Here is a 57671-nt window from a genome sequence, read left to right as displayed (position 1 = left end):
AATATAAGGAACTAGCTGCATTTCGTGAAGATGTGCTCTCCGATGGCTCGCCATTTGCTGGCTACGTTTGGGCCGCAGAGCACATGAATAAACCGGTCTCCGATGGCAGGGCGGGCGTGCTTGCAGGGTATGCGTTTGCCGCAACGCTCGGCGACACTCGGGCGGATTTACTTGCTGGGCACTTTTCGAAGACTCACCCAGGGATGAATCCAGTAGAAGCGTTAGCGAGCTACAAGATAATTCTCAGCATCGCAAGCAAAAACCCCAAGCTAGCGAACACTTCCACCCTGATGAAGCGGCAGAAATTCGAGATGTTCTAATCGTCCGCCAGCTGCGCCGGCAGGGCGGCATCAACATGTAAGCCGATCCCAAACTGCGCCCCCAGGTGCTGGACCAGCACCGGTTTGACATCGTCCAGCGCGGATGGCCCACCAAGATCCGCCATCGCCACCACCTGCAGTCCTTCATAGCCACAGGGATTGATGCGCAGGAATGGTTCCGTGCTCATTGCGATGTTGAAGGCCAAACCGTGGAACGTGCAGCCGCGGCGCACGCGGATGCCGAGCGCGGCGATCTTGGCACCACTGACGTACACGCCCGGCGCACCATCACGACGCACGGCCTCGATGTTCCAGTCGGCCAGGGTATCGATGATCGCCTGTTCGATCTTGCAGACGTAATCGCGCACGCCGATCTTCAACCGGCGCAGGTCCAGCAATGGATAGGCCACGATCTGGCCAGGCCCGTGGTAGGTCACCTGGCCACCGCGGTCGACATGGATGACGGGAATGTCCCCCGGCATCAGTACATGTTCGGGCTTGCCGGCCTGGCCGAGGGTGAACACGGGTTCGTGTTCCACCAGCCAGAGCTCATCCGGTGTGTCGGCGTCGCGCGTGTCGGTGAAACGCTGCATCGCCCGCCACACCGGTTCATACGGCTGGCGGCCGAGGTCGCGGACGATGGCGCGGCTCAGATCGTCCACTTCACGTCGGGGTGTGCACGCAGGGCCACATGGGCGCGGTCATAGTCCTCGCGGCTTTCGGCACGGAACCCGATCCGCACCGAAACGTACTTGCCGGTCGAGGAATGTTTCCAGTTGATCTGTTCACTGACGACGTCGATGCCGGCATCCATCAATGCCTGTGGCAACGCTTGCTCCAAATGACGCTCGGCTTCGCCCATTGCGGAGAGCTCAAAAATGCCGGGGAACTGGAACCCGTGCGCTGGATTGTCTGATGTCATGTCCATGACGCCGTTATGGGGTCGGGCGCCGCAAACTCAATTCGCGGCAGGAACCCTCAGACCGATTGCCACCACATCAGCAGTTCATGCCACAGGCGCTTGAAGAAGCCGCCTTCCTCCACCGCTTTGAGCGCCACCAGCGGCGATTGCGCGATCAACTTGCCATCCAGGGTGACCTTCACCATGCCCAGCTTCTGGCCCTTTGCAATCGGCGCCACCAGCGATTTTGGCAGGTCCATGGTCGCCTTCAGGTGGTCGTACTTGCCGCGCGGGGTGCTGACCAGCAGCGGTTGTGCGACCCCGACCGCGACGCTGTTGTCGGCACCTTTCCACACCTTCGGCGTCGCCAACGACTTGTTGGCGGTGTACAGCGCATGGGTCTCGTAGAATCGGAAACCCCAGTTGAGCAATGCCTGCGAATCCACCGCACGCTGGTTCTCGCTGGTGTCGCCCATCACCACGCTGATCAGGCGCTGGTCGCCGCGCTTGGCCGAGGCCATCAAACAGTAGCCGGCGCTGGAGGTATGCCCGGTCTTGATCCCGTCCACCGACGGATCGCGCCACAGCAGCAGATTGCGGTTGGGCTGGGTGATCGGACCGACCGTCAGTTCCTTGATCTTGTTGTAGCTATAGGCTTCCGGATAATCGCGTATCAACGCCTGGCCCAGCCGCGCCAGGTCGTGGGCGGTGGTCAGGTGACCCTCGGCCGGCAGGCCGTGCGGATTGACGAAGTGCGACTGCTTCATGCCGATGCGCTTGGCATAGGCGTTCATCAGCTGGCCGAACGCGGCTTCGCTGCCCGCCACGTGTTCGGCCAACGCAATCGCGGCATCGTTGCCGGACTGCACCACCATGCCTTTTTCCATCTCGATCAGGGGTGCGGTCTTGTTCACCGGGAAGCCGCTGTAGCTGCCCTCGGTGCCGGCACCGCCTTCGCGCCAAGCGTGCTCGCTCATCATCACCTGGTCGGTGCGCTTGATCTTGCCCGAGGCCATTTCCGCGGCAATGACATAACTGGTCATGACCTTGGTGATGCTGGCTGGCTCAAGCTGGGTATCGTAGTTCTCGCCCGCCAGGACCTGGCCGGTGGCGTAATCCATCAGGATCCACGCCTTCGACGAAGCCGGTGCAGGCGCGTCCGGAATCGGCAGGTTGTCGCTGAGCGCGTCGGGCTTCGGGACCGAGCCAGGCGCGGGGGTCTGGGCGAAGGCAAGGCCGGCGGTGGCCAGGGCAACAACAAGCAGCAAACGCGAACGCATCAACAGAACTCCTGAGCGTCGCGCAATGGCGCGACGCAAGAAACATGGCGAATCATTCTATTCGGGCCGCCAGTTGAAACCCATTAAAACTCAATGAAATCGACGATTGAACCGTCGCGAGCGAAGCTGGATCGGGTGCGGTCGGCGCACAGGAACCGGAGTTGACACAGTGGTCAATGAGGGCGAGTCGAGCGCTGCTTGGCTCGCATGCGAGCCGCGCGAGCAAGCGCCCGCGCCACGCGCGGGCAGGGGAGCACCGCACGCGCCCGAGCCCGGCAAGCGCAGCACATCGTTTGAATAGAGCGTCAATCGCGGACACGCTGCGGCTGCCCAAAACCTAGACCTACAACCCGCGCCGCAAGTTCCGGCGCCGTAGCCGCGGCGACCGGGCCAACCCGCAGGCGCCAGATCGTCTTTCCGTTCACGTCGGCATCCAGCAGTTGCGCGTTGCCTATGGCCGCGCCCTGCAACAGCGCAAGCGCGTGCTGGGCGTTCTGGGCGTTGGAAAAACTGGCGACCTGCAGCACCACGCTGTCACCAAGGCTTGCGTTGGCTGGCGCAGTGGCCGCCACCAGCGCAGCAGCGGTGATCGGAGACGGCGGTGTGGGCGCGGCAAGCTGCCTGGCCGGCTCCACCTGCAAGGGCGTGGCCTCAGCAACCTGCACTGGCGCCGAGACCGGATCGGGGATGCCGGGCTTGCCGGTGGCGACCCGAACCCGCCGCGACTTCATCCATGCATCGAATTCCTCCGCCTGCATCACCCGCCCGTCCTGGCGCATGTCGAAGCGGTATTGCTTGTTGTTACCTTCAGCCTCGGCCGGCTTGATCGGTGCTGTCGCGGCCGGGCCTGCATCGGCCAATACTTCTGGCAGGCGGTCCACCAAGTGGTCCATCGCACTGGCCTCGGCCGGCGATTGCTGGCTCGCCAAGCTCGTGTCGACATCAGCCTGGGTCAGTGCACGCACTTCGACCCGCGCAGTGCCGTTGTCGCGATAGCCCAGCTTGACCGCAGCGGCGTAGCTCAGGTCGATCACCCGGCCGGGATGAAACGGGCCGCGGTCGTTGATGCGCACCACAATCGATTTGCCGTTGTCGAGGTTGGTGACCCGCGCAAAGCTGGGCAGCGGCAGGGTCTTGTGCGCGGCAGTGAAGGCGTACATGTCGTACACCTCCTGGCTTGAGGTGCGGCGACCATGGAACTTCTTGCCGTAATACGACGCCAGGCCAGTTTCGACATAGCCCTCGGGATCATCCAGCACTCTGTAGCGCTTGCCGAGCACGCTGTAGTCGCGGTTGCCGGCGCGCGAACGCGGCTCGTCACGCACTTCGGGCTCGGGGATTGCATCGACGTCGGGGATTTCGTCGGGCACGGTATCGGATACGCCCGGCAGGTACAGGCCACCAGCGACGTAATTGCCGCGCTTGGACAGGTCTTCGGTGGCCGGTGCGTAGGGCGATGCCTTCGGCTTTGTCCCAGATTTTTGCGATGGCGCAGGTTGCACGACGACATGCTTCGCAGACGGGGGCGACTTGTCCTTCGATGCGGTGCCGGTGGTGGCGCAGGCCACCAGCGCAAGCGGCAACAATGCGACAAGCAGGCGCCGGTCTGCCATCAGGTCGGATCCGGGTCGCGCCCGGCGATGGCTTGGGCGAGCTGATACACCGCCGTCGCGTACAGGCGCGACGAGTTGTACTTGGTGATCGCCTTGAAGTTGTTGTAGATGATCCAGTATTCCGGGCCGCTGGCGCCGTCCAGAGTGATCAAGGTCGCGGCGGCGGAATCTTTCGGCGACAGCGCAGGATTTGCCGGGCTGTAGCCCAGCTTTGCCAACGAGGCCAGGGTCTGGTCGAGCTCGATCTTGTCGGCGTTGAAATCGGCCGCACTGGCATCGCGCACGGCACGCTGCATCACCGGGCCGCCAGGCTGCCAGCCACCTTTCTTGACGAAGTAGTTGGCGACCGAGGCGAATACATCGTCGAGGTCGTTGAACAGGTCGCGCTTGCCGTCGCCGTCGCCGTCGAGCGCGTAGCCGCGATAACTCGATGGCATGAACTGGCCCCAGCCCATCGCCCCGGCATAGCTGCCCTTGAGCGTGCTGATGTCGAAACCTTCGGTCTTGCCCAGCGCGAACAACTGCGCCAGCTCATCGCGGAAGAACGCTTCGCGCTGGTTCTCGCGGGCCAGCTTGGCCGGGTCGTCGGTGCGCGGATAGGCGAACGCCAGCGTGTACAGCGCATCGATGACCGGATAGCTGCCCTTGTTGCCGCCGTAGCTGGTTTCCACGCCAATGATCGCGGTGATGATTTCCGCCGGCACGCCGTACTTTGCCTCGGCGCGCTTGAGCTCGTCGCGATGTTCGGCCAGGAACACCCGGCCACCGTCGATCCGCTTTGGCTGGATGAAGATCGGCCGGTAGTCCGCCCACGGCTTGGCTTCGGCAGGCCGCGACATCGCGTTGATGATGCTGTCGCGGATGCTGGCCTTGGCCAGGGTGGCCTCGATGCTGGCTTCCGGGATGCCGTAACGTTTCGCGGTGCTGCGGATGAACTCGGCACGCGCCAGGCTGAAGTCGCGGATATGCAGCGCAGGCGCAGGCGGCGGCGGTGCAGGGACTGGAGTTGGTGCCGGCGGCGGCGAAGGCATCGTCGGGGGTGGCGGCACGGCGCAAGCGGCAAGCGCGAGCGCGGCGAGGCAAGGCAGGGCACGTCGGATCATCGGCGCGAGGTTATCACGCAGCCGAATGCCGATCGCAACCGGCGATTCAGGTTGCCGCGCCGCTCAGCGGTGCAACTGCCGGCGCCCCTTCAACGCCATCACCACGCCAAAGCCCAGCAGCAGGGTCACCGGCGCGGTGCCGCCATAGCTCAGCAGCGGCATCGGCACACCCACTACCGGCAGCAGGCCGGAGACCATGCCGCCATTGACCAGCACGTAGACGAACAGCGACAGCCCCAGGCTGCCGACCAACAGGCGCGCATAGCCATCGCGCGATCCCGCCGCGATCCACAGGCAGCGGCCAACCACGAACAGGTACAGCGCAAGCACCACGATCACCCCGATCCAGCCGAAATCCTCCGACAACACCGAGAAGATGAAGTCAGTGGTGTGCTCGGGCAGGTAGTCCAGGTGTGATTGTGTGCCCTGCCCCCAGCCCTTGCCGGTCAGGCCGCCGCCGCCGATCGCGATCTTGCTCTGGATGATGTTCCAGCCGGCGCCCATCGGGTCGTTCTCGGGGTTGAGGAAGGTCAGGATGCGGTCCTTCTGGTATTGCCGCAGCAACCAGAACCAGGCCACCGGCGCGACCGCCGCGACTGCACCTGCGGCGGCGATGAACCAACGCCACGACAACCCAGCCAGGAACAGCACGAACACGCCGCTGGCCAGCACCAGCATGGCGGTGCCGAAGTCGCGCTGGAGCAGGATCAGGCCCACCGGCAAGGCAATGATCAGCAGCGCGGCCGGCAATCCACGCAGGCGCAGCGGCAGGCGCTGCCGGTCCAGGCGCCACGCCAGCATCATCGGCAGGGTCAGCTTGGCCAGCTCGGAAGGCTGGAAATTGAAGAAGCCCAGGTTGATCCAGTGATTGCCGTACTTGCCCTTGCCGATGAACAGCACCAGCACCAGCGGCAGCAAGGACGCCACGTAGGCGATGGGCGTGAATTGCTTGAGGATATGCGCCGGCAGCCGCGATGCCAGCCACAGCGCACTCAGGCCGACGCAGAAATACACCCCCTGGGTGGTCACCATCCGCACCGATTCGTTGCTCGCGCTGTACTGCGTCGCCAGGCCGACCGCCATCAGCGCCAGCAATGCCAGCAGCAACCATGGATCCAGGCTGCGCACGAAACGCAGCAGCAGGTCGAGCAGCCAGCGCAGGATGATGTTCAACGCGCGGGTCCGGGCGTTGTGGACGTGCCCTTCACGGGCATGGCAGGAGCGGGCACGGCGTCAGGGTTGCCACGCACATTGCTGAAATCCGGGCGCGTGGGCGGCTGTCCCGCAGTCGAAGGCTCGCTTGCCGATGCCGTGGTCGATGCCGCATCTGTTGATGTCGCGGTTGTAGATGTCGCGGGCGTGGCGGGCAAAATGCGTTCCGGCATCTTGCCGATCAGCCAGGCATCGAACACCTTGCGCACCACCGGCGCGGCGCTGGATGCGCCGTAGCCGCCCCCTTCGATCGCTACCGACATCGCAATGGTCGGGGCGTTGGCCGGCGCATAGGCCATGAACAGGCCGCGATGGCGCAGGTTCATCGGCAGGCTGCGCGGATTGATCGCGGCATTGCCACGTCGGCTGACCACCTGCGCAGTGCCGGTCTTGCCGGCGATCAGGTAGGTCAGGCCGGGGCGGATATTGGTGGCGGTGCCGGCGCCATGCACGGTGCCGATCATGCCTTCGCGCACGGCCTGCAGGTGCTCGGGGCTGTCGCTGATCCGGGTCGGCGGGGCCAGCGGCATCGGGGTCCAGCCGGCATCGAACCCGGCACGCATGTCCTTGACCACGTGCGGCCGCCGCAACCAGCCATCGCTCAACGCGGCGGTGGCCTGGGTGAGCTGCAGTGGCGTCACCTTCCAGAAGCCCTGGCCGATGGCGGAAATCACGGTGTCGCCGGGATACCAGCGGCCCTGCTTGGGCGCGTTCTTCGCCTTCCATTCCGGCGAAGGCAGGATTCCGCCGATCTCACCCGACAGGTCCACGCCGGTTGGCTTGCCGAAGCCATAGCGCGCCATGTACTCGTCGAAGCGCTTGATCCCCATGTCCAGCGCAAGCTTGTAGTAGTAGGTGTTGACCGACTGTGTGATCGACTTGCGCAGGTCGGTCCAGCCGTGGCCGCCACGATGCGAATCGCCATAACCGCGGCTTTGCCCACCGACGTAGAACATGCCGGTGGACAGGATCTTGTCCTCGGCCCTGCGTACACCGCTGTCGAGCCCTGCAAGCGCAATGAGCGGCTTGATCGTGGAGCCCGGTGCCACCCCGCCCAGCACCACCCGGTTGAATTGCGGACGCGAGGGGTTGTCGTTGAGCGCCTTGTAGTCGGCATGGCTGATGCCGTTGACGAACAGGTTGGTATCGAAGCTGGGCAAGCTGACCATCGCCAGGATCTCGCCAGTGCGTGGATCCTCCGCGACCCCGGCGCCTTCCAGTTCGCCGAACGCATCGACCATCGCCTGCTGCAGGTCGACGTTGATCGACAACCGCAGATCGGTGCCGGGTGTGGCCGGCACGGTATCCAGGGTGCGCACGGTGCGGCCGTTCACATTGGTTTCCAGCCGGCGATAGCCGGGCTTGCCGCGCAATTGCTCGTCGTAATAGCGCTCCAGCCCGGTTTTACCGGTATGCGTATAGGCGCTACCGGCAGTCCCCAACTCGGCCAGGTCATTTTCATCGATACGGCCGACATAGCCGACTATGTGCGCGAACAAGGCCCCGTACGGATAAACCCGACCCGAATACGGAACCAGTTCCACCCCGGGGTAACGCCAGCGATCAACCGCGAAGCGCGCGGCCTCCTCGTCGCTGAGATGCAGCTTGATCGCCACCGCCTTGAACGGCCGGCTCTCCTTGTACTCGCGCAGGAAACGCGTGCGCTGTTCCTCGTCCAGGCCAAGCAAGGGCTGCAGTTTCGCCAGCAGGGCCTCGCCATTTCCTGCCCGCTCGGGCACCGCATCAAGCCGCCATTCGGCCACGTTGTCGGCCAGGATGCGGCCCTTGCGATCCAGGATCAGTCCACGTGCCGGCACCACCGGCACCAGACGCAGGCGGTTGGCCTCGGAGCGCATCGCGTATTCGGCATGCTGCAGCACCTGCAGGCGGAAATACCAAGCGCCAAGCCCGCCAAGCGCCAGCACTACCACCACGAACCCCACCAGCGCGCGGCGCCGGAACAGATTCGCTTCGGCCGCATGGTTCTTCAGTTGGCGGTCGCGACGCAGCATCGCTCAAGCACGACGGTTCAGGCGCAGCGCATCGAGCACCAGGTACAGCGGCGCCCATAGCAGCATGCCCATCAACGGCGCGACCCAGTATGTCCATGGCAGCTGCACCGCACCCAGCACCAGGTGGATCACCAGGCCGACCACACGATCGTTCAGCAGCAGCCCCCCGATCGCCAATGCCTGTTGCGAAAGCGGAAAAAACCGCATCCGCGGACGGAAACGGTCGAGGATGAAGGTAAGGATCACCAGGCGCATGGCCTGTTCGCCAATCAACCCACCGAACGCCAGGTCCGCGGCCAGGCCCAGCACGAAGGCCACGCCAAGACCAATCCGCTCCGGCTCCTCCAGCACCCAATAGGCCAATACCAAGGCCAGCCAATACGGACGCATCGGCTGCATGCTGGCCGGCAACGGCACCAACCCCAGCAGCAGGGCCAACAGCAGGCTGACCGGCAGCACCCAGCCATTGCGGCGGGCGCGGCTCATGGCCGGGGCTCCAAGATCGGGTTGTTCGCCGGCGTCGGCTTGTAACCGCGCAGCAGCAGCACGTCGCGCCCACGATCGAGTTGCGCGGCCGGCTTCACGTCACCTTGCAGGAATGCGCGGCTGTCGTCCGGCTGCAATGCACCCAGCGTGCCGATCGCGAAACCCGCCGGGAAGCGCGCGCCCAGGCCCGAAGTCAGCAACACATCACCGGCACGCACGTCGGCCGATAGCGGGATATCGGTGGCAAGCAGGACGTCGCTACGCCCGCTGCCATACACCATCAGGCGAACGCCGCTGCGCGCCACCACCGCCGGCACCACGTGGTCGGGGTCGGTGATCAACAAGACGTTGGCAGTGGTCGGAGTGACCGCGATGACCTGGCCCATCAGTCCGCCGGCATCGATCACCACCTGGCCGACGCTGACCCCGGAAGCGCTGCCGGCATCCAGTACCAGCCGCTGGCGGGTCGGATCCAGGTCGATGTCCAGGATCGACGCCAGTTGCACGTCCAGCCGGCCGCGCTCGGCGCTGGCCAGCAGTCCGCGCAGGCGCGCGTTCTCCGCAGCCGATGCCTGCAACCGCGCATTGCGCGCACCGCTTACCAGCAATGCATTGCGCAAGACCCGGTTATCGCGCGACAGCTGGTTGCGGGTGACCGCGTCCTCGCGCAGACCAGTGCCCACCCGCGAGGGCAGGCTGGCCAGCCACCACAGCGGCTGCACCGCGACTTCGGCCTGCGCGCGTGCCGCCTGCAGCCAGCTGCCGCGGTGATCCAGCACCATCAACACCACCGAGAGCACCAGGAACGCCAGCAGCCGCAGCACGCCGGCGACTTCGCCGGGGCGGGTTGCGGAGGAACCGGCGTAGGTCGGCACGTCAGGGAACCGTTGCGTTGAGTGTGGGAATGATCTGAGCGACAGTTTGGGCCATGGAGAGGCCAACGCAAACGGCTCCACCGTTTGCGGAGCGCAACGAAAATCACACTTTTCGTTGCGCGGCTTCGAAGCGGGCCATGAATGGTCCGTCTCTGAACAGACTACTCGGGCGTGAAGAACTCGTTGCCATGCATATCGATCAACTCCAGCGCACGTCCGCCACCACGCGCCACGCAGGTCAGCGGATCGTCCGCCACCTGCACGTGCAGGCCGGTTTCCTCGCTGATCAAACGGTCGAAATCGCGCAGCAGGGCACCACCACCGGTCAGCACGATGCCGCGTTCGGCCACGTCCGCGCACAGTTCCGGTGGGGTCTGCTCCAGCGCCAACCGGATCGCTGCCACAATCCCGGCCAGCGGCTCGCGCAGCGCTTCCAGGACTTCGTTGGAGTTGATGGTGATGATCTTGGGCACGCCCTCGGCAAGATGGCGCCCGGAGATTTCCATCTCGCGCACCTGCGCCTGCGGGTAGCCGTTGCCGAGCTCCAGCTTGATCCGCTCGGCGGTGGACTCACCGATCAGCATGCCGTGGTGGCGGCGCACGAAGGCAATGATGGATTCATCGAAACGATCGCCGCCGATGCGCACCGACTGCGAGTAAACGATGCCATTGAGCGCGATCACCGCGACTTCAGTCGTACCGCCGCCGATGTCGACCACCATCGAGCCGCGCGCTTCGGTCACCGGCATGCCTGCGCCGATTGCGGCGGCCATCGGTTCCTCGATCAGGTAGACCTCGCGCGCGCCTGCTTCCTCGGCCGATTCCTTGATCGCGCGGCGCTCGACCTGGGTGCTGCCAGCCGGCACGCACACCAGCACGCGCGGGCTGGGGCGCAGGAAGCGCGACTTGTGCACCTTGCGGATGAAGTGCTTGAGCATTTCCTCGGTGTAGGTGAAGTCGGCGATCACGCCATCCTTCATCGGCCGGATCGTGGTGATGTGGCCGGGTGTGCGGCCGAGCATCTGCTTGGCTTCGCTGCCGACTGCGGCCACCGAACGCGCGCCGCCGCCACGATCCTGGCGTACCGCGACTACCGAAGGTTCGTTGAGCACGATGCCTTGGCCGCGGACGTAGATCAGGGTGTTGGCGGTACCGAGGTCGATTGACAGGTCGCTGGAAAAGTAGCGGCCGAGGAACTTGAACATGCGCTATGGGCTGCCGGAAAGTGAATGGACGCGCGGGCGCGCGGGGGGATCTCGCGACAGAGCACGCGGGACAGACCGCAGCCTAAGCCGGGACTCGCTAGCCTAGCAACGCACCCGGGTGCGGGCAAGGAAAATCCGGCCATGCTGGTCGCGCGTAGGGTCTGCCGTTAACCTGTGCGACCACGCCTGCCCACCACCCGAGGCCACGATGTCTGCCCTTATCTGCGGTTCTTTGGCCTACGACACCATCATGGTGTTCCCCGACCAGTTCAAGAACCATATCCTGCCTGACAAGGTGCACATCCTGAATGTGTCGTTCCTGGTCCCACGGATGCGCCGCGAATTCGGCGGCTGTGCCGGCAATATCGCCTATAACCTCAAGCTGCTGGGCGGCGATCCGATCCCGATGGCCACCGTCGGCGAGGATTTTGCCCCGTACCGGGCGTGGTTCGAGGAACAGGAAATCAACCTGTCGCAGGTCAAGGTAATCGAGGAATTATTTACCCCGCAGGCCTTCATCACCACCGACCTCGACAACAACCAGATCACCGCCTTCCACCCTGGCGCGATGATGCGCAGTTACGAGAACCACGTGCGCGACGTGCCCGGCGTGACCATCGGCATCGTCAGCCCGGACGGGCGCGACGGCATGATCCAGAACGCGAAGGAATTCGCCGAGGCCGGCATCCCGTTCATCTTCGATCCCGGCCAGGCGATGCCGCTATTCAATGGCGAAGAGTTGCGCGCATTCATCGACCAAGCCGACTACGTCACCGTCAACGACTACGAGTCCAACCTGCTGGTCGAGCGCACCGGCTGGAGCGAGGCGGAAATCGCCGGCAAGGTCAAGGCCTACATCGCCACCCGCGGCCCCAAGGGCGCGATCATCCACGCCGAGGGCACGATCCACGACGTGCCGCCCGCGCATGAGCGCCGGATTACCGATCCCACCGGCTGCGGCGACGCGTTCCGCGCCGGGCTGATCTTCGGCATCGAGAAAGGCTACGACTGGATGACCATCGGCCGCATGGGCAACCTGATGGGCGCGCTCAAGGTCGAACATCCCGGCACCCAGAACCAGCGCTTCGACTACGCCGAATTCTCTCTGCAGTTCCGCCAGCAGTTCGGGTATGCGATGGGCTGAGGTGGCCCCTGTTTCAATCGCTCAGTTCCACTTCGGCAATTTCGAGGGTTCCAGCCCGCCAACTTCGAACTCGGCCGTGCGCTTGCCGACGGTCTTGGTCGGGAACTCGATCGACAGGTGCTGGGAACTCTTCACGAGTTTCCACAAGGTCTTGTGGTCGTCGATGAACATGGCGATGGCCTCGTCGGTCTTCGGCCGTGAGCCGGGCAATGTCTGCGTCTTGCCATCCACGGTGACCTTGAGCTTGCAGCCCTTGTAGCAATCGAAATCGCCGGCCTGCAGAACCAGGTAAGCGCTGCGGCCCCAGTCCGGGTGGTCACGGAAGATCAACCGAACCGGATGCGCGCCTCCGCCATCGGTAGCGACCGGTTCCTGCGAATAGATCGCTGCCGACAGCTGATGGCCGCCTTTTTTCACCGGCTCGTCGCCATACGACCACAACGCCGTCAGCCGCTGCTGCTGCTGTTCGGCTTCGGCCTTGGTCTTGATCTCTTCGAGCTTCAGCTTGATCCGCGCGGCGGCGGCTGAGGTCGGATGCTCGACCTGCAGGATCTCACCGTAGTTGCGCGCCATCCGCCAATCCTGCGCGGCCACCGCATCATCGAACTGTTTTACGGCCGCGTCGGCCGCCTGCTCTTTCTCGGCATGCTGCGCGGCAGCGGCCTGGGCCGCTGCCTGCGGATCGTCGCGCTTGCATGCGGGCAGCAACAACACAGCTGCAACGCATGCCACACATGCAATGCACGCAAGATTGCTTTTCATCATGCCCATCCCATTCCGATCAATCCGAATCGATCAATTGAACCACGGCGTCGGCGACCGCCGCGGGCTGTTCCATCAGTGACATGTGGCCAGCATCATTCACCAGCACCTGGCGCGCCTGCGGCATCTTCGCCGCGAACAGGGCCATTGCACTGGGATCGATCACCGCATCCTGCCGGCCCCATAGCAGCAAGGCAGGCTGGTGGATGTTGGCGGCTTCCTCGCCCGGCGCGAACTGCTCCGGCCCGCGCCCGATCTTGTCGAGCACGGACTGCTCGAACGCGGCATCACGCGTGCGCATCGCGATCAACCCACTCGATGCGGGCCAAGGGATCCACGGCTTGGCCTGCTGCCGATAAAAGACGGTGTCGATGAAGCGCTGCAGCGATGCAGCATCGGACACCGCGAACGGGTTCTTGCCGGCCAGCACGTCCAGCCCGAACTGGTTGTCGTCGAAACGCACGCCAGCGGCATCCAGCAGGCCGACTTTCGCCACCAATCGTGGGTAGCGCGCCGCGACCAGCGCTGCGATGCCACCGCCCATCGAATGACCAAGCAACACGACCGGCTTGCCGGGCGACAGCACCTGGATGAAATCCGCCACGCGCTGCGCCTGCGCGCCGAAGCCATAGTCCATGCCCGGCTTGCGTTCGCTTTCGCCCCAACCGGGCAGGTCCGGCACCAGCAAGCGGTATTTGCCACGCAGGCGCGCTGCCAGCGGATACCAGTTCTCCTTGCTGCCGGTGAAGCCATGGAGCATCACGACAGTCGGCGGCGCATTGGCGGGCCCATGGACAGGCACGACGTTGGCATACGCATACACCCAACGATAGCCGGCAGCGCTGACCTCGGCGACATCCAACCCGGCCTGCACGCGCTCGCGCTGGAACTGCGCGCGCACCAACAGATACGGATCGTTGGCGATCACCACGCCGCCGACGGCAAGCACGGCGGCCATGCCGACCGCCGCGATGCGTGTTCCGCGCTTCACCCGGCGGCTGTTCACCGGCTCGCCGCGATCAATGCTTCGGCGCAGGTGCGGTTGGATCGGCAGGATCGCGCGTCTTCGACGGTGCCGGCATTGGCTCCGCCGGTTTCTCCGCCTTGGCTGCAGGCGCGGGTGCGCGCTCGACCGGGGTGGCCCCGTCGATCGTGGCCTGCACCGAGCCGGTGGTGATCGGGTGGTAGCCCGGCTTGGCCCGCGCGAACACGTCCTTGGCGAATGCCAGTCCGTCGGTGGAAGCAACCAATGCCTTGTAGGTCGGCATGATCAGCTTGCGACGGCCCACGTGCTCCAGGAACTTGCCCATGTCCGGGCGCGCCGCGGCATAACCGCTGCGCTCGGCCAGTGGATACCAACGCATCGCGATCTCGCCATTTGGCGAACCGGTGAAGCCATAAGCGGCATCGAGTTGGGCAAGTTGTTCCGGCTTGAGCGTCTCCGGCATGCCTTCCAGGAAGTGCACCCACTCCTGCGTGGTCCAGGCTTCGGTGATCGCCTGGTTCGGCAGGTTGCCGCTGCCCAGCCAGGCGATGCGGGCGGCGCTGACCGTGCTGAACTTGGCCGATTCCACCTGCGGCGCACCGTTCGGGATGCCCGGCTCGTGCAACCAGGCTTCGACCTCGGCATCGCTCACGATGCCAGGATGCTTGTCCAGCAGGTTTGCCTTCAGATAATCGGCGAACTGCTGGGTGGTGATGCTCTGGAACGCGAAGTGGTCGAAATAGCCACGCAGGTACGGATCGAACACCTCGCGGCCGAAGCGCCTTTCGAGGAACTGCAGGAACCAGGCACCCTTGGTATAGACCGTGGCACTGGAGGAGTTGTCGGGATCGGCCAGGTCGCCCGGCTTCAACGCCAGGATCTGCAACTTCGGATCCAGCGTCTTGTATTCCGCCTTCAATTCATTGCGGTCGATCACCTCTTCCATCTCCGCCAGCGGCAGGCCATACAAGGCCTCGGTGATGCGGCTCTGCACGTAGGTGGTAGTGCCTTCGTTGAGCCAGGAATCGCTATCGGTGGCAAACGTCACCAGGTTGCCCGACCAGCTGTGCGCCAGTTCATGCGCGACCAGCGACACCAACGACTTGTCGCCGACGATCACGGTCGGGGTGGCGAAGGTCAGGCGCGGGTTTTCCATGCCGCCATACGGGAACGACGGCGGCAGCACCAGCAGGTCGTAGCGGCCCCAGCGATACGGCCCGTACAGCGCTTCGGCAGCATCGATCATCTTCTCGGTATCGGAGAATTCGGCCGCGGCCTTGTCGACCATGGTCGGCTCCGCCCACACGCCACTGCGCTTGCCAAGCGGCTTGAACACCAGGTCGCCTGCGGCAATCGCCAGCAGGTAGGACGGAATTTTCTGCGGCATCTTGAACGTATAGTCGCCATCGCGCACGGCAGCCGGATCGTTGTTCGCACTCATCAGCACCATCGCATTCGTCGGCGCGGTGACATGCGCGCTGTAGGTAAAACGAATTTGCGGGGTGTCCTGCAGCGGCACCCAGGAACGCGCATGGATCTGCTGAGACTGGCTGAACATGAAGGGACCGCTCTTGCTCTCGGTCATGGATGGCTCCAGCCACTGCAGGCCGGAGGCTTCGGGCGAGGTCGCATAGGTCACGCGGATCTTGGCCGGGCGCATGGACGTATTGATCGACAGCTTGCTGCCCAGGATCGGATCCTTGCCGGCCAGCGCGAATTCCAATGGTGCCCAGGTGCCATCCGCCTGCAGGCCTTCGGCTTTCTGCACGCTGATATCGCGCGTATCCAGCACCAGTTGCGTCGCACCCTTGTCCAGCCATTCCAGCGCATAGGTAGCGGTGCCACTGAGCTGCTTCTTGTCGAAGTCGATCGCCAGGTCCAGGGCCAGGTCGGTGGTGCGCACCTTGGCCGGTTCCGCGTAGGAATGCTGGTCGATGACTTTCGCAGCCGCTGCAGGCGTGGCTGCCGGTGTTTTAGCCGTGCTTTCAGCCGCGGGCGACGGACTGCGAGTGCAGCCGACGGCGATCACGCCAAGGGCAGCGGCAATGGATACGCACAAGATCAACTGACGCATGGGGAATGAGCCTTCGGGTGGAAAGCACAGAGTTTAACGCCCCGACTCTTTCATCGCTTTATTTCCGCTTTCGTCGGACGCTGGATGACCTTGGTCATCACGACTTGCGGCACTTCAACCTTTCGGCGACTTTGCGCATCTTTAACGAAACCATCACGAACAAGTCCCCCACGCATGCATTCAATCCGACGCACGTCCCTGTCCGCCGCCTGCGCACTTGCGCTTGCCTGCAGCCTTCCCGCCTTCCCGCAGACTGCTGCCCAGCCCGCTGCCGCTCCAGCGGCCGACTACATCCCCGGCGGACGCATCCCGCGACTGCAAGGCGAGATCACGATCGACGGCAAGCTCGATGAAGCCGCCTGGCAAGGCGCGCTGGTGCAGGAGATCGCCTACGAGGTGCAGCCGGGCGACAACATCCCGGCACCGGTCAAGACCACGGTTCGCGTCGGCTACACCACCGACGCACTATATGTGTCGTTCCATGCGCTCGATCCGGATCCTGCGGCGATCCTGGCCCACCTGCGCGACCGCGACTCCGCCTTCAATGACGACTGGGTCGGCATCTTCATGGACACCTTCAACGACCAGCGTCGCGGCTATGAACTGTTGGCCAACCCGCTGGGCGTGCAGTCCGACCTGATCAACGATGCGACCACAGGCAATGAAGACGCCAGCTGGGATGGCCTGTGGAGCAGCGCCGGCCAGCTGACGGCAGATGGCTACGATGTCGAGATGCGCATCCCGTTTTCCACCCTGCGTTTCCGTGGCGGTGCGCAGGACCAACGCTGGGGCATCTCGTTGTTCCGCAATTACCCGCGCGACAAGCGCCACCAGCTGACCAGCCACAAGTCCCCGCGCGAATCGAATTGCTTCCTGTGCGACTGGGCCAAGTACGACGGCATGGCCGGGGTCAAGCAGGGCAGCAACTTGGAGGTCGTACCCACCTTGACCATGGGTGCGTCGCAGTCCCGCCCCGCCGCCGGCACCAAGTGGCAGGGCACCAATACCAGCATCGCGCCGGGCGTTGACGTGAGCTGGACGCCGTCGCCTGCCGTCACCATCAATGCCACGTTGAATCCGGATTTTTCGCAGGTCGAAACCGACCAGCTGCAACTGAACTTCAACGACAGCTTTGCGCTGTTCTATCAGGAAAAGCGACCCTTTTTCCTGGAAGGCGCGGACTACTTCAGCACCCCGTTCGACGTGCTCTACACCCGCCAGATTGCCGACCCCGACTTCGGCTTGCGGGTGACCGGACGCTCCGGCAAAGGCGCTTATGGCGCGTTCGTCGCGCGCGATGCCACCACCTTGGTGCTGGTGCCGGGCGTGCTTGGCTCGGGTTTCAGCCAACTGGACCAGAAGGCGAATGTCGCCGTTGGCCGGTATCGATATGACCTCAATGAACACGCCAGCGTTGGCGTGATTGGCACCTTCCGCAATGGTAACGACTACGCGAACAACGTCGCCGGCGTCGATGGTCGCTGGCAAAAGGGCGCGCACACCGCCACCGCGCAATTCCTGCGAAGTGAATCCCAATACCCCAGCCAAGTCGTCAATGCCTACAGCGGCGAACTGGGCACCGACGCCACCCCGACCGGCAATGCCTGGCGCGCGGCTTACGGCTTCAGCAACCGCAACTGGAACCTCAACCTGCAGCATATCGACATCGATCCCGGGTTTCGCGCCGATTTGGGATTCATTGGCCAGGTCGGCTACGACAAATCGGTGCTCGGCGGCGGCTACACCTGGTACCGCGACGGCAAGTCCTGGAACAAGATCAATTTCTACAGCGACTGGGACATCACCCACCGCTTCGATGGTCAGCTGCTTGAGCGCGAGCTGGAAGCACGCGTGAACGTGCAGGGGCCCAAATCCAGCAATTTCAGTTTTGCGCCGCTGGCCCGCGTGCGCTTCTGGAATGGCGCGATGTTCAATGAGCACAACCTGCATTTCGACGGAAATTTCAGCCCCGTCGCAACGCTGCACGTCGGTACCTACGTGAACTTTGGCCAGCAACTCGATTTGCGTGCATCACGCACTGGCCACCGCGCGATGATCGGTCAGTTCGGCAGTATTGATATCGGCCGCGGCGTCGCCTTCGAATGGGAACTCAGCAAACAGCGGCTCACGCGCGACGGTGGAACCGCGTTCGAGGCCAGCATCGCGGATGTACGCACCAGCTGGCAGCTTGACGCCCGCCAGCGCTTGCGCCTGACCCTGCAGGGCAGCGAGGTCAAACGCGACCCGTCCCTTTACACCAGCCCGGTCAACAAAATCTCGCGCGACTGGGCGGCGCAGGCGGTCTATTCCTACAAGGTCAATCCGCGCACCGCGGTCTATGCTGGCGCGTCCTACGGCGCGTTCATGGACGACGACAACCGCGACCTGTTCGGCAACACACGCAACGTCTTCGTGAAGCTCAGTTATGGCTGGCAGCCGTAACGGAATCTCAGATCACGCCGCGCCTTTTCTCGAATATGTAATAGGCGACCGCCGCCACCGCGCCAACCACCAGCGCCGGCAACCAGCTGAACGGACTGAGCCACTTCACCAACCCGGCCACGATCAGTCCCAGCACCACGAACTGCGAGTAGCGCCACGGGCTTTCGCGAAAACTGCGTAGCGGCTTGCCTTCGTTCGCCATCGTCAGACCTTGTAGCCGGTGTGGATGGCGACGATGCCGCCGCTGAGGTTCCTGTAGTCGCAGCGTGCGAAGCCGGCAGTTTCCATCATGGCCTTCAGTGTGTCCTGCGGCGGATGCTGGCGGATCGATTCGGCCAGGTACTGGTAGCTGCCACTGTCGCCGGCAAAGAGTTTGCCCAGCGCAGGCAATACCTTGAACGAATGGAAATCGTAGATCGGCTTGAACCAGTCGGCCTTTACTTCGGAAAACTCCAGCACGCGTGCCTGTCCGCCGACTTTCAGCACCCGATGCATCTCGCGCAGTCCCGCGTCCTTGTCGGTGACATTGCGCAGGCCGAAGGCAATCGTGACCAGGTCAAAGCTGGCATCGGGGAACGGCAGGGCCTCGGCATTGCACTGCACATACTCGAAACCGCGCACGTTGCCGCGATCAGTCATGCGGTCACGGCCGACGCGCAACATCTCGCCGTTGATGTCGCCCAACACCAGTTCCCCTGCATCGCCGACGCGCTCGCGCAACAGCGCGGCGATGTCGCCGGTGCCGCCGGCCAGGTCGAGCACGCGGTCGCCCTTGCGCACCTGCGCGGTGGCAACGAAATAGCGCTTCCACACCCGATGGATGCCGAGGCTCATGGCATCGTTCATCAGGTCGTACTTTGCCGCCACCGAGGAAAACACCTCGCCGACGAGTTTCTGTTTCTCTGCAGTCGGCACTTCGCGGTAACCGAAATGGGTGGTGCCGGCGCTGCCCTGGTCGGGTGTCTTGTCGGTTGTGCTCATGCCGGGATTATCGCACCGGGCAGCCGGATGCTGTCCGCCTCCGAGACCATGCCGCGTTGAATGCCACGATGCGAACGAATGACCGCCAGATCCAGCTCACCCTGCGCATCGATGGCGCTGCGTTGGCAATTACCGTGCCGCAGCCGCCGCAGCATGGGCGCCTGGATGAACTGCTGCCGGCGCTGCATGCCATCGACAATGCCGCGATCGGCCATGCCGTGCACAAGGTGGAAGCCAGCGGGGCCGCGATCTCCTGCGCGAAAGGGTGTTCGGCCTGCTGCCGCGCACAGCCGGTGCCGGTAACGCCACCGGAGGCATTCGCATTGCTGACCCTGGTGGTAGCGATGCCGCCCGCGCGACGTGCCGACGTGGAAGCGCGTTTCGCCGAGCGCACCCGCCGCCTTAAGGATGCGGGCTTGGCGGAGGCCTTCCTTGAGCGTGATCCCGAACTGACGTCGCACACTGCTCGCGGACTGGCGACGGCCTATTTCCAGTTGGGGCTTGTCTGTCCGTTCCTCGAAGGCGACGTTTGCAGCATCCATCCACAACGGCCCTTCGTGTGCCGGCAATACCTGGTGACTTCAGATCCAGCGCTGTGCGCGGACCCGTTCGCCAATCCGGTCGCCGTGATCCCGATGCCGCTGCGCGCGGCCAGCGCGATGCTGACGGTCAGTGAATCCGCGCTAGGTGGCCAGCAGCACACCGTGCCGTTGATCCTGGCGCTCGAATACGTACGCCGCCATCGCGATGCACTGTCCCGCCAGTTCGATGCAGAACCACTACTTCGCCAGTGGTTGCAGGCGCTGACGAACAGCGATCCCGCCGCCGGGACCTGAGGCGAGACCTAAAGAATGTAACGACTCAGGTCCGGATCCTGCGCGAGCTCACCAAGCTGCGCATCGACATAGGCGCGATCGATGGCCACCGTGCCACCCTTGTCTGGCGCATCGAAACTCAGGGTTTCCAGCAGGCGCTCCAGCACCGTGTGCAAGCGACGCGCGCCGATGTTTTCCTGGCGTTCGTTGACGTGTGCGGCGATCTCGGCAAGTCGCTCGACCGCATCAGACCCGAATGAAAGCGTGACGCCCTCGGTCTGCATCAGCTCCACGTATTGCGTGGTCAACGCGGCCTTGGGTTCGGTCAGGATGCGCACGAATTCGTCCTTGCCGAGCGCGGACAGTTCGACCCGGATCGGGAAGCGGCCCTGCATTTCCGGGATCAGGTCGGACGGTTTCGCCATGTGGAACGCGCCGGACGCAATGAACAGGATGTGGTCAGTGCGCACCGCGCCGTGTTTGGTGCTTACCGTGCTGCCTTCGACCAGCGGCAGCAGGTCGCGCTGTACGCCTTCGCGGCTGACGTCGGCACCCATGCCCTCGCTGCGCTTGGCGACCTTGTCGATCTCGTCGATGAAGACAATGCCGTGTTGTTCGCAGGCTTCGATCGCGGCCTCGCGGACTTCGTCTTCGTTGACGAGCTTGCCGGCTTCTTCCTCGATCAACAGCGGACGCGCGGCCTTGATCGTCATCGATTTCTTGTGGCTCTTGTTGCCTGAAACCTGCGAGAACATCTGCCGCAGCTGCTGGCCCATTTCCTCCATGCCCGGCGGCGTCATGATGTCGACGCCGACATTCATCGCCAGGTCGAGTTCTATCCCGCGCTCGTCCAGTTCGCCGGCGCGCAGTTGCTTGCGCAATTTGCGGCGGGTCTCGCTTTCCTGGGAGGAAGGTTCCGCGCCAATATCCACGGTGGTCGTCGCCGCCGGGTTGAAGCCGAAGCCAGGTGTCGCATCGCGCTTCGGCAACAAGGCATCCAGGATGCGGTCTTCGGCACGTTCCTCGGCCTTGGTACGCACGCGCTTCTTGGCCTGTTCGCGATAGAGCTTGACCGCGGTATCGGCAAGGTCGCGGATGATCTGCTCGACATCCTTGCCGACGTAGCCGACCTCGGTAAAGCGGGTGGCTTCGACCTTCACGAACGGTGCGTTGGCGAGCGTCGCCAGTCGGCGTGCGATTTCGGTCTTGCCGACGCCGGTCGGGCCGATCATCAGGATGTTCTTCGGCATCACTTCATTGCGCAGCTCGGGCGGCAGCTGCGCGCGCCGCCAGCGGTTGCGCAATGCGATGGCGACCGCACGCTTGGCTGCGTGCTGGCCGATGATGTGCTTGTCGAGTTCCTGCACGATCTCGCGCGGGGTCATGCTGGCGGATGAATTTTCGATCTTGTGCATCAGAGCGTCTCCACCACGATGTTGCGGTTGGTGTAGATGCAGATATCGCCGGCGATGTAGAGCGCTTCGACAGCGACGGTTTTGGCATCCAGTTCGGTATGCGCCAGCAGCGCGCGCGCGGCGGACAGCGCGTACATGCCGCCGGAGCCAATCGCGATCAGGCCGTCCTCGGGTTCGATCACATCGCCAGTGCCGCTGATGATCAGCGAGGTATCGGCATCGGCCACCGCGAGCAAGGCCTCGAGCTTTCCGAAGCGGCGCTCGGTGCGCCAGTCCTTGGCCATCTCGACCGCGGCGCGCTGCAGCTGGCCGTGCTTCTCCAGCTTGGCCTCGAACAATTCGAACAGGGTGAATGCATCCGCCGCTGCACCTGCAAATCCGGCCAGTACGTGGCCATCCTTGCCTAGCCGGCGCACCTTGCGTGCGTTGGACTTCATTACCGTGTGGCCAAGCGTGACCTGGCCGTCGCCGGCAATCACCACCTGGCCGCCACGGCGCACCGAGACGACCGTCGTGGCGTGGAATACGTTGGGGTTCTGGCTGGGATCCATGCGGCCTCCTTTGGAAACCAATATGTGGGGTCACCAGCGATGGGTTCAAGCCATGCGGCTTTGGCGTTTGGCTTGGGGCACACTGCGCGCATGCCTGCCCTGATCAGTATTGCGATCCCCATCTACAACACCGCCCGGTTCCTGGCGGCGGCGCTCGACAGCCTGCTTGCGCAGGATCATCCGGATTGGGAAGGCCTGCTCTGGGACGACGGCTCCACCGATGGTTCGGCTGAAATCGCCGCGGATTATGCGCGGCGCGACCCACGCTTTCACGTGCTCGGCGGCGGTTGCCAGAACGGTAATCCATACGCGCTCGCCAACACGCTTGCCCTGGCGCGGGGTGATTTCGTCGGCGTGCTGGACAGCGATGACGTGCTGGAACCAAACGCACTCTCGGCGATGCTGCACTTCATGCAGGAAAATCCCGGGCTGGGGATGGCGTATTCACAGCATGTCGAGATCGACGAAGCTGGCGACTTCCTCCGGCTCGGCACGCGTTGCCAGATGCCGTACTCGTCGCAAAAGTTGCTGGTCGACTTCATGACTTATCACTTTAGGTTGATTCGCACCAACGCCTATCAGGCCGTCGGCGGCTACGACCCGAGCGTCGACGAGTCGGCCGATTACGACCTGTGCCTGCGGCTGTCCGAACGCTTCGACATAGGACATCTGCCGCAGCCCCTGTATCGCTACCGCATCCGCGCTGATTCGATCTCGCACGGAAGTCGCCTGCGCCAAGTACGGGTAACGTTCGACATCGCGCAACGCGCCTTGCAACGCCGCGGCCTGCAAAGCCAATACGCACTGTCGCTGGGCGTGCGTGCACGCCATGTGCTGCGCCCCAAGCAACAGGACACGGACCCATGAGCACCCTGCCCGCGATCACGGTGCTGGTGCTTGTCCGCAGTGATGCCGCATTCCTGCCAGCCGCACTGGACAGCCTGCGCGCGCAATCCATGGATGACTGGAGCGCACTGCTGTGCCCGATTGGCGAAGCCGCACGGGATGCCGCCAGCACGCAAGCCGCCATCGATCCACGCATACACGTCGAAAAAACATCAGCAACCGTCGAATGCGAAGCGCTCGTGCAGGCGGCTACAACCGTCGACAGCGAATTTCTGTGCGTACTCGACGGCGACGATCTGCTGGAGCCGACCGCACTTGCCATGCTGCTGGAGGCGTTGCACGCCGATTCCGCCGCCGGCATGTCCTACAGCCGGCATGTGCTGGTCGATGCGAATGACCACCCACTTGGGCCGGGCCCGCTATGCGAACTGGCGTATTCGCCACAGGCCCTGCTGCTGGATTTCATGACCGGACCGCTGCGATTGATGCGCATGGCAGCCTATCGCGAAGCTGGCGGCCATCGGGACGCGCATCCGGATGCGATCGAATACGACCTGTGCCTGCGGCTGTCGGAAACCACCGGTATTGTTCATGTCCCGCTGGCGCTGTATCGCCGGCGCATCCACCCGCAAGCACCGGAAGTGGCGCGCTGGGCCGAGGGCATCGAAGCGCGTTACAACGCATTCGTGGATGCGGTGAAGCGACGTGGAATCGATGCGACCCACGACCATGCGCTACACATCGACAGCTGGCACATCCTGCAACCACTGCGACCTTTTGGTGGTGTCGGCAACTGGCGCTGAGCGAATGACTCAGGACTTGCGCTTGGCGCGCGGATGCGCCGCGTCGTAGACCTTTGCAAGGTGCTGGAAATCCAGATGCGTGTAGATCTGGGTGGTGGCGATGTCGGCATGGCCCAGCAGCTCCTGCACCGCACGCAGGTCACCAGAGGATTCCAGCATGTGGCTGGCGAAGCTATGCCGCAGCAGATGCGGATGCACGCGCTTGAACACGCCCTGGCGCTGGGCCAATTGGCGAAGCCGCAGCTGGATCGCGCGTGAGCTGATCGGTTTGTCGTTTCGGCCCGGGAACACGAAGATGGTCAGCCCTTCGTGGCAGCTCGCGCGCCATGCGTCCAACGCCTTCAGCGCATGCGAGCCCACCGGCACCACCCGCTGCTTGCTGCCCTTGCCGAGTACGGTGACAAGGCCTTGCGCGAAATCCAGGTCTATCCAGCGCAGCGCGCAGACCTCAGCCAGTCGCAGCCCCGATGAATAGAACAGTTCCAGCAATGCACGATCGCGCAGACCGAGTGGAACGTCGGTAGGCAGCTCGACCAGTTGCACTGCCTCGTCCACATCGAGCACCTGCGGCAGCTTGCGCACTGCTTTCGGCGCGCGCACGGCGGCGGCCGGATTGGCCGTGATCCGTCCCTGCTTGAGCAACCAGCCGTAGAAACTGCGGCAAGCCGACAACCGTCGCTGAAGGCTCTTGGCCGACAGCCCGCGGCGATATTCGCTGGTCACGAACAGGCGCAACTCGTCGGCGCTCAGCTGCAACAGCTCGCGCGATTGCCCGTCGCTCCAGTGCACCAATGCGAGCAAGTCGCGCCGATAGGCATCCAGCGTATGCGGCGAGCTGCGGCGCTCGACCGCCAGGTGCGCGAGGTAGTCGTCGACCGGGCTGGTCGCGATATTCATCTCACTCGCGCGGGAACCGCTGCAACGCAGTCGCCAATGCTTCGCCCATCATCCGCAGGAACAAGGTCCCCATGCCAGGGAAGAAGCGGTTGCCGTCGCGGCTTCCGACCGCCACCAGACCAATACCCGGCAGGACCAGCAACGCGGAGCTCTGGACTTCTTCGACACGTGCGGCATACAGCAGCGCGTTCTTGTCCGGATGCAGGCGCCCGCATAGCGGTTCGGGGTTGCCGAGCAGGTCACGGAAGCCGTCCAGCCGCTTGTCGCTCTCTGCAATCACCTGCAGCCAGTCGTCATCTTCCAGCCCATCGACCGGATGGAACAGCACCATCCGCACCAGGTCGCCATGGAAGTCCTCGGCCAGCGACGCCGCCATCGCGCGCATGGTGCCGGCGGCAGTGGCCTGCTTCATCAGGGCCAGGGTCAGCTGATGGGTGCGCACCGCCAGCCGTTCGTTTTCCTGCGCATTGCCGGACAGCTCGTGCAGGCGCTTGGCGAGTTCGCGGTTCTTGTCGCGCAGTACTTCCAGCTGATAGCTGGCCAGCGATGCCGCTGGTCCGTCTTCGCGCGGCACGATCAGTGTCAGGGCGAGGTCGGGGAACTGCTGCAGGAAGGTCGCATGCCGGCGCAGCCAAGCCGCCACTTCATGCGCGCCGAGCTTTTCCTGCAGGCCCGGGTTGAACGGGTCGATCGTCACTGCTGCCACTCTCCTTCGAATACGAATGCGGTCGGCCCGCCCATCACGATGCGGTCGCTGTCCTGATCGTAGCGGATGCGCAAGGTGCCGCCCGGAAGATCGACTGCGATCTCGCAATCGGCATCCAGCTGGCCGCGCTTGGTCAGCACCGCCACTGCCGCGCAGGCACCGCTGCCGCAAGCCAGGGTCTCACCGACGCCGCGTTCGAACACGCGCAGGCGGATATGGTCGCGTGCGACGACCTCTGCGAAGCCGACATTCACCGATTCCGGGAATGCCGCGTTGCGCTGCAGTGCACCGCCGATCGCCTCGACCGTGGCGCGCCCGAGGGCTGCGACTTCGATCACCGCATGCGGATTGCCCATCGATACCGCGCCGAACCGGGTCGCGCCGCCCTCGGCGTAGACCATGTATTCGTCGCGCGCCTCGTGCCAGCCGAACAAAGGAACCTCGCCGGGTGCGAAGCGCGGCGCGCCCATGTCGATCACGATCCCACCCTGTCCATCGCGCTGGACCGGGTGCGTACCGGCCGGACTGTCGATGCTGAAGTCGCCCAGCATCGGCGCCGCGCCGTCGCGCACCAGCCAGGCCGCGATGCATCGCGCGCCGTTGCCGCACTGCTGCGCAAGCGAGCCATCCGCGTTCCAGATCCGGTAGGACGCCGTCGACCCTGCACTGCGCGGCTTCTCCACCGTCAGCAATTGGTCGCAGCCGATGCCGCGGTGACGGTCGGCGATGCGCGCGCATGCATCAGGTTTGGGTGCTGGCCTGCCATCTCGCAGGTCGAGCACGACGAAGTCGTTGCCCGCACCATGCATCTTGCTGAACCGCATTACCGGCGCCTCAGCGACGCGCGGCAGGCGTGCCGGAAGCGGGTTCTGGAACAGGAGTAACAACCGAATCTGAGGCGGGTACGGCCGCAGCCGGCGCAACGGCCGGTTTGGCCGCTGGCATCGTCGCTGGAATGTTCGACGGCTTCACCAACGGGCCTTTGTTTCCGCAGCCCGTCAGGGCCACGCAGGCAATCGATAGTGCGATCAACAGAGCGATATTTTTAATGGGCACGTTCATGGGCGAAGTGTAGCGCGGCAGGCGCTCAATGCGGTTCTGGCCTCCGGCTTACTTCGTCTCCGCGACACCCAGCTGGTCCAGCATGAAGGCCTGCTGCTCGGCCATTTCACGGTAGCGGCGGAAGCGCCCGGACTTGCCACCATGGCCGGCTTCCATGTTGATGCGGAACACCACCGGCCGGCTGCCGGTATCGAGATCGCGCAGGCGTGCCACGTATTTGGCCGGTTCCCAGTACTGCACCTGCGAATCCCACAGACCGGTGCCGACGAAGATCGCCGGATAGTCGCGCTTCTTGAGGTTGTCGTACGGCGAATAGGCCAGCATGTAGTCGTAGCTGGCCTTGTTTTCCGGATTGCCCCATTCGTCATATTCATTGGTGGTCAGCGGGATGCTGGGATCCAGCATGGTGGTGACCACGTCGACGAAGGGGACCTGCGAGACGATCACCCGATAGTCGTCCGGCGCCATGTTGGTGATCGCGCCCATCAGCAGGCCGCCGGCGCTGCCACCCATCGCCGCGACCCGGTTGCAGTCGGCGTACTTGTTGACGACCAGCCAGCGGGTCACATCGATGAAGTCGGTGAAGCTGTGCAGCTTGTTGAACAGCTTGCCGTCTTCATACCAGCCGCGGCCCATTTCCTGGCCACCGCGGATATGCGCAAGCGCATACACCATGCCGCGATCCAGCAGGCTGATGATGCCGAGGTTGAAGCCCGGATCCATCGACGCACCATAGCTGCCGTAACCGTACTGCAGCATCGCCGCGCTGCCATCGCGCTTGAAGCCCTTGCGATACACCAGTGACACCGGCACCTTGGTGCCATCGCGTGCCGGTACCCAGACCCGCTCGGTCACGTAATTCTTGCTTTCGAAACCGCCCAGCACCGGCTGTTGCTTGAGCATGCGGCGCTCGCCGGTGGCGATGTTGAGCTCAAAGGTAGTGCCCGGCGTGGTCATCGAACTGTAGCTGTAGCGCAGCCATGGCGTGCCGGATTCGGTATTGACGTCCAGGCCCATCGAATACGCGGGTTCGTCGGCCGTGACGTACTCGCCCCGGCCATCGGTCTTCAACACGCGCACGCGCTCCAGGCCCTCGGAGCGTTCTGCAATCGCGGTGAAGCCATCGAATAGTTCGAAGCCCTCGATATAGACCTTCGGATCGTGCGCGATCCAGTCTTTCCAAGATTCGCGCGATGTAGAACCGTCGGCGGCGGTGGCGAGCTTGAAGTTCTTGGCACCGTCGGCATTCGTGCGGATCACCCAATGCCCATCGAAATGATCGGCGTCGTATTCGACATCACGTTCGCGTGGCGCCAACACGGCGAAGGTTTGTGGATCTGCAGCAGGTGCGTAACGCACTTCGTTGGACACGGTGCTGTCCAGCACGATCAGGATGTACTTGTCGTCGCGCGACCGACCGATGCCCATGTAATAGGTGTCGTCGCCCTCTTCATAGACCAGTGCGTCGTGCTTCGGGTCGGTGCCCAGCACGTGCTTCTTCACCCGCGTGGTCAGCAGGGTTTCCGGATCGTTCTCGACGTAGAACAAGGTCTTGTTGTCGTCCGCCCAGGCCATGCTGCCGGAACTTCCGGAAATCACATCCGGCAATGTCTTGCCGGCCGCAAGGTCCTTGAAGCGAATCGTGTACTGACGGCGACCATTACTGTCGTCGGCATAGGCCAGCAGGCGATTGTCCTGGCTGATGTCGCGCGCGCCGACCGCGTAGTAGTCCTTGCCCACAGCCATCGCGTTGACGTCCAGCAGCACGTCCTCGGCGGCATCCATGCTGCCCTTGCGGCGCGCATGGATCGGATAGTCCTGGCCGGTCTCGTAACGCGTGTAGTACCAGTAGCCGCGCTCCATGTAGGGCACGCTGCTGTCGTCCTGCTTGATGCGCGCCACCACCTCGTCATAGAGCTTGTCCTGCAGCGGCTTGAGCGGTGCCAGCTGGGCGTTGGCATAGGCGTTCTCGGCATTGAGGTACGCCAGCATCACCGGATCCTTGCGGGTGTCGTCGCGCAGCCAGTAGTACTCATCGACTCGCTCGGCGCCAAACGGGGCTTTCACCACGTGCGGTTTCTTGGCGACGTCGGGCGGAGTGGGCAGGTCAGCGGCGTGTGCGGTCATGGCGAAGGCGAGTGCAAGGAGAAGGGCGGTGGGTTTCATGGATGGGGCCTTGGACACGGATCACAATGATGATGTTCTTGATCTCGTCGTCCCGGCGCAAGCCGGCCATCACCAAGGAAGAACAGGGCTTTGAACAGCCATTCGGCTGTCAGTAGCGACGCCGGTACGGCGCAACACTACTTGCTCAATTCCTTCCACAGGAACGCGAAGGTCAACGCCTCGACGCGAGCGGCCTGTGCATTGGTGGCACCTGCCCCATGGCCGCCTTCGACGTTCTCGAAGTAACGTACGTCCTTACCGGCTGCTTCCATCTTGGCCATCATCTTGCGCGCATGCGCGGGATGCACGCGGTCGTCGCGGGTGGTGGTCCAGATGAAGGTTGGTGGATAGTCGCGCTTGGCATCGAACAGGTGATACGGCGAGAACGTCTTGATGTAATTCCAATCGGCCGTGTCCGGATCGCCGTATTCGGCCATCCACGAAGCGCCCGCCAGCAGGTGGCTGTAGCGCTTCATGTCGAGCAACGGCACTTCGATCACCACCGCGCCGAATAGCTGCGGGTATTGGGTCAGCATGTTGCCGGTCAGCAAACCGCCATTACTGCCGCCTTCGATACCAAGGTGGGCTGGCGAGGTGATCTTGCGCGTCACCAGATCCTGCGCCACCGCCGCGAAGTCTTCATACGCCTTATACCGGTTGGCCTTGAGCGCGGCCTGGTGCCAGCGCGGGCCGTACTCGCCCCCGCCGCGGATATTGGCGACTGCGTAGACGCCGCCCTTTTCGATCCAACCCTTGCCGGTAACTCCGGAATAACCCGGCTTCAGCGACACGGTGAAGCCGCCATAGCCGTACAGCAGGGTTGGTGCCTTGCCATCAAAGGTCAGGTCCGTTGGCCGCACCAGGAAGTAGGGAATCTTGGTGCCGTCCCTGGATGTCGCGAAATGCTGCTCGACGACACTCTTCGACGCATCGAAATACGCGGGGTTCGACTTCAGCACCTCTGGCTTCTGTCCGATCTCGGCCAGCGCCAGCGTAGTCGGGGTCAAGTAGTCGGTGACCGTCATCCATACCGCGTCTGAGTCATCGGCATCCACCGCGCCAACGCCGACGGTACCAATCTTCGGTGCACCAACGAAGGCGGATGTGGTCCAGCCATCGGCACCCGGCGTCAATACACTCAGGCGACTTTTGACGTCATCCAGCACGTTCAGCACCAGGTGCGATTTGGTCCAGGTGAAGTCGTCCAGCGAGCTAGTGTCGCTCGGTGCGAACAGCACATCGAAGTCACGCTTGCCCGCCATGAAATCATCGAACTTTGTCGCGATCAATGCACCAGCGGGATAGGTCTTGCCGCCGGCTTGATACGGCTCACGCAATTGCAGCGTGAGCCACTCGTGGTGTACCGACTTGGCCGACGAGTTCGGCGCATTGATCTTGGCGAGCTTGCCGCCCTTGCCCCTCAGGAACAGTTCGTCATTCCAGAAGGCAATGGTGCGGCTGACGAAATCGCGCTCGAAGCCCTTGCTGTCGTCATGCTGAGCGGCGATATACATGTCACCCGGCTGGCCGGTATAGACGGTGGTCGCGCTGGCTATCGGCGTGCCGCGCGTCCATTGCTTGACGATATTCGGATAGCCAGAGCTGGTCATGCTGCCGGGGCCGAAATCGGTGTAGACGTACACATGGTCGGCATCGATCCAGCCCAGCGCACCCTTGGCTTCCGGACGGAAGAAGCCGTCCGCAACCCAGGCCTTGCTGGCCAGGTCGAACTCGCGGGTGACGTCAGCATCCGAACCGCCGCGCGACAGCGCGATCAGGCAGCGCGCGTAGGCAGGCTTCAGGCAATCAGCGCCGTGCCAGACCCAGTTCTCGTTCTCTGATTTGTTCAGTGCATCGAGGTCGATGATGGTTTCCCAGGTCGGATCGGCCTTGCGGTATTCCGCCAGCGTGGTGCGCCGCCACAGTCCGCGTTCGTGCTGCTTGTCCTTCCAGAAGTTGTAGTAGTAATCGCCGATCTTCTGCACGCCGGGGATCTTGGCGTCGGAATCCATGATTCCGCGGATCGCAGTTTCCATCTGCTTGAATTCCGGGCTGCCGGCCAGCTCCGCTTCGGTTTTGGCGTTATGCGCCTTGACCCAATCCATCGAGCGCTCGGCAGTCACGTCCTCCAGCCAGGCATACGGATCGTCGCTGGATGCGGACTGCGCGGACGCGCCGCCGGCCATGGCGAGACCGGCCATCAGGCAGGCATTGGAAAGATGGGACATGGCGGCACTCCGGGAATGGATCAGCAAACCCGGAACGCTAGCACAGCACCCGCACGCCGGCGGTCGCGTGGGGTGTGGGCGCGATCAGGCCGCGCGCGGCAACCTCACAGGCCGGCGAATGCGCGTCCGGCGCAACGCTTGTGCCTGGCGCCGACGCGGCATCCGCAACGCCACCCGCGGCAACGGGAAACGGCGCAGGCTCCACCACGCCGCCAGCGGCATCCCGACCAGCCACAGCGGTAACCAGCCAAGCAATTGCGTGCTGCCGCGCGCGGCCGGAATCAGCAGCACCGCAAGAGTCCCAACGATCACTACCTGCCGCAGCAGGCGATCCAGTGCTTCATGCGAATCGGTATGTGCTTGCTGGTTCATGGCGGCGCTCCGTATTGGATGACGCCAGATTGCGCTGCGGGGTTCTCACGGGCTGCGACGCTGCAGGATGCTGCCGGTGAGGCATTGCGCACACTATGCCGCGACCTGCGCCTTCTGCGGCGTAAACGCCTGCACGATCTTCCCGCCAACCAATACCCGATCGACACCCGCAATGGTTTCAGGCCGATTCGCGAAGATCACGTTGGTGATGTCGAGTTGCTTCTTACTAACTTTGCCAATGGGGCGAGGCCGTATTCGGAGACTTCGGATTGGAGGACAGGTTTCATACAGTAAGGCGGTGCTTGGCCTACTTCCTGCCTTTCAATAACCCGCTTAGTGGCCAACTCTTGATAATGAGAACCGACAAAGCAGGCACGGACACGAGCAGCATCCCTATCTCGGGCACCCAGTTTGACATCCTATCGAGCTCATTCAATGACTTCAGCCAGTGGAAATTGAATAAGAACTGATAGCAAAATGCCATCAAATTGAACACAGCATGAGTCAGCACGTTAACCCATAACGACTGGTATCGAATGTACAGCAAACACATGACTATTCCAAAAACAAAAGTACTTAGAAAGTAATGCCTATTAAGATGCAGAGCTGCAAACAATGCAGCATTAAGAAGAACTGCCGTCGATACTCCCCAGCGATCACTCCATACCTTCAGAAGCAGCCCCCTGAACACGAATTCTTCCACGAATGGAGCGATCACAAATTGGGCAACTATTAGCGCTACGTATCCCCACCCGGTTATTTGAAGGACATAAGGAACATCATGAAAATTCCAATGCGCGTAAGCAAAACCGGGGTCGTACTGCGCAACAAGATAAACCACAATAAAATTTTGGCCGGACGTGAATGCCAATAGCAATGCCGCATAAGCAATAGCCAGCGGGAAAAATATTCGGGCAAACGGCCGTTTGGTCACATCGCTAAACGATATTGAAAATGTACTAGCAGTATGCCGGATGACAACAAACATCAAGCCATATCCAATAATCATCCCCCCATTCGACACCACCGCCTCGCTTAATGGAAACATTTTTAATACGAGTGTGGCAAATGGAATAAAAATCAGAATAGAAACAACGAAAACAGCTACTATGTCGCGAGATCGAAGAGCTTTTCCATTTATCATTTTTTGACTCAAATAAATGCAACTCCGAGCCTCTCGGTCGGAGCTCCGTTGGAAATTATAAATAAATTTACTGCGCCGTGAATTTCACCGTCAGTCATTATCCAATATAATTAAGCAAGCCTATAATTCTGGCCCTGCCTAACCAAAACTTGCATCCCTGAATCATGCGATACATGCCGGATATACAGCACTTACGAGTTATTGAACATAAACCCTCAATACCCCGCTGCATCCAGCACCTTGTCCGCTTCGCGACGACCGATCTCGATCAGCTCGCGGCCACGCCAGAATTCGTAGAACTGGCAGGCATCGCGCGGAATGCGGATGACGATTTCCGGTGGATCCAGCGCGATCTGCACGCGCGAGATCTGCGCCTGCATGGTATCCAGCGAACGCGCCATCAATTCGGCGAAACCCAGCTCGCGCTCGGGCGGACCGGTCTTCTCGCCGTCGTCGAAATGCTCATCGATCCAACGGGCGATGCGGCCTTGCGGCGCTTCATCCTTGTCGGGATCAACTGCAAGCGCTCCGGGCGGACGCAGCGGCCAACCATGCATGTCCACCGCGATCAGGCGATGCGCATCCGACAGTCGGGTCGCGGCAATTGGCAGCGGCGACAGCAGGCCACCATCGACCAGTTCGCGGCCATGCACTTCGAACGGAGTAAACACGCCGGGGATCGCGAACGAGGCGCGCACCGCATTCCACATGTCGCCGCGGCGCAACCAGACTTCGCGCTGGCGCATCAGGTCGACCGCCACCGCGGTGAAATCCACCGGCAGGTCCTCGATCTTTGGTTCGCCAACCACCTCGCGCAAGCGCCGCACCAGCCGATTACCGGTGAACAGCGCCGATCTGCCGAAGCCTGGATCGAGCAGGCGCAGCATGCCGGTGCGACTGGTGCCCAACATCCATTCGCGCAAGGCCTCGAGCTTTCCTGCCGCGAACGCGCCACCGACCAATGCACCGCTGGATGCGCCCGCGACCGCCACGATCCTGATGCCTCGCGCCTGCAGCGCCTCGATCACCCCGATCTGCGCAAGCCCGCGCGCGCCACCGGCGCCAAGCGCCAGCGCAACCGGTTCGCCAGCGGCAATCTTCGGTGCATCGCTCGCAGCCATCGACTCAGTCCTGGTAGTTGCCGAGCGCCAACTGCAGCAGGGTGCGCGCCTGTTCGCGCAGCGCGTGCGGCTCCACGATCTCCGCATCGCTGCCGTAATGCAGCACGTCCATCAGCAATTCACGCGGTACCGAATACGGCACCTTCAATTCGTAACGGCCATCTGACAGGAAGCGGCCCTGCTGCTGGGAATGCCAGTGCTCGTCGGCAACCCAACGCGCGGCTTTGGCGCTGAACACGATCGTGGCCCAGCCCTTCGGGGCGCCGGAAAAGATCCCATAACTGCCGGCCAGGTGGCTGTTGAGTTCGTCCTCGGCAACATCGGTGGCGATGCCGTCGAGCAGCCGCGCGCCGGTGATGCGATCGATCGAGAAACTGCGCAGGCCGTTGCGATCCTCGTCCCAGGCGTCCAGGTACCAGTTGTCGCGGTAATGGGTCAGCCGTTGTGGCGACACGTTCCGCCGGGTCTTTTCGTCGGTCGAACGCGCGCGGTAGTCGAAGGCGATGCGGCGGCGTTCGAGCACCGCCGAGGCCACGATCCGGAACGCGTGCTCGTCCATCCGTCGCAGCCGATGCGGCAATACCCGCACCCGCTCCACCGGCCAACGCTTGCCGCCGGAATGCGCATCCAGCAGTTTTTCGACCCGCTGCTGCAGGGGCGCCAGCGCGGCCGACAACATCCCGCCACTGCTGCGCGAGAGCAGTTGCTGCGCGGCCAGCAGGGCGTGCAGTTCTTCCGAATTGAGCCACAGTCCGGGCAGTTCGAAGCGCTCGACCGACTCCTTGTCGTAGCTGAAGCCGGCTTCGCCATCGCCTATCAGCGGCGCCATCAGGCCATCGCGCAGGAAGGCGAGGTCCCGATAGACGGTGGCGCGCGAGCAGCCCAGTTCGTCCTGCAAGCGGGCCACGGTCACCGCGCGGCGGGCGGCCTGCAGCACGCGGTGCATGGCGATGATGCGTTCGTAACGGTCCATGCCGCCAAGTGTGCCGGATGCCCGGCGCTACGGCGAGCGGCCTGCATCCACGCGCCGATATTGCTCCGGCGCGCATCCGCATATGCGGCCCGCACGTAACTTTCCATGGCCTTCGCGCGAATGAAGGCATGCTGGCCTGGTGCCGGCATCCACCGTCATGACCCACTTCAACAGGATCCTGCATGGACCACGACCTGCTCCCGGATGTCTATGCTGAAGCCCTGGATGGCAGCGGCGACCTCTTGCTCGACACCTACTGCTAAGGCCAGCCGATGTCTCGTACCAAAACTCTCTTCCTGCTCACCGTCATCGTTGCCGCGCTGGCGCTGTATTTCGGTGGCGGCGCCGAGTACCTGACCCTGGCCAAGCTGCAATCGTTGCTGGGACAGGCGCGTGGCCAGGTCGATGCGCATCCGCTCGGCGCCGCGCTCGCCTTCGCCGGCTTGTACATCGTGGTCACCGCACTGTCGCTACCCGGTGCGACCCTGCTGACCCTGTTCGCCGGTGCGGTGTTCGGGATGTGGCGCGGTGTGCTGATCGCCTCCTTCTCGGCCAGCATCGGCGCGACTTTGGCGATGCTGGCCTCGCGCTACCTGCTGCGCGACAGCGTGCGCAAGCGCTTCGGCGACCGGCTCAAGCGCATCGATGCCGGCATCGAACGCGAAGGCGGCTTCTACCTGTTCGCCCTGCGGCTGGTGCCGCTATTGCCGTTCTTCGTGATCAACCTGGCCATGGGCCTGACCGGGATTCGTGCGTGGACGTTCTATTGGGTCAGCCAGATTGGCATGCTCGCTGGCACCGTGGTTTACGTGAATGCCGGTCGCGAGCTGGGCCAGCTTCAATCGCTGTCCGGGATTCTCAGCTGGCGCATGCTGCTGGCCTTCGTCGCGCTGGGCCTGCTGCCGCTGATCGCACGCAAAGTGCTCGATAGCTTGCGCGCGCGCCGTGTCTACAAAGGCTGGAACAAGCCCAGGAAATTTGACCGCAATCTGATCGTGATCGGTGCTGGCGCGGCCGGCCTGGTCACCAGCTATATCGCGGCGACCGTGCGCGCCAAGGTCACCCTGGTCGAAAAGGCCGAGATGGGCGGCGACTGCCTCAACCGCGGTTGCGTGCCATCCAAGGCGCTGATCCGCGCCGCGCGCGCTGCCAGCGAAGCACGTGATGGTGTGCGTTTCGGCGTGACCACGGGCAAACTCGAGGTCGATTTTGCCAAAGTCATTTCGCACGTACGCGACTCGATCCGCGACATCGCCCCGCACGACTCGCCGCAGCGTTACCGCAAGCTCGGTGTCGACGTGGTCCAGGGCGAGGCCAAGATCATCTCGCCATGGGAAGTAGAGGTAAACGGCAAGACCCTGACGAGTCGCAATATCGTGATCGCCGCGGGTGGTCGCCCGCTGGTACCGAAGATCCCCGGATTGGACCAGGTCGCATACCTGACCTCGGACTCGATCTGGGATCTGCAGACGTTGCCGAAGCGGCTGGTAATCCTGGGGGGCGGGCCGATCGGCTGCGAACTGGCGCAGGCCTTCGCGCGCCTTGGCAGCAAGGTCAGTCTTGTTGAAATGGGCAAGCAATTGCTGGGTCGCGAAGACCGCGATGTTGCGACCGTGGTGCAGGCCGCGCTGGAGCACGATGGCGTCGATGTCCGCCTGGGGCACAAGGCGGTCGAGATCAAAGGCGGCGATTCACCGGCATTGGTGGTCGAGCACGGCAAGGAAAAAGACAAGATCAACTTCGATGTGCTGCTGGTCGCAATCGGCCGCAGCGCCAATGTCGATGGCTATGGCGTGGACACGCTCGACCTCGGCCTGCGCAAGAACCAGACCATCGAAACCGACGAATTCCTGCGCACGCGATTCCCCAATATCTATTGCGTCGGCGATGTCACCGGCCCATACCAGCTGACCCATGCCGGCGCGCACCAGGCCTGGTATGCCGCGGCCAATGCGCTGTTCGGTGGGTTCAAGTCGTTCCGCGCCGACTATCGGGTGCTGCCGGCTTGCACCTTCACCGAACCCGAGGCCGCGCGCGTGGGCCTGAGTGAGGCGGAGGCGAAGGAGCAAGGCATTGAGGTCGAGGTGGTGAAGTACGAAATGTCCGGGCTGGATCGGGCGGTCGCCGAAGGCGCCACCGCCGGTTTCGTCAAGGTGCTGGTCACGCCGGGCAAGGACAAAATCCTGGGTGCCAGCGTGGTCGGCGAGCGCGCTGGCGAGTTGATCGCGGTATTCGCGCTGGCGATGAAGCAGGGTATTGGATTGGACAAGATCCTGGGCACGGTATTCGCCTATCCAACCTTCGCCGAAGCGATCAAGTCGGTGGCCGGTGAACGCCGCAAGCGCCATCAGCCTGAAAAACTGTTGCAGCTTGCCGAGCGCTACCACCGTTGGAAACGGGGTCGCGGCGCATGAGCCGAAACATGCATTGGCTGTGGCTGCTCACGCTGCTGCCGGTGCTGGCGCTGGCCGCGCAACCCGTTCGCTTTTCCAGCGTAGCGCCGGGCACCGCAGTGCCAGCCGGCTGGAGCGTGCAGCCGATCCCCAAGGTGGAACGCCAAACCCGTTTCGACCTCGTCGATGACAGCGGCATCACGGTGCTGCGCGCCCGCGCCGACAACGCCGCGGCCTCGCTGCGCTACGCGTTGAGCATCGATCCACTTGTCGAAGGACAGCTGCACTGGCGCTGGAAGACTGAAAGGGTCCTCGACAAGGCCGACCTGACATCGAAGTCCGGCGACGATTATTCGGCGCGCCTGTATGTCTTCTTCGATCGCAAGCCGGCGCAGATGTCGTTCGGCGAACGCATCGCCTACAAACTCGGCCGCGCCCGCTATGGCGACCAGTTGCCGCCGGCAGCGCTCTGCTATGTCTGGGACAACAAACAACCGGTGGGCACGATCCGCGACAACGCCTACACCGGCTTCGTCAAGATGATCGTGGCGACCAGCGGCACAGCTCGGCAAGGACAGTGGGTGTCACTGCAGCGCGACGTTGCCGCTGACTACAAACGAGCATTCGGCAGCGCAGACCCGCGCATCACCGGGATCGCGGTCGCAGTGGACACCGACAACACGGGGGAATCAACGGTGAGCTTTTTTGGCGACATCCGCTTCGCGGTCACGGGAGCGACACCATGAATGCCGTCCTCGCTGCACCCACGCGATCTTTCACACGCACGCTGCAGCGCCACGGCATCGCACTTGCACGCACGCCACTGGAGATCCTGCAGGTCAACCTGACCGCGCGCTGCAACCTGGCCTGCACCCATTGCCATGTCGAATCCGGGCCGAAACGCCACGAAGCAGTGGATGCCCGCGGCATCACGCGGCTGATCGAATTGATGGATACGGCGCCGGCACTGCATACGCTGGACCTGACCGGTGGTGCGCCCGAACTGCATCCGCAATTCCGCGAACTGGTGCGCGCAGGCCGTGCACGCGGGCTGAAGGTAATTGATCGTTGCAACCTCACGGTGCTGTTCGAGCCAGGCCAGGAAGACACTGCCGAATTCCTCGCCGCGCAAGGCGTGGCAGTGGTGGCCTCGCTGCCCTGTTACACGCCCGAAAACGTCAACAAGCAGCGCGGCAAGGGCGTGTTCGGCGGGAGTATCGATGCGCTCCTGCGATTAAACGCTCTTGGCTACGGCACATCTGGCAGCGGGCTGGAACTGGACCTGGTCTACAACCCGATCGGCGCGAAGTTGCCGCCATCGCAGGCGTTGCTAGAAAACGACTATCGCCAGCGCCTGCACGACGACTTCGACATCACGTTCAATCAGTTGTTCACGATCACCAACATGCCGATAAAGCGCTTCCTGCATGAGCTCGAGCGCGACGGTGAACTCGATGCCTACATGCAACTGCTGATCGACAATTTCAATCCACGCGCCGCACTCGGCGTGATGTGCCGCAACCTGGTCTCGGTCGGCTGGGATGGCGGCCTTTACGACTGCGATTTCAACCAGATGCTGGGAATCGAACTCGGCCACGCGCGCACCACGTTGTGGGATATCGCGCGACTGGACGAAATCGAAACGCGGCCAATCGCCTTCGCCCAGCATTGCTACGGCTGCACCGCAGGTGCTGGCAGCAGTTGCGGCGGCAGCCTGGCCTGATCCGGAATGCATGACCCGAACATTCCGTCCTTGTCGATAATCATTCCAGTAGGCCCGGGCGATGTTGCCTGGCGCGGCTTGGTCGAACAACTGTCGCAACTCGCATCGCGCCCGCAGCTGCTGCTGGTATTCGCCGATGGCGATGCGCAATCGAACGATGTGCCGGACCATTGCGTGGCACTGTCGGCACCAGCTGGACGCGCCCACCAGCTCAATGCAGGGATCACCGCCGCGGATGGCCAGTGGCTGTGGCTGTTGCATGCCGATTCGCGCCTGCAACCGGATACCTGGCCGGCATTGCGCGAGTACCTCGCCAGCATGCCGCGTGCGCTAGGTTGGTTCCGGCTCGCGTTCGCCGACGATGGCCCTTGGCCGATGGCGTTCAATGCACTCGGCGCCAACCTGCGCGCACGCTGGCTGAGCCTGCCATTCGGCGACCAGGGTTTCGTCCTGCACCGCGACGATGCGGCGCGACTTGGCCCATTCGATCCCGCGCTGGCATACGGCGAGGACCACGCGATGGTATGGCGCGCGCGTCGTATCGGCCTGCCATTGCGCTGTGTCGGCGGAACGCTATCGACCAGTGCGCGCAAATATGCCGAACAGGGTTGGCTGCGCACCACCGCGCGACACCTGCGGCTGACAGCGGCCCAGGCAAAACAGGAATCCCGGCGAACATGACGCTGCCGAAGCATGGGCGCGTTGGCATCGCGATCTTCGTCAAGACGCCGCGGCATTCGCCATTGAAGACGCGGCTGGCCGCCGGCATCGGTGTCGACGCCGCGCAGCAGTTCCACCTGCTCGCTGCGGACGCGGTGGCTGCGGTGGCGCGCCAGGCACAACGAGACATGCCGCTGCTGACGACGCATTGGGCCGTCGCCGAAACCGCTGCACTCGACGAGCTGTTGTGGGCCTCGTTACCCCGTATCGATCAGGGCGAAGGCGATCTCGGCGCGCGCATGTGCCACGTCACCGAGTCCATGTTCACTCGCTTCGATGCAGCCCTGTTGCTGGGCGCGGACACCCCGCAGATCACCGTCGCCGACATCGTCGCTGCCACGCATGGCCTGCAAACGAGCCAGCATGTGCTCGGCCCGAGTATCGACGGCGGCTTCTGGTTGTTCGCCACCAGTGGCGGCGTGCCGGCAATGGCATGGTCAACAACGCCGTGGTCGCGGGCCGATACCGCCACGCGCTTCTGCGATGGCTTGGGCGACGTGTCAATCACGCGCCTGCGCAGCTTGCGCGATGTCGATGCCATCGATGACCTCTCGCCGTTGTGGTCGGCACTGGATGCCTTGCGTGATCCACTGCCGGAACAAACTCGCCTCGCCAACTGGCTGCGCAGCCTGAGCATGTAGGAGCGCCCTTCAGGGCGCGATAGAGTGCGACGAATCTTCATCGCGCCCTGAAGGGCGCTCCTACTAGAGATCCTGCTAATCGCGGGTCACGAACGGCTCGCGCAGCAGCGCGACGAAACCCGTCGCCTCGTCCATATCGACGCCGTCAACGCCGAAATCCTGCGGCTGGCTGCGCGCGTGCGCGACGAAGCTGCCGAACACGTGGTCCCACAGACTCAAGTTGAAGCCGAAGTTGCGATGCTGCTCATCGACATCGGTGGAATGGTGGATGCGATGCATGTTGGGTGTCACCAATAGCGCGCGTACAGGGCGATCCAGCCAGTGCGGCAACGCGAGATTCGCGTGGGTGACCAGGGCGAAGCTCGAGAGCAGCACTTCGAACACCATTGCCGCCACTGGCGGGATGCCTAGAAGAACCGCAAGCGCGATCTTGATCGCCAGCGACAGCAGCATTTCCAACGGGTGGAAGCGCAGGGCCGATGTCGCGTCCAGGGTGCGGTCGGTGTGATGGACCCGGTGCAACCGCCACAGCAAGGGCCATGCATGCAACAGCCGGTGTTGCCAATAGATCGCCAGATCCAGCAGCACCAGCGCGATGCCGAACTCCAGCCATGCAGGCCACGCGAGCTGATTCAGCAGTCCGAACCCCTGCGCCTGTGCCCACGCGGCAGCACCGACCACGCCGGCAGGCAGCAACAGCCGCGCAAGTACGGTGTCGAGCAGGACCAGGCCGGCATTGGCTGGCCAGCGCCGACCACGCATGGGTGGCGGATTGGGGCCACGCAGGAACACCTCCAGCACCATTAGCGTGCCCAGCACGCCAAGGAAGATGCCGCCACGCAGTGCGATGTCGCCCGGAAGATCGACCATGCGTCGATTATGCCGGCATACGGCTTTCTGGCCTCGATTCCGCAGGGAACGCGTTTGAACAACCAACACCCATGACCAATTGGCCACCATGACCATGATCCTGCCGCGCACACTGCCTTCGCTGTCACTGCTGGGCCTTGCCCTGCTATTGGGCTTGGCCGCCTGCAAGCCGTCTGCGCCCGCAGCCACCGACGCCGATCTCGCAGCGCCCCCATCGATGGATGCACCCCGGGAGGACACCAAAGCCAGTGCCAGCGAGCACTTTGCAGCTGCGGCGGATGCGATAAACCCGATGACCAGCCCGCGCGAGGCCGTGATCGCCTCGATGCACAAAATGATGGATGCCACCAGCTACCACGTCAGCATGAAAATGAGCGGCGGGCCGAAAGCCATGATGGGCAATGAAGTCGACTTCGTGGCACCGGACCGCTTTCGCATGGAGATGGCCGGCGTCGGCACCCAGATCATCGTCGGCGACACCATGTACATGTCGACGCAAGGTCGCAGCATGAAAGTGCCGATGCCGAAGAACACCACGAGCAAGTGGCGCGATCCGGGCAACTTCAAGGAGGCCGAAGCCAGCATGACCGCCGAAGGCATGGGCAGCGAATCGGTCGAGGGCATCAGTACCCAGAAGTACAACGTGCGCCAGTCCGTACCCAAGGCGAGCGATTACACACTGTGGATCGCACCTGATGGCATGCCATTGCAGATGCGCATGAACATGGACAGCAAGGGCACTCCGATGACCATGACGATGCGGTACTCGCGCATCAACGATCCGACCCTGAGCATCGACGCGCCCAAATAGCGCATCGGCCCGAAGGCGCGGCACAATGGGGCATGACAGAACCCCAGCTCAACCTGTCACCCTCCCCGGGCGATGAGGTCAAAAGTACGACCTGCTACATGTGCGCCTGCCGCTGCGGCATCAAGGTGTGGCTGGCAGATGGTGGGACCAACGGAAAAACGATCCGTTACATCCAGGGCAACCACGACCATCCTGTGAATCAGGGCGTACTGTGTGCCAAGGGCGCGGCAGGGATCATGCAGCACTATTCGCCGGCACGCCTGTCGAAACCATTGTTGCGCGTGGGCGAGCGCGGCAGCGGCGAGTTCCGCGAGATCGAATGGGACGAGGCGCTCGACATCGCGACTTCGTGGCTGGCCCCGATCCGCGCGCGCAATCCGGATGAACTTGCGTTCTTCACTGGCCGCGACCAATCACAAGCGCTGACCGGCTGGTGGGCGCAGCAATTCGGTACGATCAACTACGCCGCGCATGGCGGATTCTGTTCGGTCAACATGGCCGCAGGCGGACTGTATTCGGTCGGTGGCAGCTTTTGGGAATTCGGCGAACCCGACTGGGAACACACCCGCTTCCTGATGCTGTGGGGCGTGGCCGAAGACCACGACTCCAACCCGATCAAGCTGGGCCTGGCCAAACTCAAGGCCAGCGGCGCCAAGATCGTGGCGGTCAATCCGGTGCGCAGTGGCTATGGCGCGATTGCCGACGAATGGATCGGGATACGCCCGGGCACCGATGGCCTGTTCGCTTTCGCGCTGGTGCACGAATTGCTGCGGATGGATCGCATCGACCTGGACTACCTGGTGCGTTATGCGAATGCGCACTGGCTGGTGATTCGCAATCCCGGCGGCGCCGACGACGGGCTGTTCGCCCGCGATGCGGATGGCGAAGCACTGTGCTGGGACGCTGAAAAAAATGTTGCCGTCGATGCAAACGCCATCGACACCTCACCCGTCGTCGTCGGCGAATACACATTGCCCGATGGCCGCATCACGGTGCCGGTTTTCCAGTTGATCGCTGATCGCTACCTTGATCCGCAATACGCACCCGAAGCGGTCAGCGAACGTTGCGGCATTCCCGCCGACAGCATCCGCCGCATCGCGCGCGAACTGGCCGAAGCCGCATTCAACAGTGGCCTCACGCTGCCCATCGCATGGACCGACAGCTGGGGCCGTGAGCACAAAGAAATGGTCGGTCGGCCGGTGTCGATGCATGCGATGCGCGGGATCAGTGCGCACAGCAATGGCTTCCATACCTGTCGCGCGCTGCACCTGCTGCAGTTGCTGCTCGGCGCGGTCGATGCGCCGGGCTCGTTCCGCTACCAGCCACCATTCCCGAAGCCCGTCCCCCCTGCGAATCGTCCAGGCAAGACGCGCCAGCCGGATGGCCTGCTGGACGCGCCGCCGCTGGGCTTCGTGCATGGGCCCGAGGATCTTGTGGTCGATGAAAATGGCCAGCCGCGTCGCATCGACCATGCGTTTTCATGGGCGTATCCGCTGGCTGCGCACGGCATGCTGCACACCGTGATCCGCAATGCGCATGCCGGTGACCCCTACAAGATCGACACCTTGCTGATGTTCATGGCGAACATGAGCTGGAACTCGGCGATGAACACCGGCGAGACCATCGGCTGGCTGACCGACAAGGACGAAGCCGGCGAATACAAAATCCCGCGCATCATCTATTCCGATGCCTATGCCAGCGAGATGGTCGCTTACGCCGACCTGGTGCTGCCGGACACGACGTACCTCGAACGTTTCGATGCCATCAGCCTGCTCGACCGGCCCATCTCCGATGCCGATGGCGTGGCCGATGGGATCCGGCACCCGGTGCTGGCGCCGGAAACGCAGGATGTCGAAGGCAAGCCGCGCGACGTGCGCGGGTTCCAGTCGGTACTGATCGATCTCGGCGTTCGGTTGGGTTTACCCGGCTTGATCAACGAGGATGGCTCGGCGAAATATCGCGACTACGCCGATTACATCGTCCGCCATGAGCGTGCACCCGGCGTGGGCCTGCTGGCGGGCTGGCGCGGCGCGAATGGCGACCAGCACGGCAAGGGCGCGCCGAATCCCGATCAGTTGCAACGCTATATCGACAACGGCAGCTTCTGGCGCGAGGAAATTCCGGAGTCTGCGCGCTATTTCAAGATGGCCAACCGCGACTACCTGCGCTGGGCACAAGGCTTCGGCTTCGTGCCCAACGACGCACCGATCGTGCTGCAGCTGTATTCCGAAACCCTGCAGAAATTCCGCCTCGCCGCGCAGGGCCATGGCGCGGTGCAGCCGCCGCCGGAACATCGCGAGCGCGTCGCGACTTACTTTGATCCGCTGCCGATCTGGTATGAGCCGTTCGAGGGTGCGCAGCTTGATGACGCACATCAGAACGGGAAATCAAGATTCCCACTCAATGCGGTAACGCAGCGACCCATGTTCATGTACCACGCCTGGGGCAGCCAGAACGCGTGGCTGCGACAGATCACCGCGCGCAATTACCTCTATCTGCATCCAGACACCGGCACCGCGCACGGCATCGCCGACGAAGACTGGATTGATATGTCATCGCACCACGGCACGATTACTGTGCAGGCGAAATTCGCATCCAACGTGCAACTAAACACCGTGTGGACCTGGAATGCGATCGGCAAGCGCAAGGGTGCGTGGAAACTGGCCAGGGACGCGCCGGAATCGCGCAAGGGATTTCTGCTCAACCATTTGATTTCCGACATCACCCCGAAGGGCGATTACGCCAATGCCGATCCGGTCACCGGGCAGGCGGCGTGGTTCGATCTTCGGGTGTCGATCCGTAAGGCCGCACAGCAATCGGACGATGCCGAAAGCGAGCCGCAACTCCCCGCGGTAGGCCAGGCCGAGGCCAGCGAAGCGCCACTGCGCTACGGGGCGGGATTACGTCGTCGCAACAAGGAAGCCGCACGATGAGCGACGCAACATTGGATCGCGTCGACAGCATTCCCGCGGCTGTCGAGCGCAAGGTCATGCGCAGATGACCATCGGACCGGCAAGATGACCCTGCAGCTGGCGGTCACGCTGGCGGTGCTGGCGGGAGCAGTGTTCCTGTTCGTGACCGAAAAGCTCGCCATAGACGTGATCGCCTTGCTGGTGCTGTCTGCGCTGCTGGTGACCGGCGTGCTTACCCCGGCGGAAGCGCTGTCGGGTTTCAGCAACCCTGCGACGATTACCGTGGCTGCGATGTTCGTGCTCAGCTCGGGCCTGCAGCACAGTGGCGTGATCGGGGCCCTGGGCGATCAGTTGGCGCGAATCCGCCGGGGCTGGTTGTTCGCGCTGGTCATGATGATCCTGGCCGCGGGCCTGTCGGCCTTCGTCAACAACACCGCCGTGGTCGCGGTGTTCCTGCCGATGGTGATCGCGACCGTCAGCGCCAACCGGCTGGCGCCATCGAAATTCCTCATCCCGCTATCCTTCGCGGCACAATTTGGTGGCGTGTGCACCTTGGTCGGCACCTCCACCAACCTGCTGGTGGATTCACTGGCGCGCCAATCCGGGCTGAGCGGGTTCAGCGTCCTGGAGTTCGCCCCGCTGGGCATCTGGTTCGTCGGCGTGGGCATGATCTATCTGATGCTGGCTCGCACGCTGCTGCCGGACCTCGGGGTGCCAGCCGCGCCGCTCGACGAACGCCGCGGACGCTTCCTGACCGAGCTGATCGTGGGACGTTCCTCATCCGTGATCGGCAAGACCGGTGGGGTCGCGCTGCCGCTGGAAACCGGCGACGCCTACCTGCTGGAAATCCGCCGTGACGGCGTGCTGCTGGACAGGCCGCGCAGCGAACCGATCCAGCGGGGCGACCGGCTGTTGCTGCGCGGCAGCTGGCCGGTACTCGATGCGCTGCGGGCCAAGTTGAACCTGAGCTTCGACCCGGTGGCGTCCGACCTGTCCGGCAACCCCGACGAGGAACGCGTACATGCGCGGGTCATGGTCGCGCCCGGCTCTCACCTGGCCGGCCACACCTTGGCCGAACTGCGGTTCGGACATTCGCATCGGGCGCTGGTGCATGGCCTGCAACGCGCCAGTGGCAGCATGCGCTTGCCGCCGCACCACGTGGTACTGGCGGTGGGCGATATCCTGATGCTGGACGCCCCGAAGTCGTCGCTGGACATCATGCGCGCGGATCCCGGGCTGGTCCTGCTGGGTGAGCAACGCAAGCGCCAGATCGATTGGTGGCACGCGATCGCCTCGGTGCTGGTGATCGCCGCGGCAGTGGGAATGGCCGCGCTGGGCTGGCTGCCGATCGTGGCCACCGCGCTGCTTGGCAGCATTGCCCTGGTGATGTTGCGCTGCCTGCGCAGCGACGAGGCTTATTCCGCAGTGGACTGGCGGGTCATCGTATTGCTGGCTGGGCTTTTGCCGCTGGGCATCGCGCTGCAGAAGACCGGTGGCGCCGACTGGATGGCGCGCCATGCGCTGGGTTCGATCGCCGACCATGGCCCGGTCGTCACCCTGGCCGCGATCTACCTGATCACTGCGGTCATGACCGAAGTGATGAGCAACAACGCCGCCGCCGTGCTGGTGGTGCCGATCGCGATTTCCACGGCGCACAACCTTGGCGTGGACCCGAAACCCTTCCTGGTGGCGGTGGCATTCGCCGCATCGACGAGCTTTGCCACCCCAGTCGGCTACCAGACCAATACAATGGTCTACACCGCCGGTGGGTATCGATTTATCGATTTTCCGAAAATCGGGATTCCACTCAACCTGCTGTTCTGGGGCATGGCCATCATTCTCATTCCGCGCTACTTCCCGTTCTGATGCGCCACCTCGCCCACCAGCCGTGCGCATGCCAAGGGCGCGCCCTCCGGTGCAGCCCGGCGCATCGACGCCTGCACACGGCACGCCGATGACCGCATTGCCACCGCCATCGAAAAAGAAACTCGGCCTGGTCATCGACCTGGACACCTGCGTCGGCTGCCATGCCTGCGCGACCAGTTGCAAGGAATGGAATGCCGGCGGTATTGCCGGCCCGCTGACCGACGAACGCCCGTACGGCAAGGATCCGCAGGGCGTGTGGTTCAACCGCGTGCACAGCTACGAACTGGAAGCCGACGCGGCAACCCAGCAGCCTGCACAGACCCTGCATTTCCCGCGCAGCTGCCTGCATTGCGAAACCCCGGCCTGCGTCACTGTGTGTCCGACCGGCGCCAGCTACAAGCGCGCCGAAGATGGCATCGTGCTGGTCGACGAGGACAAGTGCATCGGCTGCAAATTGTGTTCGTGGGCCTGTCCATATGGCGCGCGCGAGTTCTCGGAAGTCGAAGGGGTGATGAAGAAATGCACGCTGTGCGTGGATCGCATCTACAACGAGAACCTGGACGAAGTCGACCGCCAGCCCGCCTGCGTGCAGGCCTGCCCGACCAAGGCCCGGCATTTCGGTGATCTCGGCGATCCGGATTCGGACATTTCGAAACTGGTGCTCGATCGCGGTGGCGTGGCGCTGATGCCGGAGCTGGGCTATGCGCCAGTCAACCGTTATCTGCCACCGCGCCCGCGCCGCAACGGAAGTGGCACGCAAGACGCCACGTCGGACACAGAGATCAATGCCGGCTCGCTCACGCAGCGCTGGTTGAACCGCATCCTCAAACGCTGAAGACACGACCCATGGCCAAGCCCGACATCCTGATCACCACCACCCACACGTTCGAGGGGCGCCGCATCGTCGAGTACCACGGACTGGTCAGCGGAGATGCGATCCTCGGCGCCAACATGTTCCGCGACATGTTCGCCAGCCTGCGCGACATGGTTGGCGGCCGCTCCGGCAGCTACGAAAAAGTCCTGCGTTCGGCCAAGACCGAGGCGATCGAGGACATGCTGGAATCCGCACGCGAACGCGGCGCCAATGCGGTGGTCGGAGTCGACCTGGACTACGAAACCATCCAGGTCCAGGACGGCGGCTCGATGCTGATGGTGTCCGCCACTGGCACCGCGGTGGTAATCGAGTAATCGTGGGTACGCATTGCTTCAAACCGGTACGCCGAGTGCATTCCATTTGCGGCAGTGCCGCGCAGGCGTGGATGGCATGAACCCGGCTTTTTCGGTCATTTTTTTCACCACACTGTCCGGCGCCGGCTTCGGCCTGTGGGCCTGGCTTGGGCTGCGCATCGCACTGGATAATGCGCTGATCGGTTTCCAGGCAATGGGCTGGATCGTGCTGTTGATCATTGCCGGCATTGCCGCGGCGGTTGGCCTGCTGGCGTCATTTTGGCACCTCGGCAAGCCGATGCGGGCATGGCGGGCGTTCTCGCAATGGCGCACCTCGTGGTTGTCGCGCGAGGGCGTGCTGGCGGTCGCCAGTTTCGTGCCGGCATTCGTATTGCTCCTGCTGCTGAGCAAAGGCACGCCAGGCGAGATCGCGCCGGTCATTCGCATGGTCGGCGGCCTGCTGGCTTTGCTCAGCCTCGCCACGGTCGCATCCACGGCGATGATCTATGCCAGCCTCAAGCCCATCCCGGCGTGGCGTCATTCGCTGGTGTTGCCCGGCTACTTGTTGTTCGCACTGCTGACCGGTGGCTTGCCGATGCTGCTGTCCACCGTGCCGGATGCATCCGGCCTTGATGGCGCGCTGCCGTGGTTGTTGATCGCCATCGCGCTGACGCTGCTCATCTTGAAAGTGGCCTATTGGCGGTCCATCGACCGCACGCCGCTCGCGCAACATCGCGGCGATGCCATCGGCCTGCCGCAGCGCACCGCCACGGTGTTCGAACGCCCGCATACCGAAGCCAACTACATCACCCGCGAGATGGCCTTCGTGGTCGCCCGCACGCATGTGCGCAAGCTGCGACTGCTCGCAGTGGTTCTGTTTGTGATGCTGCCGTTCCTGTCACTGCTGCCGATGCTGGTGTTTGTGCACGGCAATTCAACACTGTGTATCTCCCTGGGCGCGATCAGTGCGCTTGCCGGTGCCTTCGTTGAACGCTGGCTGTTTTTCGCACAGGCCCGGCACATGGTGACGCTGTACTACTAGGTCGCGCCCTGAATCCCTGAAATCGCGCCGTAAACGGGGTTCCTACAATGCGGCGTCGATCAATGCACCCGCACCCTGTGCCAGCAGCATCTCGGCAACGCGGATGCCCAGCGCATCCGGTGCATCGACTGGTCCTTTTGCATCTGCGCGTACGACTGCGCCGGTCGATGCCGAGCCCACCAGACCCGCAAGCGAAATGATGCCGTCACACAACTGTGCGAACGCTGCCACCGGCACATGGCAGCTGCCATGCAGGGCGCGGTTCATCGCACGCTCGGCTTCGACACAACTGCGCGTGGTCGCATCGTCCAGCACCGCGAACAAATCCGCGATCGAAACGTCATCGTTGCGGCACTCAATCGTGATCGCGCCCTGCGCCGGTGCCGGCAACCAGTCCGGCGCATCCAGTCGCGCACGAATGCGCGCATCGAATCCAAGCCGTTGCAGGCCGGCGCAGGCCAGCACGATGGCGTCGTAATCGCCGGCGTCGAGCTTGGCCAGGCGCGTGTTGACGTTGCCACGCAGGTCGAGCAACTGCAGCTCGGGGCGGCGTGCGCGCAGTTGCGATTGCCGGCGCAATGATGAGGTACCGACGCGGGCACCTTGCGGCAAGTCGTCGATGCCATCGAAGCGGTTGCTGACGAAGGCATCGGCATGATCGGCGCGGGTCAGGATCGCCGGCAGCGCAAAGCCCGGCTCCAATTCCATTGGCACGTCCTTGAGCGAATGCACCGCGCAGTCGGCTTCGCCGCGTTGCATCGCCAGTTCCAGTTCCTTGAGGAACAGGCCCTTGCCGCCGATTGCCGCCAGTGAACGGTCCAGCACTTCATCGCCACGCGTGCTCATCGGCACCAGCACCACATCCAGCCCGGGATGCGCGGCGCGCAGGCAGCTGGCGACGTGTTCGCTCTGCCACAGGGCGAGCGGGCTCTTGCGGGTGGCGATGCGTAGCGTGGTCATGGCGACATTATCGCCGCATCGGCTGTACGACGGCGCCTACTGGCGCGCGTTCGCTACGCGGCTCGAAATGCCGCTGCGCGACCCGCCCGCCAGTCTCGCCGCCGCGCCCATTTCCGGCGGGGTGGGAGGGAGAAGGGTTATAGATGCCGCAACGTATCCCGCAGCTGCGACACGCAGCGCCGACTGACTTCCAGTGGATGTTCGCCATGGCGCAGCACGGCTTGGGTGTGGCCATCGCCGATACGCCGCAGTTCGATGATCTCGTGGCGGGCAACCAGGCAGTTGCGGTGGATGCGCACGAAGCGCTCGCCGAATTCGGACTCCAGCGACTTCAGCGATTCCTCGATCAGATCCTCGCCGCGCGCATGATGCACGACCACGTATTTTTCCTCGGCCTGCAGGTAGTGGATGTCCTCGATCGGGATCAGCCGCAGGCTGCCGCGCAGGCGCGCACACAGGTGGGTGCGGCGCTGCCCGTCACTGCCATCTTCACTGGCCGCCTGGGCCATGCCGGCCGCGAACGTGCGCACGCGTTCCAGCGCAGCCGCAAGGCGTTCCAGTCGCACAGGCTTGACCAGGTAGTCGATCGCCTGCGCCTCAAACGCAGACAGCGCATGCGCGTCGAACGCGGTGCAGAATACTACTGCCGGGCGTGGTTCGAATGCGGCCAGGTGGCGCGCGGCTTCCAGGCCATCGATGCCCGGCATCGAAATATCCAGTAGCACCAGGTCCGGATGATGTTCGGCGCAGGCATGCAGCGCGGCGTGGCCATCACCGGCCTCGGCCACCACCTCAACACCACCCAGGCCAGCCAACAGCGCGCGCAGGCGCTCGCGCGCCAAGGGTTCGTCGTCGGCGATCACCACCCGCATCGGTGCTGTGTCCATCTCGCGGTCCCCTGCCCGGCAACACGTGGTGCCTTGTCTGATAGTAGCCCGAGTCGCCCGCGCGGCCCATGTGTCGGCAGTCGGCCATGCACGCGATGCGTGATGCCCTTCGCCAATCAGCCGGCGCCGAAGCGTGCGCTCATCCAGTCGCCAAGGTCGCGGATTTCTTCCGCGCAAACTGCATGCTGCATCGGATAGCGATGCCATTGCACATCGAAACCGAACTCGCGCATCGCCTGCGCACTCAGCTCGCCACCGGCATACGGCACCACCGGATCGAACTGGCCATGGCCCATGAACAGCGGTTGCGAAGCCGCACCCGGTTGCAGCGTTTCCGCCGCGCGGGCAGGCGGCATCGGCAGATAAGTGGACAATCCGACCAGCCCGGCCAGCGGAGTGCTGCGTGCTAGACCCACTGCCAAGGTAATCGCGCCGCCCTGCGAAAAGCCGATCAACAACACGCGATTGGCAGGCACGCCGCGTTTGGCTTCACGCGCGATCAATGCATCGACCTGGGTCACCGATTCGGCCACGCCTTCGTGATCGGCGCGGTTATTGAGGTCCATGTCGCGGATGTCGTACCAGGCCCGCATCCGCGCGCCGCCATTGATCGTGACCGCGCGCATTGGCGCATGTGGAAACACGAAGCGCAGCGCCGGCCAGTCGCGGCGGACCCCATCCCGAACTAGCAGCTCCGGCACGATCGGCGCAAAGTCGTTGCCATCTGCGCCCAGGCCATGCAGCCAAAGCACGCTCCATTGCGGTTGCGGGCCGGTTTCGTGTTCCACGGTTTCAAGCAGAAGAGCCATTGCACACCTTATGATTGGAGCGAATTCATTCGGGTTGGAGTTTATCCCGATGCCGTGTGCCTCCCGGCATCACCCGGTCCAGATACGCAGCAACCACCAGGCAGGCACACCCACGTAGAACAGCAGACGCGCACCTGTTTCCAGCCATTGCCTGGCCGCAACTGCCTGTGCTGGCCGCCACATCATCGCAAGCATTGTCCCGGCTTCGGTCGCGATCCGCAGCACGGCTGCAAACATCACCAGCCCTATCGCCCAGGACGCCCACCAGATCGCCAATGCAAGCAGGTACGCAGTGAGGCCGTAGCTCTGATATTCGCCGAACGTGCCACCGAACGCGATGTGCTGGTGCAGCCGGAACGCTGGTAACGCCAGCACCAGCGGGAACAGCACGAACCTCATGAAGCCATGGTCCAGCCAGGTCCGCGGCGACATCGCCCGCATCCGCGCATACGCCGTGATGCGTCCATCTTTCGCGCCTGCCAACGCGGGCGCCGCGCCCGCATGCACAAGTGCATTCGCCAGTGCCGGAAGATCAGCGAGTGCGATGCCGCCCGGCCAGTGCTGCCCACTCGCAAGTTCGATCCAAGCGCCCGCGGTCGGCAGCGGACAACGCCATGCCCGCAGGCTGGCGATGTTGCGCAACGGGATTTCGATTCGGCGCGTGCGCTGCTCCAGCACTAGTGCATCGTTGTCGACGAAAACCGATGCCGAGAACGCACGTGTGATGCACCAAGCGAGTAATTCCGGCGCTGCGACCAGTGCCAGGAACATCCGGATGCCGCTGATCGAGGTCAGCCTTGATGCATCACCGAACAACCAGGCCAGCCCCATCCATAGCAGGCTGACGCGTGCCAACAACTTGAGTGCCGTGATCACGATGCGCCAGAACGGCGTCAGCACAAGGGTATCTGCACGGTATGTGTCGTTCGATAGCGACGTTGCGTTTGCATCACGCAACGACTGCTTGCGGGACCGCCAGGTGTCAATGCCACTTATCAAACCAAGCAACGCAAGGAATGCCAGGCAGGCGCGACCTACCCAATCGCCCCAGGCCACCAGCAGCGTCATCGGTGGCTCGCGCACCAAGACCTCACCGACCAGCAGCACGGCTTCACCCATCGGCGCGGACGCGGTGACCGCGCCAGTGGCGTCGATCACCGCACTGATACCGTTGGCGGTCACTCGCACCTGCGGCATCCGCGTCTCGATGCTGCGGAACGCCGCCACCGCCAGATGCAGGTTCGCACCGGTCGGATGATCGGTGAACCAGGAGTCGTTCGACATCCCGAGGATCAACTGCGCGCCCAGCCGCGCGCCATCGCGTGCAAGCCCGGTATCGACATCGTCACGGCAGATCAGCGGCAACACCGGCACCTCGCGCCCATCGCGCATGCGTAGCGGGAACACGCGCGCACCATCGCCGGGTTGCCAGTTGCCTGCCCATGGCAATGCACGACGCAGGACCGCGCCGTCCAGCCACGGCGGGACATATTCGGTCAGCGGGAACAAGTCGGTCTTGCGATAGAAGCCTAGGGTCTCGCCACCCGCATCAAGGAAGGCTGCGGCGTTGTATTCGCCCTGATCGTCGAGGTCATACGTGCCGAACACCAATGGAATGCCAGTCGATGCGACGAAGGCCTGGATCTCATGGTCCAGCGCCGCACCGTCTTCGCTCTTGGGATGACCGAAGGTCGTTGGGTACACGGTTTCAGACCACAGCAAGGCATCCACGCCGTGCTGGTTGATCGCTTCGCGCGACAGTGCGTAGTGGGTATCGAGGACATGGCGGACAACTTCATACGCACCCAGTTCGCGACGCAGGCGTTCGTAGTCGTAGATGTTCGATTGCACCATGCCGATGCGCAGCGGCGTGCCATCGCTCCCGGCCGATGCCTGCAGGCTGGACAGGCGTAGCGCGCCATAGCCGGACATCAGCCCAAGGATGGTGATGGCGGCGAGCAGCGGCATCGCAAGCCTGCGTGCGCCTTCGCGACGACGGGTAATCGCGATCACAATGCATTCGTTGGCGAGGATCAGCAGGAAAGTAATGCCGGCCACGCCACCGACATCGGCGAACTGGCGCAGCAGTGGCGACGGATACAGGCCATGCCCAAGGCTGTCGCCGAACAGGTGCGGCACCAGCCATTCACAGGCCACCCATGCCGAAGCAGCGGCCGTTGCGCGCAGCCACGGACCATGCCTGCGCCCCACCCAATGCCGAACCAGTGCGAACGTGATGATTTGTGGTTGCAACAGCGGCGCCAGCACCAGCAACGCGGTCACGCCGGTGGCGGCGCCCATGCCGGTGTAGTTGCCAATCGCCACCCCGAACCAGCCGAATACCGCCGCGGTGAAGGCCACCACCATCACCCAGCTGCTGCGCAGGGTCGCCGCGACTGTGGTGCACGATTCCAGCGCTAGCAGCCATGGCACCAGCACAACGAAGCCCAGCACCCATGCATGTCCGCCACGCGCATACACGCCTGCAAGCACCGCGCTGGCGACCAGACCGGCCCATGCATGCCAGCGGAATCCGGAACGCCGCACGCTGTTCAGCCCGGCGAACCCTGTGCTGCCAACGGTGGCGGAATCTTGATCAGATGGATCGGCAAACCCGGTGGCGCCATGTTCGGCGGCACGACCATGTTTGCCGGCAGTGGAAGCGGCCGACCCGCCGCGTCGAGGAATTCGAAATCCGGCGAGAACATCAGGATCGGATCGATCCGCTGGCCGTCATCGGTCGCCTGGTAGTGACGCACGTAGCCTTCCGGCAGCTTGAAATCCTCGGGTACCGCCAACCCGACCATCGGTGGACTGGTGCCGGGTGGCGAGAACGCACCCAGCCCGGTATGCACGCCGGCCTTGTTGAGGCGCGCAATCACTTCAGCCATCGGCGGTGCCTCGCCCGGTGCAATGTAGTTGGAGATGTCGTCGGCTGCGGCAAGCCGGGTGGAATTTGCCGGCATCATCCCGTCGCCACGCGCTGTCATGCCGGCGCCAGGCTGATCATTGCCGCTGTTGGCAACGGCATTGTTGGCTGTGGCATCCGAAGATTCGTGGCGTGCAGCTGGCGCTGGCCAAAGCAGCACCGCGCCGGACACCACGCACACGCCGACGAGAACCACTACCACCCATTTGAAAAGTCGGCCGCTGTGCTTCGTGCCGCCGCGCTTGATGATGCGGACCCCATCGCCCCGTGGATCGGGCGATGGGGTACCGGACGGCACGTGGTCAACCATGGCCGTCGTTCCTGTTGGCCGTTATGGTGTCGCGGCGTTGTAGGTGGACAGCGCCCAGCCCATCCGCTCGTGGCCGTACAGGTTCCAGATCGAACTCTTGCCACTGGAGTAGGAGGTATAGCGCGCCACGCCCGAGCTGGTGGTGCCACCAAACAGCCCCGCCTTCACGGTGCCGCCAGTGTAGGTCGGGTGGGTGTCATCGGACTGGATGTAGTCGTAGCTGCTGGACGACGACACGAAGTGCGTGTTGGCATCGCGCAGGGTCGAACGCAGGGTGCTGGTGATGCGGGTCACGTAGCTGGACTCACTTTCACCGGGAACGTAGCGCAACGCAACGGAATCGACCACGCCGTCATTGTTGCTGTCGTATTCCGCACCCATGTATTCGGCGAAATTGTCGACGCACTTGAAGCCCTTCTGGCGGGCGTATTCACACATCCAGTAATTCATCCGCGCGATCGACGGCAGGAACTTGTCGCGCATCACCACGGTAGCGCCGGTGGCCGAATCCTTGCAGGAACTCTTCGCGCTGTCGGCGTTGTAGCCCGGGTAATACAGGTTGGCGACAATTTTCTGCTTGGTTCCGGCATAGGCATTGGCGTTGATGAAGTCCATTGCTGCCGCAACGTTGACCTTGCAATTGGCTTCGGCCGTAGTGAGCACGCTGTAGTTGCAGGTGCCACTCTGGCCCTTGAAGCTGCTGCGCGCCTGCAAGCCGTCGTTGCCGCACATCTCGAATGTCACCACGCGGGTCGAGCTGGCCTGCATGTAGGACTTCTCGGCGACGATCTTGTTCTGGTACACGTCCGACGCCACCGCACCCGACTTCGTGCGCCGCACGCTTTCGATGTCGGCATTCCACAACGCGGACAGGTATTCCGCATCCACCGTCGGCGCCGAATACTTGGCGGCGTTCAAGGTGGATCCGTTGTAACCCGCATAGATGGAATCGCCATACGCCACCACCCGATATTTGGCAGTCGTGTTGGCGCGATCAATAGTCCAGGAGACGTTCTGGTTCAGGGTATTGGCCATGGCCGGCGTGCCGACGGCAGCCAACGCAAGGAGCGGAAACAAGGCACGGACGTACCTGCCGGATCGGGAATTCATGGAAAGCCCCTTGCGCAAGAAGATGCTATTCGGATTGATGAAGAGTCCTGAAGAACATCAGGCCCCGGATTGCGCCATTCGGACCCGTACAGTCCGCCCCTGGCTGCGCAAAGCTAGCGCGTGCGTAAGTGCCCGTCAATGTTGGAGTTTTTGCGGCAATGCAGCAAATTTCGAGCAGACTGAGCGTGTCGCCGAAATGCTACGGCGTGGGCTCGCAAGCGCCTTACTGTGAAGACCGGCTGTCGATCCCCAAGCGTGCAGGAATCCAGCCGTCAGTGTCGGACGGAAATACGGCGAGCCGGAAATAGATGTGCGTGCAAGGACATCACCAGAACTCCTGTAAGCCACATCCAACCGTCTCCGAACAGCGTGCATTTTCATTGCACTTTGCACAGAGACAAAGTGTCTGGGAGACCCAAACTTCCCTAGTCGTAACGCTCCGCGTCGCGTTCACGCATTTCCTCTTCCTCTACTGTGAATAGCGAAGCAGGCAGCGCTATCAAACGATCACGCGGGATCAGATCACCACTTTGGTCAGATCGGCCATAACTACCATCCTCGATTTTCTCCAGCGCGCGGCGCACTGCTTGCATTCGCATGCGAGCGTGGGCTCGAACCGCGCGGTCGTTGTCCTGCAACGCGTTCTTCTGTGCGTCGCCACCGCTGGCATGGCTCTGGTTACGGCGTGCGGCCTGAAGCTGCAACTCATCCTCCTGACGAAACTCGCGCGAAGATTTGATCTCCGATTGCAGGGTTTCCAGCCGCTCGCGTTGTTGCTGGATGAATTCCGGATCGAGTAGCTCGTTTTGCTTATTCATGGCTCTCCAACAGGTGACGGTGGCTACGTGGATTTCAAGTATGGCCTCGGTCGCGTGACCTTCAAATGACAAGTCAGTCAAAGCGCCCGCACGTCGGACTGTCGAAACCGATCTGCTGCCACGGCACATAGCCAAGCCTTCGAACCCACGTCAGATTGATCTCGTCGGTGAGAAGCGCGTGCTCGTGACGCAGATGATCGACGAGGTGATTTGGGCGAATGCCAGCAACTCAAGCTCGAGCTGGGTAAAGCCGTTGATGCGCCGCGCCCCAGTGACCGATGCGGTGGCGTGAAACGATGTTGGTATGGGCCCACCAGCACTCACATAACCAGCGCACAGCCTTGTTTCATAAGGCTCTAGCTCAATGTGGTCATGTCGCCTGACTCTCAATCTGACTCACAAGCCAAGAGCCTTTTAGATTCGCTCGTTCCAGCTGCCTGACAGGACCAGCGAATCGGGCCAAATTCGCCGAATGACCATGCTGACATTTCCGCAAGTGCAGCATTGCTCCGGCACTACGACGCAAGCGACTTGGAATCCTCGAACCGTGCGAGGTGCTAGCCAGCAACTGCGACGAGCACCCCTAAGTTCACCAACTCGAAACGATCAGGCAGCAGCGTCTTTGAGCTTCTTGAGTGGACGCACCTTAAGCTTGATCGAAGCCGGCTTGGCCGCGAACCACACTTCTTCCTTGGTGAACGGATTGATGCCCTTGCGCTTCGGCTTGGCGGCGACTTTTGAGGCGGTGATTTTCATCATGCCAGGCAGGGTGAATTGGCCAACACCCTTCTTCGAGACGGAAGCACTCATAGCGCCTTCCAGGGCGGCGAGCACGGCACGTACTTCTTTCGCGGAAACTTCACTGACTTCAGCGATGTGGGCGATCAAGCCTGACTTTGTCAGCGCTTCCTTGATGGGCTTGGGAGCAACTCCCTTGGTTGCGATTTTCTTGGCCGGAGCCGCTTTCTTCGTTGCCATCGGTGTTCCTCCTCAGGATTGGTGACTAGACGCAATAGACAGGATTGGAGCACCGTTCGGGCGGCATGTCACCTCGGGCTCTCTAGCAGGGGAGGTCGTCGAAAAGATGGGTAGATCTGGAATAAGCGGCTGTAGGGACTAACCACCTACATTTTCGCGCCTCTGCACGGGCGACAGGTGTTGATTTCCACGCAAAACTGACCCGGGGTTTCCAACCAAAATTGACCCACC

Annotated in this window: 52 protein-coding genes and 1 pseudogene (1 of these 53 running past the window's edge); 17 read left to right on the top strand and 36 right to left on the bottom strand. The window is 63.2% G+C overall.

Going from position 1 to position 57671, the window contains the following annotated elements; translation table 11 throughout:
- Positions 1 to 320 carry the 3' portion of a hypothetical protein gene (locus PSV05_RS12905; RefSeq protein ID WP_300065839.1) on the top strand. 577 nt of this gene lie to the left of the window's left edge, so the window shows 320 of its 897 coding nt (coding positions 578-897); its start codon lies off the left edge, out of view; its stop codon occupies positions 318 to 320.
- Here the strand turns inward: PSV05_RS12905 and lipB are convergent.
- The 10 genes and pseudogenes from lipB to PSV05_RS12855 form a co-directional block, all read right to left on the bottom strand.
- Positions 317 to 982, bottom strand: coding sequence for a lipoyl(octanoyl) transferase LipB (gene lipB / locus PSV05_RS12900; protein ID WP_300065837.1), 666 nt, complete (start codon positions 980 to 982; stop codon positions 317 to 319). The genes PSV05_RS12905 and lipB overlap by 4 nt on opposite strands.
- A complete protein-coding gene (locus PSV05_RS12895; protein WP_300065835.1) occupies positions 970 to 1248 on the bottom strand; it encodes a DUF493 family protein in 279 nt (92 codons plus the stop codon). The genes lipB and PSV05_RS12895 overlap by 13 nt, the downstream gene beginning before the upstream one ends.
- A gap of 50 nt (positions 1249 to 1298) precedes the next feature.
- Positions 1299 to 2501 carry a D-alanyl-D-alanine carboxypeptidase family protein gene (locus tag PSV05_RS12890; RefSeq protein WP_300065833.1) on the bottom strand — a complete coding sequence of 401 codons (1203 nt, stop codon included), beginning with the start codon at positions 2499 to 2501 and terminating at the stop codon, positions 1299 to 1301.
- 305 nt (positions 2502 to 2806) lie between these two features.
- Positions 2807 to 4114 (bottom strand): septal ring lytic transglycosylase RlpA family protein, encoded by a 1308-nt coding sequence (locus PSV05_RS12885; protein ID WP_300065831.1) that lies wholly within the window; start codon positions 4112 to 4114, stop codon positions 2807 to 2809.
- Positions 4114 to 5217: a lytic murein transglycosylase B gene (gene mltB, locus PSV05_RS12880; RefSeq protein ID WP_300065829.1), complete on the bottom strand. Its 1104-nt coding sequence runs from the start codon at positions 5215 to 5217 to the stop codon at positions 4114 to 4116. The genes PSV05_RS12885 and mltB overlap by 1 nt, the downstream gene beginning before the upstream one ends.
- Before the next feature lie 63 nt (positions 5218 to 5280).
- On the bottom strand, positions 5281 to 6390 hold the full coding sequence (rodA, locus tag PSV05_RS12875) for a rod shape-determining protein RodA (protein ID WP_300065827.1): 1110 nt from the start codon (positions 6388 to 6390) through the stop codon (positions 5281 to 5283).
- On the bottom strand, positions 6387 to 8441 hold the full coding sequence (gene mrdA / locus PSV05_RS12870) for a penicillin-binding protein 2 (protein ID WP_345782260.1): 2055 nt from the start codon (positions 8439 to 8441) through the stop codon (positions 6387 to 6389). Before mrdA ends, rodA begins: the two co-directional genes overlap by 4 nt.
- 3 nt (positions 8442 to 8444) lie before the next feature.
- On the bottom strand, positions 8445 to 8927 hold the full coding sequence (mreD, locus tag PSV05_RS12865) for a rod shape-determining protein MreD (protein WP_300065825.1): 483 nt from the start codon (positions 8925 to 8927) through the stop codon (positions 8445 to 8447).
- Between the two features lie 35 nt (positions 8928 to 8962).
- Positions 8963 to 9802: pseudogene (gene mreC / locus PSV05_RS12860) on the bottom strand (rod shape-determining protein MreC); the annotation flags it as partial.
- Between the two features lie 161 nt (positions 9803 to 9963).
- On the bottom strand, positions 9964 to 11007 hold the full coding sequence (locus PSV05_RS12855; RefSeq protein ID WP_300065823.1) for a rod shape-determining protein: 1044 nt from the start codon (positions 11005 to 11007) through the stop codon (positions 9964 to 9966).
- A 208-nt stretch (positions 11008 to 11215) separates the two neighbouring features.
- Here PSV05_RS12855 and PSV05_RS12850 point away from each other — a divergent pair, with 208 nt between their 5' ends.
- Complete coding sequence (locus PSV05_RS12850) at positions 11216 to 12151, top strand: carbohydrate kinase family protein (RefSeq protein WP_300065821.1); 936 nt, start codon at positions 11216 to 11218, stop codon at positions 12149 to 12151.
- A 21-nt stretch (positions 12152 to 12172) separates the two neighbouring features.
- Here the strand turns inward: PSV05_RS12850 and PSV05_RS12845 are convergent, their stop codons facing one another.
- From PSV05_RS12845 to PSV05_RS12835, 3 genes are all read right to left on the bottom strand, one after another.
- Entirely contained in the window at positions 12173 to 12859 is a 687-nt protein-coding gene (locus PSV05_RS12845; protein ID WP_300065819.1) for a hypothetical protein, read from the bottom strand.
- 73 nt (positions 12860 to 12932) lie between these two features.
- A complete protein-coding gene (locus PSV05_RS12840) occupies positions 12933 to 13919 on the bottom strand; it encodes an alpha/beta hydrolase (protein ID WP_300065817.1) in 987 nt (328 codons plus the stop codon).
- A gap of 13 nt (positions 13920 to 13932) precedes the next feature.
- Positions 13933 to 15972, bottom strand: a complete 2040-nt coding sequence (locus tag PSV05_RS12835; RefSeq protein ID WP_300065816.1) for a M1 family metallopeptidase — start codon at positions 15970 to 15972, stop codon at positions 13933 to 13935.
- 174 nt (positions 15973 to 16146) lie between these two features.
- Between PSV05_RS12835 and PSV05_RS12830 the strand changes: the two genes are divergently transcribed.
- Positions 16147 to 18414, top strand: coding sequence for a DUF5916 domain-containing protein (locus PSV05_RS12830; protein ID WP_300065814.1), 2268 nt, complete (start codon positions 16147 to 16149; stop codon positions 18412 to 18414).
- A gap of 7 nt (positions 18415 to 18421) precedes the next feature.
- On the opposite strand, the gene PSV05_RS12825 is transcribed toward PSV05_RS12830, so the two are convergent.
- Entirely contained in the window at positions 18422 to 18616 is a 195-nt protein-coding gene (locus tag PSV05_RS12825) for a hypothetical protein (RefSeq protein ID WP_300065812.1), read from the bottom strand.
- Between the two features lie 2 nt (positions 18617 to 18618).
- Complete coding sequence (gene ubiE / locus PSV05_RS12820) at positions 18619 to 19395, bottom strand: bifunctional demethylmenaquinone methyltransferase/2-methoxy-6-polyprenyl-1,4-benzoquinol methylase UbiE (protein ID WP_300065810.1); 777 nt, start codon at positions 19393 to 19395, stop codon at positions 18619 to 18621.
- 68 nt (positions 19396 to 19463) lie between these two features.
- Between ubiE and PSV05_RS12815 the strand changes: the two genes are divergently transcribed.
- A complete protein-coding gene (locus PSV05_RS12815; RefSeq protein WP_300065808.1) occupies positions 19464 to 20231 on the top strand; it encodes a YkgJ family cysteine cluster protein in 768 nt (255 codons plus the stop codon).
- An 8-nt stretch (positions 20232 to 20239) separates the two neighbouring features.
- Here the strand turns inward: PSV05_RS12815 and hslU are convergent, their stop codons facing one another.
- Both hslU and hslV read right to left on the bottom strand, forming a co-directional pair.
- Positions 20240 to 21625 (bottom strand): ATP-dependent protease ATPase subunit HslU, encoded by a 1386-nt coding sequence (gene hslU, locus PSV05_RS12810; RefSeq protein WP_300065806.1) that lies wholly within the window; start codon positions 21623 to 21625, stop codon positions 20240 to 20242.
- Entirely contained in the window at positions 21625 to 22176 is a 552-nt protein-coding gene (hslV, locus tag PSV05_RS12805; protein ID WP_300065804.1) for an ATP-dependent protease subunit HslV, read from the bottom strand. The genes hslU and hslV overlap by 1 nt, the downstream gene beginning before the upstream one ends.
- Positions 22177 to 22266: 90 nt before the next feature.
- Between hslV and PSV05_RS12800 the strand changes: the two genes are divergently transcribed.
- Positions 22267 to 23043: a glycosyltransferase gene (locus tag PSV05_RS12800; RefSeq protein ID WP_300065801.1), complete on the top strand. Its 777-nt coding sequence runs from the start codon at positions 22267 to 22269 to the stop codon at positions 23041 to 23043.
- Positions 23040 to 23825, top strand: a complete 786-nt coding sequence (locus PSV05_RS12795) for a glycosyltransferase (RefSeq protein ID WP_300065799.1) — start codon at positions 23040 to 23042, stop codon at positions 23823 to 23825. Before PSV05_RS12800 ends, PSV05_RS12795 begins: the two co-directional genes overlap by 4 nt.
- A 9-nt stretch (positions 23826 to 23834) precedes the next feature.
- Here the strand turns inward: PSV05_RS12795 and xerC are convergent, their stop codons facing one another.
- From xerC to PSV05_RS12745, 10 genes are all read right to left on the bottom strand, one after another.
- Positions 23835 to 24722 (bottom strand): tyrosine recombinase XerC, encoded by an 888-nt coding sequence (gene xerC, locus PSV05_RS12790; protein ID WP_300065797.1) that lies wholly within the window; start codon positions 24720 to 24722, stop codon positions 23835 to 23837.
- Between the two features lies 1 nt (position 24723).
- Positions 24724 to 25413 carry a DUF484 family protein gene (locus tag PSV05_RS12785; RefSeq protein WP_300066973.1) on the bottom strand — a complete coding sequence of 230 codons (690 nt, stop codon included), beginning with the start codon at positions 25411 to 25413 and terminating at the stop codon, positions 24724 to 24726.
- Between the two features lie 2 nt (positions 25414 to 25415).
- Positions 25416 to 26252, bottom strand: coding sequence for a diaminopimelate epimerase (gene dapF, locus PSV05_RS12780; protein WP_300065795.1), 837 nt, complete (start codon positions 26250 to 26252; stop codon positions 25416 to 25418).
- A 10-nt stretch (positions 26253 to 26262) separates the two neighbouring features.
- Positions 26263 to 26490 (bottom strand): lipoprotein, encoded by a 228-nt coding sequence (locus PSV05_RS12775; protein WP_300065793.1) that lies wholly within the window; start codon positions 26488 to 26490, stop codon positions 26263 to 26265.
- 48 nt (positions 26491 to 26538) lie between these two features.
- On the bottom strand, positions 26539 to 28656 hold the full coding sequence (locus PSV05_RS12770; RefSeq protein WP_300065791.1) for a S9 family peptidase: 2118 nt from the start codon (positions 28654 to 28656) through the stop codon (positions 26539 to 26541).
- A gap of 137 nt (positions 28657 to 28793) precedes the next feature.
- Positions 28794 to 30884 (bottom strand): prolyl oligopeptidase family serine peptidase, encoded by a 2091-nt coding sequence (locus PSV05_RS12765; protein WP_300065789.1) that lies wholly within the window; start codon positions 30882 to 30884, stop codon positions 28794 to 28796.
- Between the two features lie 84 nt (positions 30885 to 30968).
- Positions 30969 to 31256, bottom strand: coding sequence for a hypothetical protein (locus PSV05_RS12760; protein ID WP_300065787.1), 288 nt, complete (start codon positions 31254 to 31256; stop codon positions 30969 to 30971).
- A gap of 307 nt (positions 31257 to 31563) precedes the next feature.
- Positions 31564 to 32412, bottom strand: a complete 849-nt coding sequence (locus PSV05_RS12755) for a type II CAAX endopeptidase family protein (protein ID WP_300065784.1) — start codon at positions 32410 to 32412, stop codon at positions 31564 to 31566.
- 203 nt (positions 32413 to 32615) lie between these two features.
- Positions 32616 to 33521, bottom strand: a complete 906-nt coding sequence (locus tag PSV05_RS12750; protein ID WP_300065781.1) for a patatin-like phospholipase family protein — start codon at positions 33519 to 33521, stop codon at positions 32616 to 32618.
- Positions 33522 to 33525: 4 nt separating this feature from the next.
- Entirely contained in the window at positions 33526 to 34494 is a 969-nt protein-coding gene (locus tag PSV05_RS12745; RefSeq protein WP_300065779.1) for a YafY family protein, read from the bottom strand.
- Between the two features lie 272 nt (positions 34495 to 34766).
- On the opposite strand from PSV05_RS12745, the gene PSV05_RS12740 reads away from it, so the two are divergent.
- The 5 genes from PSV05_RS12740 to PSV05_RS12720 are packed head-to-tail and all read left to right on the top strand — an operon-like array spanning position 34767 to position 39971.
- The gene (locus PSV05_RS12740; protein ID WP_300065777.1) at positions 34767 to 36908 is read left to right on the top strand and encodes a bifunctional TVP38/TMEM64 family protein/FAD-dependent oxidoreductase; all 2142 of its coding nucleotides are present in this window, start codon (positions 34767 to 34769) and stop codon (positions 36906 to 36908) included.
- Positions 36905 to 37633 (top strand): DUF3047 domain-containing protein, encoded by a 729-nt coding sequence (locus PSV05_RS12735; RefSeq protein ID WP_300065775.1) that lies wholly within the window; start codon positions 36905 to 36907, stop codon positions 37631 to 37633. The genes PSV05_RS12740 and PSV05_RS12735 overlap by 4 nt, the downstream gene beginning before the upstream one ends.
- Positions 37630 to 38610 carry an arsenosugar biosynthesis radical SAM (seleno)protein ArsS gene (gene arsS, locus PSV05_RS12730; RefSeq protein ID WP_300065773.1) on the top strand — a complete coding sequence of 327 codons (981 nt, stop codon included), beginning with the start codon at positions 37630 to 37632 and terminating at the stop codon, positions 38608 to 38610. Before PSV05_RS12735 ends, arsS begins: the two co-directional genes overlap by 4 nt.
- A 30-nt stretch (positions 38611 to 38640) precedes the next feature.
- Positions 38641 to 39291, top strand: coding sequence for a glycosyltransferase (locus PSV05_RS12725; protein ID WP_300065771.1), 651 nt, complete (start codon positions 38641 to 38643; stop codon positions 39289 to 39291).
- Positions 39288 to 39971 (top strand): DUF2064 domain-containing protein, encoded by a 684-nt coding sequence (locus PSV05_RS12720; RefSeq protein ID WP_300065769.1) that lies wholly within the window; start codon positions 39288 to 39290, stop codon positions 39969 to 39971. Before PSV05_RS12725 ends, PSV05_RS12720 begins: the two co-directional genes overlap by 4 nt.
- Before the next feature lie 75 nt (positions 39972 to 40046).
- On the opposite strand, the gene PSV05_RS12715 is transcribed toward PSV05_RS12720, so the two are convergent.
- Positions 40047 to 40841: a sterol desaturase family protein gene (locus PSV05_RS12715; protein ID WP_300065767.1), complete on the bottom strand. Its 795-nt coding sequence runs from the start codon at positions 40839 to 40841 to the stop codon at positions 40047 to 40049.
- Between the two features lie 88 nt (positions 40842 to 40929).
- On the opposite strand from PSV05_RS12715, the gene PSV05_RS12710 reads away from it, so the two are divergent.
- From PSV05_RS12710 to PSV05_RS12685, 6 genes are all read left to right on the top strand, one after another.
- Entirely contained in the window at positions 40930 to 41652 is a 723-nt protein-coding gene (locus PSV05_RS12710; RefSeq protein ID WP_300065765.1) for a hypothetical protein, read from the top strand.
- Positions 41653 to 41684: 32 nt separating this feature from the next.
- Positions 41685 to 44585, top strand: a complete 2901-nt coding sequence (locus PSV05_RS12705; protein WP_300065763.1) for a molybdopterin oxidoreductase family protein — start codon at positions 41685 to 41687, stop codon at positions 44583 to 44585.
- An 84-nt stretch (positions 44586 to 44669) separates the two neighbouring features.
- Positions 44670 to 46430 carry an SLC13 family permease gene (locus PSV05_RS12700; RefSeq protein ID WP_300065761.1) on the top strand — a complete coding sequence of 587 codons (1761 nt, stop codon included), beginning with the start codon at positions 44670 to 44672 and terminating at the stop codon, positions 46428 to 46430.
- Positions 46431 to 46458: 28 nt separating this feature from the next.
- Positions 46459 to 47265 (top strand): 4Fe-4S dicluster domain-containing protein, encoded by an 807-nt coding sequence (locus tag PSV05_RS12695; protein ID WP_300065759.1) that lies wholly within the window; start codon positions 46459 to 46461, stop codon positions 47263 to 47265.
- Positions 47266 to 47276: 11 nt separating this feature from the next.
- Positions 47277 to 47618, top strand: coding sequence for a YbjQ family protein (locus tag PSV05_RS12690; RefSeq protein WP_345782259.1), 342 nt, complete (start codon positions 47277 to 47279; stop codon positions 47616 to 47618).
- 76 nt (positions 47619 to 47694) lie between these two features.
- Positions 47695 to 48639, top strand: a complete 945-nt coding sequence (locus PSV05_RS12685; protein ID WP_300065757.1) for a DmsC/YnfH family molybdoenzyme membrane anchor subunit — start codon at positions 47695 to 47697, stop codon at positions 48637 to 48639.
- A gap of 42 nt (positions 48640 to 48681) precedes the next feature.
- On the opposite strand, the gene hemC is transcribed toward PSV05_RS12685, so the two are convergent.
- From hemC to PSV05_RS12645, 8 genes are all read right to left on the bottom strand, one after another.
- Entirely contained in the window at positions 48682 to 49599 is a 918-nt protein-coding gene (gene hemC / locus PSV05_RS12680; RefSeq protein WP_300065756.1) for a hydroxymethylbilane synthase, read from the bottom strand.
- 137 nt (positions 49600 to 49736) lie between these two features.
- Positions 49737 to 50471, bottom strand: a complete 735-nt coding sequence (locus tag PSV05_RS12675; RefSeq protein ID WP_300066967.1) for a LytTR family DNA-binding domain-containing protein — start codon at positions 50469 to 50471, stop codon at positions 49737 to 49739.
- Positions 50472 to 50602: 131 nt separating this feature from the next.
- Positions 50603 to 51295: a dienelactone hydrolase family protein gene (locus PSV05_RS12670; protein ID WP_300065754.1), complete on the bottom strand. Its 693-nt coding sequence runs from the start codon at positions 51293 to 51295 to the stop codon at positions 50603 to 50605.
- A gap of 69 nt (positions 51296 to 51364) precedes the next feature.
- Positions 51365 to 53842, bottom strand: coding sequence for an apolipoprotein N-acyltransferase (gene lnt, locus PSV05_RS12665; protein WP_300065752.1), 2478 nt, complete (start codon positions 53840 to 53842; stop codon positions 51365 to 51367).
- A gap of 5 nt (positions 53843 to 53847) precedes the next feature.
- Positions 53848 to 54534 (bottom strand): hypothetical protein, encoded by a 687-nt coding sequence (locus PSV05_RS12660; protein ID WP_300065751.1) that lies wholly within the window; start codon positions 54532 to 54534, stop codon positions 53848 to 53850.
- 21 nt (positions 54535 to 54555) lie between these two features.
- Positions 54556 to 55644: a hypothetical protein gene (locus PSV05_RS12655; RefSeq protein ID WP_300065749.1), complete on the bottom strand. Its 1089-nt coding sequence runs from the start codon at positions 55642 to 55644 to the stop codon at positions 54556 to 54558.
- A gap of 425 nt (positions 55645 to 56069) precedes the next feature.
- Positions 56070 to 56534: a TraR/DksA family transcriptional regulator gene (locus PSV05_RS12650; protein WP_300065747.1), complete on the bottom strand. Its 465-nt coding sequence runs from the start codon at positions 56532 to 56534 to the stop codon at positions 56070 to 56072.
- A gap of 534 nt (positions 56535 to 57068) precedes the next feature.
- Positions 57069 to 57440 (bottom strand): HU family DNA-binding protein, encoded by a 372-nt coding sequence (locus tag PSV05_RS12645; protein WP_300065745.1) that lies wholly within the window; start codon positions 57438 to 57440, stop codon positions 57069 to 57071.
- Between the last annotated feature and the right edge of the window lie 231 nt (positions 57441 to 57671).

This window comes from Thermomonas sp. (assembly GCF_029945965.1).
In the GTDB taxonomy this organism is placed as follows: domain Bacteria; phylum Pseudomonadota; class Gammaproteobacteria; order Xanthomonadales; family Xanthomonadaceae; genus Thermomonas.
The sequence above is the reverse complement of the archived record's forward strand: the minus strand, read 5'-3'. Positions and strand labels throughout refer to the sequence as shown.

What these genes read in the sequence shown, in the direction of transcription:
- PSV05_RS12895 (WP_300065835.1), bottom strand. Translation starts at nt 1,248, where the DNA reads ATGGACATGACATCAGACAATCCAGCGCACGGGTTCCAGTTCCCCGGC.
- PSV05_RS12890 (WP_300065833.1), bottom strand. Translation starts at nt 2,501, where the DNA reads ATGCGTTCGCGTTTGCTGCTTGTTGTTGCCCTGGCCACCGCCGGCCTT.
- PSV05_RS12885 (WP_300065831.1), bottom strand. Translation starts at nt 4,114, where the DNA reads ATGGCAGACCGGCGCCTGCTTGTCGCATTGTTGCCGCTTGCGCTGGTG.
- mltB (WP_300065829.1), bottom strand. Translation starts at nt 5,217, where the DNA reads ATGATCCGACGTGCCCTGCCTTGCCTCGCCGCGCTCGCGCTTGCCGCT.
- mrdA (WP_345782260.1), bottom strand. Translation starts at nt 8,441, where the DNA reads ATGCTGCGTCGCGACCGCCAACTGAAGAACCATGCGGCCGAAGCGAAT.
- mreD (WP_300065825.1), bottom strand. Translation starts at nt 8,927, where the DNA reads ATGAGCCGCGCCCGCCGCAATGGCTGGGTGCTGCCGGTCAGCCTGCTG.
- PSV05_RS12855 (WP_300065823.1), bottom strand. Translation starts at nt 11,007, where the DNA reads ATGTTCAAGTTCCTCGGCCGCTACTTTTCCAGCGACCTGTCAATCGAC.
- PSV05_RS12850 (WP_300065821.1), top strand. Translation starts at nt 11,216, where the DNA reads ATGTCTGCCCTTATCTGCGGTTCTTTGGCCTACGACACCATCATGGTG.
- PSV05_RS12835 (WP_300065816.1), bottom strand. Translation starts at nt 15,972, where the DNA reads ATGCGTCAGTTGATCTTGTGCGTATCCATTGCCGCTGCCCTTGGCGTG.
- PSV05_RS12830 (WP_300065814.1), top strand. Translation starts at nt 16,147, where the DNA reads ATGCATTCAATCCGACGCACGTCCCTGTCCGCCGCCTGCGCACTTGCG.
- PSV05_RS12825 (WP_300065812.1), bottom strand. Translation starts at nt 18,616, where the DNA reads ATGGCGAACGAAGGCAAGCCGCTACGCAGTTTTCGCGAAAGCCCGTGG.
- ubiE (WP_300065810.1), bottom strand. Translation starts at nt 19,395, where the DNA reads ATGAGCACAACCGACAAGACACCCGACCAGGGCAGCGCCGGCACCACC.
- PSV05_RS12815 (WP_300065808.1), top strand. Translation starts at nt 19,464, where the DNA reads ATGCGAACGAATGACCGCCAGATCCAGCTCACCCTGCGCATCGATGGC.
- hslU (WP_300065806.1), bottom strand. Translation starts at nt 21,625, where the DNA reads ATGCACAAGATCGAAAATTCATCCGCCAGCATGACCCCGCGCGAGATC.
- hslV (WP_300065804.1), bottom strand. Translation starts at nt 22,176, where the DNA reads ATGGATCCCAGCCAGAACCCCAACGTATTCCACGCCACGACGGTCGTC.
- PSV05_RS12800 (WP_300065801.1), top strand. Translation starts at nt 22,267, where the DNA reads ATGCCTGCCCTGATCAGTATTGCGATCCCCATCTACAACACCGCCCGG.
- PSV05_RS12795 (WP_300065799.1), top strand. Translation starts at nt 23,040, where the DNA reads ATGAGCACCCTGCCCGCGATCACGGTGCTGGTGCTTGTCCGCAGTGAT.
- xerC (WP_300065797.1), bottom strand. Translation starts at nt 24,722, where the DNA reads ATGAATATCGCGACCAGCCCGGTCGACGACTACCTCGCGCACCTGGCG.
- dapF (WP_300065795.1), bottom strand. Translation starts at nt 26,252, where the DNA reads ATGCGGTTCAGCAAGATGCATGGTGCGGGCAACGACTTCGTCGTGCTC.
- PSV05_RS12775 (WP_300065793.1), bottom strand. Translation starts at nt 26,490, where the DNA reads ATGAACGTGCCCATTAAAAATATCGCTCTGTTGATCGCACTATCGATT.
- PSV05_RS12770 (WP_300065791.1), bottom strand. Translation starts at nt 28,656, where the DNA reads ATGAAACCCACCGCCCTTCTCCTTGCACTCGCCTTCGCCATGACCGCA.
- PSV05_RS12765 (WP_300065789.1), bottom strand. Translation starts at nt 30,884, where the DNA reads ATGTCCCATCTTTCCAATGCCTGCCTGATGGCCGGTCTCGCCATGGCC.
- PSV05_RS12760 (WP_300065787.1), bottom strand. Translation starts at nt 31,256, where the DNA reads ATGAACCAGCAAGCACATACCGATTCGCATGAAGCACTGGATCGCCTG.
- PSV05_RS12750 (WP_300065781.1), bottom strand. Translation starts at nt 33,521, where the DNA reads ATGGCTGCGAGCGATGCACCGAAGATTGCCGCTGGCGAACCGGTTGCG.
- PSV05_RS12745 (WP_300065779.1), bottom strand. Translation starts at nt 34,494, where the DNA reads ATGGACCGTTACGAACGCATCATCGCCATGCACCGCGTGCTGCAGGCC.
- PSV05_RS12740 (WP_300065777.1), top strand. Translation starts at nt 34,767, where the DNA reads ATGTCTCGTACCAAAACTCTCTTCCTGCTCACCGTCATCGTTGCCGCG.
- PSV05_RS12735 (WP_300065775.1), top strand. Translation starts at nt 36,905, where the DNA reads ATGAGCCGAAACATGCATTGGCTGTGGCTGCTCACGCTGCTGCCGGTG.
- arsS (WP_300065773.1), top strand. Translation starts at nt 37,630, where the DNA reads ATGAATGCCGTCCTCGCTGCACCCACGCGATCTTTCACACGCACGCTG.
- PSV05_RS12720 (WP_300065769.1), top strand. Translation starts at nt 39,288, where the DNA reads ATGACGCTGCCGAAGCATGGGCGCGTTGGCATCGCGATCTTCGTCAAG.
- PSV05_RS12715 (WP_300065767.1), bottom strand. Translation starts at nt 40,841, where the DNA reads ATGGTCGATCTTCCGGGCGACATCGCACTGCGTGGCGGCATCTTCCTT.
- PSV05_RS12710 (WP_300065765.1), top strand. Translation starts at nt 40,930, where the DNA reads ATGACCATGATCCTGCCGCGCACACTGCCTTCGCTGTCACTGCTGGGC.
- PSV05_RS12705 (WP_300065763.1), top strand. Translation starts at nt 41,685, where the DNA reads ATGACAGAACCCCAGCTCAACCTGTCACCCTCCCCGGGCGATGAGGTC.
- PSV05_RS12700 (WP_300065761.1), top strand. Translation starts at nt 44,670, where the DNA reads ATGACCCTGCAGCTGGCGGTCACGCTGGCGGTGCTGGCGGGAGCAGTG.
- PSV05_RS12695 (WP_300065759.1), top strand. Translation starts at nt 46,459, where the DNA reads ATGCCAAGGGCGCGCCCTCCGGTGCAGCCCGGCGCATCGACGCCTGCA.
- PSV05_RS12690 (WP_345782259.1), top strand. Translation starts at nt 47,277, where the DNA reads ATGGCCAAGCCCGACATCCTGATCACCACCACCCACACGTTCGAGGGG.
- PSV05_RS12685 (WP_300065757.1), top strand. Translation starts at nt 47,695, where the DNA reads ATGAACCCGGCTTTTTCGGTCATTTTTTTCACCACACTGTCCGGCGCC.
- hemC (WP_300065756.1), bottom strand. Translation starts at nt 49,599, where the DNA reads ATGACCACGCTACGCATCGCCACCCGCAAGAGCCCGCTCGCCCTGTGG.
- PSV05_RS12675 (WP_300066967.1), bottom strand. Translation starts at nt 50,471, where the DNA reads ATGCGGGTGGTGATCGCCGACGACGAACCCTTGGCGCGCGAGCGCCTG.
- PSV05_RS12670 (WP_300065754.1), bottom strand. Translation starts at nt 51,295, where the DNA reads ATGGCTCTTCTGCTTGAAACCGTGGAACACGAAACCGGCCCGCAACCG.
- PSV05_RS12660 (WP_300065751.1), bottom strand. Translation starts at nt 54,534, where the DNA reads ATGGTTGACCACGTGCCGTCCGGTACCCCATCGCCCGATCCACGGGGC.
- PSV05_RS12655 (WP_300065749.1), bottom strand. Translation starts at nt 55,644, where the DNA reads ATGAATTCCCGATCCGGCAGGTACGTCCGTGCCTTGTTTCCGCTCCTT.
- PSV05_RS12645 (WP_300065745.1), bottom strand. Translation starts at nt 57,440, where the DNA reads ATGGCAACGAAGAAAGCGGCTCCGGCCAAGAAAATCGCAACCAAGGGA.